Annotated in this window: 52 protein-coding genes and 1 tRNA gene (1 of these 53 cut by a window edge); 27 read left to right on the top strand and 26 right to left on the bottom strand. The window is 69.6% G+C overall.

Features of this window, described 5'->3' with window-relative positions:
* Positions 1 to 20: 20 nt before the first annotated feature.
* The 3 genes from GN153_RS17625 to gyrB all read right to left on the bottom strand — a co-directional run bounded on the left by GN153_RS17625 (position 21) and on the right by gyrB (position 5,261).
* Entirely contained in the window at positions 21 to 764 is a 744-nt protein-coding gene (locus GN153_RS17625) for a DUF5518 domain-containing protein (RefSeq protein WP_236544738.1), read from the bottom strand.
* An 88-nt stretch (positions 765 to 852) separates the two neighbouring features.
* Complete coding sequence (gyrA, locus tag GN153_RS02495) at positions 853 to 3,336, bottom strand: DNA gyrase subunit A (protein WP_159899433.1); 2,484 nt, start codon at positions 3,334 to 3,336, stop codon at positions 853 to 855.
* A complete protein-coding gene (gene gyrB, locus GN153_RS02500; RefSeq protein ID WP_159899435.1) occupies positions 3,333 to 5,261 on the bottom strand; it encodes a DNA topoisomerase (ATP-hydrolyzing) subunit B in 1,929 nt (642 codons plus the stop codon). Before gyrB ends, gyrA begins: the two co-directional genes overlap by 4 nt.
* 164 nt (positions 5,262 to 5,425) lie before the next feature.
* Here gyrB and GN153_RS02505 point away from each other — a divergent pair, with 164 nt between their 5' ends.
* Both GN153_RS02505 and GN153_RS02510 read left to right on the top strand, forming a co-directional pair.
* Positions 5,426 to 7,864 (top strand): DNA topoisomerase VI subunit B, encoded by a 2,439-nt coding sequence (locus GN153_RS02505; protein ID WP_159899437.1) that lies wholly within the window; start codon positions 5,426 to 5,428, stop codon positions 7,862 to 7,864.
* Positions 7,861 to 8,970 carry a DNA topoisomerase IV subunit A gene (locus GN153_RS02510; protein WP_159899439.1) on the top strand — a complete coding sequence of 370 codons (1,110 nt, stop codon included), beginning with the start codon at positions 7,861 to 7,863 and terminating at the stop codon, positions 8,968 to 8,970. Before GN153_RS02505 ends, GN153_RS02510 begins: the two co-directional genes overlap by 4 nt.
* A gap of 8 nt (positions 8,971 to 8,978) precedes the next feature.
* Here GN153_RS02510 and GN153_RS02515 read toward each other — a convergent pair whose 3' ends face one another.
* From GN153_RS02515 to GN153_RS02530, 4 genes are all read right to left on the bottom strand, one after another.
* Positions 8,979 to 9,734, bottom strand: a complete 756-nt coding sequence (locus GN153_RS02515; RefSeq protein ID WP_159899441.1) for an MBL fold metallo-hydrolase — start codon at positions 9,732 to 9,734, stop codon at positions 8,979 to 8,981.
* A gap of 105 nt (positions 9,735 to 9,839) precedes the next feature.
* Entirely contained in the window at positions 9,840 to 12,305 is a 2,466-nt protein-coding gene (locus GN153_RS02520; RefSeq protein ID WP_159899443.1) for a type II secretion system F family protein, read from the bottom strand.
* On the bottom strand, positions 12,302 to 13,948 hold the full coding sequence (locus GN153_RS02525) for a type II/IV secretion system ATPase subunit (RefSeq protein WP_159899445.1): 1,647 nt from the start codon (positions 13,946 to 13,948) through the stop codon (positions 12,302 to 12,304). Before GN153_RS02525 ends, GN153_RS02520 begins: the two co-directional genes overlap by 4 nt.
* A 95-nt stretch (positions 13,949 to 14,043) precedes the next feature.
* Complete coding sequence (locus GN153_RS02530; RefSeq protein ID WP_159899447.1) at positions 14,044 to 14,718, bottom strand: DUF7549 family protein; 675 nt, start codon at positions 14,716 to 14,718, stop codon at positions 14,044 to 14,046.
* Positions 14,719 to 14,839: 121 nt separating this feature from the next.
* Between GN153_RS02530 and GN153_RS02535 the strand changes: the two genes are divergently transcribed.
* Positions 14,840 to 15,262 carry a DUF5793 family protein gene (locus GN153_RS02535; protein ID WP_159899449.1) on the top strand — a complete coding sequence of 141 codons (423 nt, stop codon included), beginning with the start codon at positions 14,840 to 14,842 and terminating at the stop codon, positions 15,260 to 15,262.
* On the opposite strand, the gene GN153_RS02540 is transcribed toward GN153_RS02535, so the two are convergent.
* Entirely contained in the window at positions 15,237 to 15,998 is a 762-nt protein-coding gene (locus GN153_RS02540) for an SIR2 family NAD-dependent protein deacylase (RefSeq protein ID WP_159899451.1), read from the bottom strand. The genes GN153_RS02535 and GN153_RS02540 overlap by 26 nt on opposite strands.
* 130 nt (positions 15,999 to 16,128) lie before the next feature.
* On the opposite strand from GN153_RS02540, the gene GN153_RS02545 reads away from it, so the two are divergent.
* From GN153_RS02545 to GN153_RS02560, 4 genes are all read left to right on the top strand, one after another.
* Complete coding sequence (locus GN153_RS02545) at positions 16,129 to 17,157, top strand: cupredoxin domain-containing protein (RefSeq protein WP_159899453.1); 1,029 nt, start codon at positions 16,129 to 16,131, stop codon at positions 17,155 to 17,157.
* Between the two features lie 151 nt (positions 17,158 to 17,308).
* A complete protein-coding gene (gene sucC / locus GN153_RS02550) occupies positions 17,309 to 18,457 on the top strand; it encodes an ADP-forming succinate--CoA ligase subunit beta (protein ID WP_159899455.1) in 1,149 nt (382 codons plus the stop codon).
* Between the two features lie 130 nt (positions 18,458 to 18,587).
* Complete coding sequence (gene sucD / locus GN153_RS02555) at positions 18,588 to 19,457, top strand: succinate--CoA ligase subunit alpha (protein WP_159899457.1); 870 nt, start codon at positions 18,588 to 18,590, stop codon at positions 19,455 to 19,457.
* Positions 19,458 to 19,645: 188 nt separating this feature from the next.
* Positions 19,646 to 19,879, top strand: coding sequence for an HVO_2901 family zinc finger protein (locus tag GN153_RS02560; RefSeq protein ID WP_159899459.1), 234 nt, complete (start codon positions 19,646 to 19,648; stop codon positions 19,877 to 19,879).
* 18 nt (positions 19,880 to 19,897) lie between these two features.
* On the opposite strand, the gene GN153_RS02565 is transcribed toward GN153_RS02560, so the two are convergent.
* Positions 19,898 to 20,305 (bottom strand): SRPBCC family protein, encoded by a 408-nt coding sequence (locus GN153_RS02565; RefSeq protein WP_159899461.1) that lies wholly within the window; start codon positions 20,303 to 20,305, stop codon positions 19,898 to 19,900.
* A 71-nt stretch (positions 20,306 to 20,376) separates the two neighbouring features.
* Here GN153_RS02565 and GN153_RS02570 point away from each other — a divergent pair, with 71 nt between their 5' ends.
* From GN153_RS02570 to GN153_RS02590, 5 genes are all read left to right on the top strand, one after another.
* Positions 20,377 to 21,330 (top strand): ABC transporter ATP-binding protein, encoded by a 954-nt coding sequence (locus tag GN153_RS02570; protein WP_159899463.1) that lies wholly within the window; start codon positions 20,377 to 20,379, stop codon positions 21,328 to 21,330.
* A complete protein-coding gene (locus tag GN153_RS02575; protein WP_159899465.1) occupies positions 21,330 to 23,189 on the top strand; it encodes a PrsW family intramembrane metalloprotease in 1,860 nt (619 codons plus the stop codon). The genes GN153_RS02570 and GN153_RS02575 overlap by 1 nt, the downstream gene beginning before the upstream one ends.
* Positions 23,182 to 24,258: an ABC transporter permease gene (locus tag GN153_RS02580; RefSeq protein ID WP_236544739.1), complete on the top strand. Its 1,077-nt coding sequence runs from the start codon at positions 23,182 to 23,184 to the stop codon at positions 24,256 to 24,258. The genes GN153_RS02575 and GN153_RS02580 overlap by 8 nt, the downstream gene beginning before the upstream one ends.
* 72 nt (positions 24,259 to 24,330) lie before the next feature.
* On the top strand, positions 24,331 to 25,308 hold the full coding sequence (locus GN153_RS02585; protein ID WP_159899467.1) for an aldo/keto reductase: 978 nt from the start codon (positions 24,331 to 24,333) through the stop codon (positions 25,306 to 25,308).
* A 129-nt stretch (positions 25,309 to 25,437) separates the two neighbouring features.
* On the top strand, positions 25,438 to 25,869 hold the full coding sequence (locus tag GN153_RS02590) for an NAD(P)-binding protein (protein WP_159899469.1): 432 nt from the start codon (positions 25,438 to 25,440) through the stop codon (positions 25,867 to 25,869).
* A 54-nt stretch (positions 25,870 to 25,923) separates the two neighbouring features.
* On the opposite strand, the gene GN153_RS02595 is transcribed toward GN153_RS02590, so the two are convergent.
* Positions 25,924 to 26,334 (bottom strand): hypothetical protein, encoded by a 411-nt coding sequence (locus GN153_RS02595; protein ID WP_159899471.1) that lies wholly within the window; start codon positions 26,332 to 26,334, stop codon positions 25,924 to 25,926.
* Between the two features lie 133 nt (positions 26,335 to 26,467).
* Positions 26,468 to 26,977, bottom strand: coding sequence for a macro domain-containing protein (locus GN153_RS02600; RefSeq protein ID WP_159899473.1), 510 nt, complete (start codon positions 26,975 to 26,977; stop codon positions 26,468 to 26,470).
* 268 nt (positions 26,978 to 27,245) lie between these two features.
* On the opposite strand from GN153_RS02600, the gene GN153_RS02605 reads away from it, so the two are divergent.
* Positions 27,246 to 27,683 carry a PH domain-containing protein gene (locus tag GN153_RS02605; RefSeq protein WP_368372785.1) on the top strand — a complete coding sequence of 146 codons (438 nt, stop codon included), beginning with the start codon at positions 27,246 to 27,248 and terminating at the stop codon, positions 27,681 to 27,683.
* Positions 27,680 to 29,137, top strand: a complete 1,458-nt coding sequence (locus GN153_RS02610; protein WP_159899478.1) for a PH domain-containing protein — start codon at positions 27,680 to 27,682, stop codon at positions 29,135 to 29,137. The genes GN153_RS02605 and GN153_RS02610 overlap by 4 nt, the downstream gene beginning before the upstream one ends.
* A gap of 76 nt (positions 29,138 to 29,213) precedes the next feature.
* Here GN153_RS02610 and GN153_RS02615 read toward each other — a convergent pair whose 3' ends face one another.
* Positions 29,214 to 30,872, bottom strand: a complete 1,659-nt coding sequence (locus GN153_RS02615) for a potassium channel family protein (RefSeq protein ID WP_159899480.1) — start codon at positions 30,870 to 30,872, stop codon at positions 29,214 to 29,216.
* Positions 30,873 to 30,991: 119 nt separating this feature from the next.
* Here GN153_RS02615 and GN153_RS02620 point away from each other — a divergent pair, with 119 nt between their 5' ends.
* From GN153_RS02620 to GN153_RS02630, 3 genes are all read left to right on the top strand, one after another.
* Positions 30,992 to 31,786, top strand: a complete 795-nt coding sequence (locus GN153_RS02620; protein ID WP_159899482.1) for an HAD-IIA family hydrolase — start codon at positions 30,992 to 30,994, stop codon at positions 31,784 to 31,786.
* Between the two features lie 51 nt (positions 31,787 to 31,837).
* A tRNA-Gln gene (locus tag GN153_RS02625) sits at positions 31,838 to 31,939 on the top strand.
* Positions 31,940 to 32,034: 95 nt separating this feature from the next.
* The gene (locus GN153_RS02630; protein ID WP_159899484.1) at positions 32,035 to 32,973 is read left to right on the top strand and encodes a DNA adenine methylase; all 939 of its coding nucleotides are present in this window, start codon (positions 32,035 to 32,037) and stop codon (positions 32,971 to 32,973) included.
* 2 nt (positions 32,974 to 32,975) lie between these two features.
* On the opposite strand, the gene GN153_RS02635 is transcribed toward GN153_RS02630, so the two are convergent.
* The 5 genes from GN153_RS02635 to GN153_RS02655 are packed head-to-tail and all read right to left on the bottom strand — an operon-like array spanning position 32,976 to position 38,992.
* The gene (locus GN153_RS02635; protein WP_159899486.1) at positions 32,976 to 34,058 is read right to left on the bottom strand and encodes an ABC transporter ATP-binding protein; all 1,083 of its coding nucleotides are present in this window, start codon (positions 34,056 to 34,058) and stop codon (positions 32,976 to 32,978) included.
* A complete protein-coding gene (locus GN153_RS02640; protein WP_159899488.1) occupies positions 34,051 to 35,301 on the bottom strand; it encodes an ABC transporter ATP-binding protein in 1,251 nt (416 codons plus the stop codon). Before GN153_RS02640 ends, GN153_RS02635 begins: the two co-directional genes overlap by 8 nt.
* Entirely contained in the window at positions 35,298 to 36,314 is a 1,017-nt protein-coding gene (locus GN153_RS02645; RefSeq protein WP_159899490.1) for an ABC transporter permease, read from the bottom strand. Before GN153_RS02645 ends, GN153_RS02640 begins: the two co-directional genes overlap by 4 nt.
* A complete protein-coding gene (locus GN153_RS02650) occupies positions 36,314 to 37,306 on the bottom strand; it encodes an ABC transporter permease (RefSeq protein WP_159899492.1) in 993 nt (330 codons plus the stop codon). The genes GN153_RS02645 and GN153_RS02650 overlap by 1 nt, the downstream gene beginning before the upstream one ends.
* Positions 37,307 to 37,321: 15 nt before the next feature.
* Entirely contained in the window at positions 37,322 to 38,992 is a 1,671-nt protein-coding gene (locus GN153_RS02655) for an ABC transporter substrate-binding protein (protein WP_159899494.1), read from the bottom strand.
* Positions 38,993 to 39,247: 255 nt separating this feature from the next.
* On the opposite strand from GN153_RS02655, the gene GN153_RS02660 reads away from it, so the two are divergent.
* The 6 genes from GN153_RS02660 to GN153_RS02685 all read left to right on the top strand — a co-directional run bounded on the left by GN153_RS02660 (position 39,248) and on the right by GN153_RS02685 (position 46,288).
* Complete coding sequence (locus tag GN153_RS02660) at positions 39,248 to 39,712, top strand: DUF7529 family protein (protein ID WP_159899496.1); 465 nt, start codon at positions 39,248 to 39,250, stop codon at positions 39,710 to 39,712.
* Between the two features lie 78 nt (positions 39,713 to 39,790).
* Positions 39,791 to 41,089 (top strand): ArgE/DapE family deacylase, encoded by a 1,299-nt coding sequence (locus GN153_RS02665; RefSeq protein WP_159899498.1) that lies wholly within the window; start codon positions 39,791 to 39,793, stop codon positions 41,087 to 41,089.
* Between the two features lie 87 nt (positions 41,090 to 41,176).
* Positions 41,177 to 42,499, top strand: coding sequence for an aminotransferase family protein (locus tag GN153_RS02670; protein ID WP_159899500.1), 1,323 nt, complete (start codon positions 41,177 to 41,179; stop codon positions 42,497 to 42,499).
* Between the two features lie 106 nt (positions 42,500 to 42,605).
* Entirely contained in the window at positions 42,606 to 43,403 is a 798-nt protein-coding gene (locus GN153_RS02675; RefSeq protein ID WP_159899502.1) for an aldo/keto reductase, read from the top strand.
* Between the two features lie 93 nt (positions 43,404 to 43,496).
* A complete protein-coding gene (locus GN153_RS02680) occupies positions 43,497 to 45,914 on the top strand; it encodes a penicillin acylase family protein (protein ID WP_159899504.1) in 2,418 nt (805 codons plus the stop codon).
* A complete protein-coding gene (locus GN153_RS02685; RefSeq protein WP_159899506.1) occupies positions 45,911 to 46,288 on the top strand; it encodes a hypothetical protein in 378 nt (125 codons plus the stop codon). The genes GN153_RS02680 and GN153_RS02685 overlap by 4 nt, the downstream gene beginning before the upstream one ends.
* A 38-nt stretch (positions 46,289 to 46,326) precedes the next feature.
* On the opposite strand, the gene GN153_RS02690 is transcribed toward GN153_RS02685, so the two are convergent.
* From GN153_RS02690 to GN153_RS02700, 4 genes are all read right to left on the bottom strand, one after another.
* Positions 46,327 to 47,214: an SDR family NAD(P)-dependent oxidoreductase gene (locus GN153_RS02690; protein WP_159899508.1), complete on the bottom strand. Its 888-nt coding sequence runs from the start codon at positions 47,212 to 47,214 to the stop codon at positions 46,327 to 46,329.
* A gap of 47 nt (positions 47,215 to 47,261) precedes the next feature.
* On the bottom strand, positions 47,262 to 47,822 hold the full coding sequence (locus GN153_RS02695; protein WP_159899510.1) for a metallophosphoesterase family protein: 561 nt from the start codon (positions 47,820 to 47,822) through the stop codon (positions 47,262 to 47,264).
* Positions 47,823 to 47,878: 56 nt separating this feature from the next.
* On the bottom strand, positions 47,879 to 48,010 hold the full coding sequence (locus tag GN153_RS17630) for a transposase (RefSeq protein ID WP_236544740.1): 132 nt from the start codon (positions 48,008 to 48,010) through the stop codon (positions 47,879 to 47,881).
* A gap of 144 nt (positions 48,011 to 48,154) precedes the next feature.
* Positions 48,155 to 49,636, bottom strand: coding sequence for an aldehyde dehydrogenase family protein (locus tag GN153_RS02700; protein WP_159899512.1), 1,482 nt, complete (start codon positions 49,634 to 49,636; stop codon positions 48,155 to 48,157).
* A 118-nt stretch (positions 49,637 to 49,754) separates the two neighbouring features.
* Here GN153_RS02700 and GN153_RS02705 point away from each other — a divergent pair, with 118 nt between their 5' ends.
* The 3 genes from GN153_RS02705 to GN153_RS02715 all read left to right on the top strand — a co-directional run bounded on the left by GN153_RS02705 (position 49,755) and on the right by GN153_RS02715 (position 52,485).
* A complete protein-coding gene (locus GN153_RS02705) occupies positions 49,755 to 50,156 on the top strand; it encodes a CBS domain-containing protein (RefSeq protein WP_159899514.1) in 402 nt (133 codons plus the stop codon).
* 163 nt (positions 50,157 to 50,319) lie between these two features.
* Positions 50,320 to 51,774 carry a hypothetical protein gene (locus tag GN153_RS02710; protein ID WP_159899516.1) on the top strand — a complete coding sequence of 485 codons (1,455 nt, stop codon included), beginning with the start codon at positions 50,320 to 50,322 and terminating at the stop codon, positions 51,772 to 51,774.
* Positions 51,775 to 51,810: 36 nt separating this feature from the next.
* Positions 51,811 to 52,485 carry a DUF502 domain-containing protein gene (locus GN153_RS02715; protein ID WP_159899518.1) on the top strand — a complete coding sequence of 225 codons (675 nt, stop codon included), beginning with the start codon at positions 51,811 to 51,813 and terminating at the stop codon, positions 52,483 to 52,485.
* A gap of 38 nt (positions 52,486 to 52,523) precedes the next feature.
* On the opposite strand, the gene GN153_RS02720 is transcribed toward GN153_RS02715, so the two are convergent.
* Positions 52,524 to 53,249 carry a GNAT family N-acetyltransferase gene (locus GN153_RS02720; protein ID WP_159899520.1) on the bottom strand — a complete coding sequence of 242 codons (726 nt, stop codon included), beginning with the start codon at positions 53,247 to 53,249 and terminating at the stop codon, positions 52,524 to 52,526.
* Between the two features lie 229 nt (positions 53,250 to 53,478).
* Between GN153_RS02720 and GN153_RS02725 the strand changes: the two genes are divergently transcribed.
* Positions 53,479 to 54,156, top strand: a complete 678-nt coding sequence (locus GN153_RS02725; RefSeq protein WP_159899522.1) for an HD domain-containing protein — start codon at positions 53,479 to 53,481, stop codon at positions 54,154 to 54,156.
* Between the two features lie 18 nt (positions 54,157 to 54,174).
* Here the strand turns inward: GN153_RS02725 and GN153_RS02730 are convergent, their stop codons facing one another.
* The 4 genes from GN153_RS02730 to GN153_RS02745 form a co-directional block, all read right to left on the bottom strand.
* A complete protein-coding gene (locus tag GN153_RS02730) occupies positions 54,175 to 54,855 on the bottom strand; it encodes a LysE family translocator (protein ID WP_159899524.1) in 681 nt (226 codons plus the stop codon).
* 30 nt (positions 54,856 to 54,885) lie between these two features.
* The gene (locus GN153_RS02735; protein WP_159899526.1) at positions 54,886 to 55,548 is read right to left on the bottom strand and encodes a hypothetical protein; all 663 of its coding nucleotides are present in this window, start codon (positions 55,546 to 55,548) and stop codon (positions 54,886 to 54,888) included.
* A 31-nt stretch (positions 55,549 to 55,579) separates the two neighbouring features.
* On the bottom strand, positions 55,580 to 56,194 hold the full coding sequence (locus GN153_RS02740) for a hypothetical protein (RefSeq protein ID WP_159899528.1): 615 nt from the start codon (positions 56,192 to 56,194) through the stop codon (positions 55,580 to 55,582).
* 74 nt (positions 56,195 to 56,268) lie between these two features.
* Positions 56,269 to 56,423, bottom strand: partial view of a metal-dependent hydrolase gene (locus GN153_RS02745; protein WP_159899530.1) — the 3' portion only. Its footprint extends 751 nt past the window's final position; only the last 155 of its 906 coding nucleotides appear in the window; its start codon lies off the right edge, out of view — the gene reads right to left on this strand; the stop codon is at positions 56,269 to 56,271.

Raw genomic sequence — 56,423 nt, forward strand, 5'->3', positions numbered from 1 at the left:
CGATCCAGCAGCCGGCCGGCTCAGGTCGCCGGCTGCTGTCCGTGCTCGTCGTCCGCGGCGGGGCCGGCCAGCCCCGACGCGAGGTATCCGCCGAGCGCGCTCAGCCCGACCGTGTAGAGGACGGCCACGAACAGCGAGAACACCAGCGCGAGCACGACGATCCCGGTGACGGCCCCGAGCGCGAGTTCCGAGGCCACGACGGCGAAGCCGCCGACCAGGAACGCGAAGAGCACGACGACCGGGACCGCGGCGACGAGCCCGGCGAGGGCGCCCACGCGGAGGGCCGTTTCGCGGTCACCCTTCCGCAGGTAGGCGGCGGCCGCGCCGCCCAGCACCGGCGACAGCGGGACGAACGCGGTCAGGACGGTGACCACGGCACCGACGACCGCGCTGGTCACGGTGTCGGGACTCCCGTCCCCTCGTGCGGCCCGCGTCCGCCGGCGGACGACCAGGAAGCCGACGCCGGCGACGACCATCGCCAGCCCGACGACGACCAGGCCCGCGCCACCCCACCAGAGCAGGGCGTTGGTGACGTCCGTCAGTTCCGCGGCGGTCAGCTCGGTCGACTGGAGCCGCCCCTCGGCGACCATCCTGGCCACCCAGGAGCCCGAGGCGACCTGCGTGAAGAGGGTACCGGCGAACGCGAACGCCAGTCCGCCGAGGACGAGCAACAGCGAGACGAGCCAGGTGACGGCGCCGTCGAGGAGGCGGGGTCCTCCCGCCTCGCCGCGCCGGACCGGCTGACTCTCGGTGGATGAACTCATAGCGGATGGAGCGACGACGTGTAGGATAATAAACTAGTAGTGACGAGCGATAGCACGCGACCGGTGGCGGTCCGGCCGGGCGTCGCCCTCACTCCCCGGAGCCGTCTTCTGTCTCCTCCGACGCGTCCCCGGCTGGCAGGACCGTCACGCTCGCCACGGCGTCGCCCTCCTCGACTTCCATCACCTTCACGCCCTTCGTGTTGCGCCCGACCGTCGAGATGTCCTCGACGGGACACCGCATCACCTGTCCGCGCTCGCTCATCACGACGATGTGGTCCTCGGCCTCGACGGCCTTGGCGGTCGTGACGGGGCCGTTTCGCCCGCCGGTCTTGATGTCGACCAGGCCCATGCCGTACCGCGACTGGGGGCGGTACTCGGAGAGCGGCGTGCGCTTGCCGTAGCCCCGTTCCGTGACCGTCAGCAGCGCCCGCTGGTCGGCGTCGCCCGTGGCGACCATCGCGGCCACGTGGTCACCGTCCCGGAGCTCGATCCCGCGGACGCCGCGGGCGTTCCGACCCATCTCCCGGACCTCGCTCTCGTCGAAGCGGATCGTCATGCCGGCCTCGGTGGCGATGACCAGGTCGCGGCTCCCGTCGGTGACCTCGACGTCGACCAGCTCGTCGCCGTCGTCGAGGCTGGCGGCGATGATCCCCGTCGAGAGGATGTTCTCGAACTCCCCGCAGGAGGTTCGCTTGACGTAGCCCTGCCGGGTGACCATCGTGATACACTCCTCGGCGTCGAACTCGTCGGTGCTGACGACCGCCGTCACCTCCTCGCCGTCGTCGAGGTCGATGAGGTTGACTGCCGACTTGCCGCGCGCGGTGCGGGACATCTCGGGGACCTCGTAGGTCTTCAGCCGGTAGACCTGCCCGCGGTTGGTGAAACACAGCAGGTAGTCGTGGCTGTTGGCGCGGAAGACCTTCGAGACGCGGTCGCCCTCCTTGGGGTCGCCGCCGATGATCCCCTTGCCGCCACGATTTTGAGGGTCGAAGGTGTCGGCGGGCATCCGCTTGATGTAGTCCTGCTCGGTGACGACCACCAGACAGTCCTCCTCGGGGATCAGGTCCTCGTGGGTGACCTGGCCCTCCGCCTCCAGGATGGCCGTCCGGCGCTCGTCGGCGTACTCTGCCTTGACCTCCCGGAGCTCCTCTTTGATCACGCCGAGCAGTTTCTCCTCGTCGGCCAGGACGGATTCGAGGTAGTCGATGGTCTCCTGGACCTCCTCGTATTCCTCGGCGATCTCGGCTTCCTCCATCGACGTCAGCGACCCCAGCTGCATCCGGACGATGTGTTCGGCCTGGGCCTCCGAGAGGTCGTAGTCGGCCCCCAGCGCCTCGATGGCCGCCGAGCGGTCGTCGCTGTTCCGGATGGTCTCGACGACGTCCTCGACCTGCTCTAAGGCCTGCAGCCGCCCCTCGAGGATGTGGGCACGGTCCTCGGCTTCCGCGAGGTCGTGCTCGGAGCGCCGGCGGACGACCTCTCTGCGGTGGGCGACGTACTCCTCGAGGGTCTCCTTCAGGTCGAGTACCTCGGGCTGGCCGTCCACGAGGGCGATGTTCGTCACCCCGAACGTGGATTCGAGGTGGTGTTCGAGCAGCTGGTTCTCGACGACGTCCGCGTTGGCCCCGCGCTTGAGTTCGATGACCACCCGGACGCCGTTGCGGTCGGACTCGTCGCGCAGGTCCGCCACGCCCTCGATGGTGCCGTCGTTGACGTCCTCGGCGATCCGCTCGACGACGCGGGCCTTGTTCTCCTGGTAGGGCAGCTCCGTGACGACGATCCGCCCCTCCTCGGGCTGGATGTCGTACTCCGCGCGCACCCGCAGGCGGCCCCGTCCCGTGGTGTACGCCGAGTAGATGGCGTCGCTGCCGACGATGTTCCCGCCGGTCGGGAAGTCGGGTCCCTTGATGTGACCCATCAGGTCCTCTATCCCGCAGTCGGGGTTGTCGATGAGGTGGACCGTTGCGTCGACCACCTCGCCGAGGTTGTGTGGCGGGATGTTGGTGGACATGCCGACCGCGATCCCCGAGGAGCCGTTCACGAGCAGGTTCGGGAACCGCGCCGGGAGCACCTCGGGCTCGGTCAGCCGGTCGTCGTAGTTGGCCTGGAAGTCTACCGTGTCCTTCTCGATGTCGGTCAGGAGCTCCTCCGCGATGGCGGACATCCGGGCCTCCGTGTAGCGCATCGCCGCCGCCGGGTCGCCGTCCATCGACCCGAAGTTGCCCTGCCCGTCGATCAGCGGATACCGCATCGAGAAGTCCTGGGCCATCCGCACCAGCGTGTCGTAGATCGCGGAGTCGCCGTGGGGGTGGTAATCCCCCATCGTCTCGCCGACGACCGAGGAGGACTTGCGGTGGGCAGAGCCCGACGTCACTCCCATCTCGGACATCGCGTACAGGATCCGCCGGTGGACGGGCTTGAGTCCGTCCCGGACGTCGGGCAGCGCCCGGCCCGCGATGACGCTCATCGCGTAGTCGATGTAGGACTGCTCCATCTCGTCCTCGATGCGAACCCGCTCGACGTGGGCTGCGGGGGCCGCCTCGGGGATCTCCTCGGGCAGGTCCGAGCTCATATGTCCACCCACTCCGCCTCCGGGGAGTGCTCCTTGATGAACTCCTTGCGGGGCTCGACGGCGTCACCCATCAGCACGGAGAACATCCGGTCGGCCGCGGCGGCGTCCTCGACGGTGACCTGCTTGAGATACCGGGTCTCGGGGTTCATCGTCGTGTCCCACAGCTGCTGGGGGTTCATCTCCCCAAGCCCCTTGAACCGCTGGACCTGGTCCGGGTTGCCGTTGCATTTCTCGGCGATGATCTCGTCGCGCTCGGCCTCGGTCATCGCGTCGTAGGTCTCCCCACGGTACCGGATCCGGTACAGCGGTGGCTGGGCAGCGTAGACGTAGCCCGCCTCCAGCAGCGGGCGCATGTGTCGATAGAACAGCGTCAGCAGGAGCGTCCGGATGTGGGCGCCGTCGACGTCGGCGTCGGTCATGAAGATGATGTTCTCGTAGCGGGCCTCCTCGATGTCGAACTCGTCGCCGATGCCGGTCCCCAGCGCCGTGATGAGGTTGCGGATCTCGTTGTTCTCGAGGATGCGGTCCAGCCGGTGTTTCTCGACGTTGAGGATCTTCCCGCGGATCGGGAGGATCGCCTGGAACTCGGGGTTCCGCCCCTGCTTCGCCGAGCCGCCCGCCGAGTCGCCCTCCACGACGAACAGCTCGGACTCGCCCGGGTCCCGGGTCTGGCAATCCGCCAGCTTTCCCGGAAGGGCAGTCGATTCGAGGGCGGACTTCCGACGGGTGAGTTCCTCGGCTTTCTTGGCGGCCTTGCGTGCCTTGGCGGCCTCGACGGCCTTCCCCACGATGGTCTCGGCGGTGTCGGGGTGCTCCTCGAAGTAGGTGCCCAGATGCTCGTGGACGGCCGACTCGACGATCCCCCGGACCTCGCTGTTGCCGAGTTTGGTCTTGGTCTGGCCCTCGAACTGCGGGTCCGGGTGTTTGACCGACAGCACCGCCGTGAGCCCCTCGCGGATATCCTCGCCTTTGAGGGTGTCGTCCAGGTCCCGCAGGAGGTCGTGGTCGGCGGCGTAGTCGTTGACCACTCGCGTCAGGGCGGTCTTGAAGCCGGTGAGGTGGGTTCCTCCCTCCCGGGTGTTGATGTTGTTCGCGAAGGCGTGCAGCGAGCCCTGGAGCTCGTCGGTGGCCTGCATCGCCACCTCCACCTCGACGACTCCCTCGCCGACCGACTCCTCGGTGTCGAAGTAGATCACCTCCCCGTGCAGCGGGCTCTTGGTCTCGTTGAGGTAGGCGACGAACTCCCTGATGCCGCCCTCGTACTCGAAGGTGGTCTCGCTCCCGTCGCGCTCGTCGCGGAGCGTGATCGCGACCCCGGAGTTGAGGAAGGCAAGCTCCCGCAGCCGGGACTCGAGCGTCGAGAAGACGAAGTCAGTGGTCTCGAAGATGGCGTCGTCGGGCCAGAAGCGCAGCTCCGTGCCGGTCTCCTCGCCGGGGCGCATCTCGCGTTCGCGCTCGAGGTCGAACTCGGGGTCGCCGTGGTCGAAGCGCTGGTGCCAGACGGCCCCGTCGCGTTTGACCGTCACCTCCAGCCACTTCGAGAGGGCGTTGACCACGGAAACGCCGACCCCGTGGAGCCCGCCGGAGACCTGGTAGGACTTGTTGTCGAACTTCCCGCCGGCGTGCAGGACGGTCATCACCACCTCCAGCGCCGGTCGGTCGTACTCGGCGTGGGTGTCGACGGGGATCCCGCGGCCGTCGTCGACGACCGACACCGAGTCGTCCTCGTGGATGGCCACCTCTATCTCGTCGCAGTGGCCGGCCAGCGCCTCGTCGATGGCGTTGTCGACCACCTCGTAGACGAGGTGGTGCAACCCGCGGCTGTCGGTCGACCCGATGTACATCGCGGGTCGCTTGCGGACCGCCTCAAGCCCCTCCAGAGCCTGAATAGAGTCCGCTCCGTACTCCGGAGACTCCTCTGACATAGAATCTACTGTTGTTAGTAGGGTCGCTCCCTTAAAACCCTCGCACGCGAGCGCGCGTATGTGCGCGATACGCCGGCCGCGGGTGACCGCTCCGGCCGCCGGCCCCGACCACTTTCACCGCGGTAGCGCACGGCTTATAATCGCCCGCCGCGAACGGGCGCCAAATGTCTTTCCAGTCGACGCTCGGCGAGGACGAGGGGATCGCCGAGGAGCTGGCCGAGAGCCAGCGCGCCATCTCCATCGCCGAGTTCTTCGAGAAGAACAAGCACATGCTCGGGTTCGACTCGGGGGCCCGGGCGCTCGTCACCGCGGTCAAGGAGGGGGTCGACAACAGCCTCGACGCCTGTGAGGAAGCCGACATTCTCCCGGACATCTACGTCGAGATCAAGGAATCGGGGGACTACTACACGCTCGTCATCGAGGACAACGGTCCCGGGATCACCGAAGACCAGATCCCGAAGGTCTTCGGTAAGCTGCTGTACGGCAGCCGATTTCACAAGCGCGAGCAGAACCGCGGTCAGCAGGGCATCGGGATCTCCGCGGCGGTCCTCTACTCGCAGCTGACCTCCGGCAAGCCCGCGAAGATCACCTCCCGGACCCGGGGGAGCGAGGAGGCCCAGTACTTCGAGCTGATCGTCGACACCGACGACAACGAGCCCGAGATCAGCGAGTCCTCCACGACCGCCTGGGACCGCCCTCACGGCACCCGGATCGAGCTGGAGATGGAGGGGAACATGCGGGCCCGCCAGCAGCTCCACGACTACGTCAAACACACCGCCGTGGTGAACCCCCACGCCCGCATCGAACTCCGGGAGCCCAGCGCCGAGTTCAAGTACGAGCGGGCGACCGACCAGCTCCCCGCGGAAACCGAGGAGATCCGCCCCCACCCCCACGGCGTGGAACTGGGGACGCTGATCAAGATGGCCGAGGCGACGGACTCCTACTCCATCTCCGGCTTCCTGCAGGGGGAGTTTACCCGCGTCGGCGGCAAGACCGCCGACTCGGTGATCGCGAACTTCAACGACCGCCACTTCGGCCGCGAGATGACCTGGCGGCCACCACAGAGTCACGAGAACGAGGACATCGAAGCCGCCGTCCGGGAGGCAGTCGCCAACAAGGGCAAGGAGGCGACCGCCGACTTCGCCGCCCGCGTGTCCGAGGACCTTGGCGGACGTGACCGGGTCGCCCACCACCAGGTCGTCGCGGCGGTCGCGGAGGCGGCCGACACCGTCGCCGAGGCGTACGACACGACCTTCGGCGACACGGTCCGGCAGAAAGCCGTGGCGGCTGCCTGGGCGGCAGTGACTGCCGAGCGCGTCCCGGACGTGTACGCGCTCGTGGACGCGGCCACGACCGACCGGAAGGACGACGCGGCCATCCAGGGACTGGCCGAGCGCCTGGCCGCGAAGTTCGAGGGCGGCGAAGGGGACGACGCTGACGGCGAGAGCCGCCACCGCGTCACCCGCGACGAACTGGCCGAGTACGTGCGACGGGCCGCGGAGATGACCGAGGAACACGACGACGCGACGTTCGGCGAGACCGCCCGCGGGAAGGTTGTCGACGAACTCTGGGCGGCCTGCGAGCGGGTACCCGACGACCCGCCCCGGGTCCACGCCGTCGCCAGCGACCGCGACACCGCCTCCGAGCTCCTGGAGGCGATGCGCGAGACGGACATCATCGCCCCGCCGACGGGCTGTCTGGCCCCGATCACCGAGGAGCTCGTCGAGGCGGGGCTCCGCAAGGAGTTCGACGCCGATTTCTATGCCGCGGCGACCCGGGACGCCTCGGTCCACGGCGGCGACCCCTTCATCGTCGAGGCCGGGCTGGCCTACGGCGGCGACATCCCCGACGACGGGGCCGCCGAGGTGATGCGCTTTGCCAACCGGGTCCCGCTGGTCTACCAGCGCGGCGCGTGTGCGACGACGGACGTGGTCAAGGGGATCAACTGGCGCAACTACGGGCTTGACCAGCCCGGGGGGTCGGGGATCCCGAACGGCCCCGCAGTGGTCATGGTCCACGTCGCCTCCACGAACGTCCCCTTCACCAGCGAATCCAAGGACGCCGTGGCGAACGTCCCGGAGATCGAACACGAGATCGAACTCGCGGTGCGGGAGGCCGCCCGCGAGCTGAAGAGTTTCCTGAACAAGCGCCGCTCGATGCAACAGCGCCGGGAGAAACAGGACAAGCTGGCCACCATCCTCCCGGAGATGGCCGAGAAGCTCTCCGAAGTCACGGGTCGGCCGGCGCTGAACATCGACGACACGATGGCCCGGATCATGAACAACGTCCTCGTTGAGCGCGAGCGCGAGGACGGACAGGTCCGGCTGACCGTCGAGAACAACACCGACGCCGGTGCCGAGCTGGAGCTGACCGACATCGTCACCGCCGAGCCCGACCTGAACGGGACGGACGCGGACGGAAACGCCGACGGCGGCGACCCGACCGTCGTCGAGATGGACGGCGAGTACTTCCTGAAGTGGTCGCCCGATGTGCCGGGCGGCGGGGAGGCCACCCTGGCGTACGACCTCGACGGCGATGCGGAGTGTGACCTCTCAGTCGAGGGCATCGAGGACGAGAAACTGACTGTCGACACCCGACAATGAGCACCGACACCCCCACCCTGACCGAGGACGAGCAGCGAGCCCGCGAACAGCTCGTCGACCTCGCGGCACAGTTCTACGACCAGTTCGCGTCCGGGACAGTCCCGAGCATGGACGTCCCCACCCGCACGAAATCCAACATCGAGTACGACCCCGAAAAGAAGGTGTGGGTCTACGGCGACCGCCACTCCACGCGGTCGGCGAACTCGATCCGGGGCGCCCAGAAGCTGCTGAAGGCCGTCTACACCATCGACTTCCTCAGCCGACAGCTCGAGGAGGGCCGCTCGTCGACGCTGCGGGAGCTGTACTACCTCTCCGAATCCTGGGACCTCGACGAGGCCCAGTTCTCCAGCCAGGACGAGTCCAACGACCTCATCGAGGACCTCGAGATCGTCTCGGGGGCGACCCGCGAGGACTTCCACATGCGCCCCGAGGAGTCGGGCGCGACCGTGATGGGGCCGCTCCTGCTGCGCGAGCAGACCCGCCGGGGCGAGCGGGAGATCCACTGCCAGGAGGACGTCGGCGAGGGCGGCTACCAGATCCCCAACAACCCCGACACCATCGACTTTCTGGATTCGGACGCCGAGTTCGTCCTCTGTGTGGAGACCGGCGGCATGCGCGACCGGCTGGTCGAGAACGGCTTCGACGACGAGATGGACGCGCTGGTCGTCCACCTGAAGGGCCAGCCCGCCCGCGCGACCCGCCGGCTCACCAAGCGGCTGCGCGACGAACTCGACTTACCGGTGGTCGTCTTCACCGACGGCGACCCCTGGAGTTACCGGATCTACGGCTCGGTGGCCTACGGCTCGATCAAGTCCGCCCACCTCTCGGAGTATCTCGCCACCCCCGAGGCGGACTTCGTCGGCATCCGGCCGGAGGACATCGTCGAGTACGACCTCCCGACCGACCCGCTCTCCGACTCGGACGTCAACGCCCTGGAGTCGGAACTGGAGGACCCGCGGTTCCAGACCGACTTCTGGGAGGAGCAGATCGAGTTGCAACTCGACATCGAGAAGAAATCCGAACAGCAGTCGCTGGCCTCCCGCGGCCTGGACTTCGTGACCGACACCTACCTCCCCGAACGGCTGGACGAGATGGGCGTCATCTGACCCCCGGGCTACTCGCCGCCCTCGTCGAGTGCCACTTCGAGGCCGCGCTCGCGGCAGTCCTCTGCGAAGGCCGCCGAGTCCGTCTCCAGCGCCTCGAAGGTGTTGTAGTGAATCGGCACGACCAGCTCCGGGTCCAGGCGCTCCGCGAGGGCGGCTGCCTCGCGACGGTCCATCGTGAACGCGCCGCCGATGGGCGGGAGGAACACGTCCACGTCCAGTTCGGCGTGTCCCTCCAGCACGTCAGTGTCTCCGGGCCAGAACGCGGTCGTGCCCTCGAAGGAAACGAGAAAGCCACAGCCCAGTCCCTCCGGGTGGAAAGGGGCCCCGTCGGCGGTCGTGTGGGGGCCGCCGGGCTCGTTGTACGCCGGGACGGTCCAGACCGGCAGGTCGGCGGCCACGGCGTCGTCCTCCATCGAAACCTCCCGCACGTCGTAGGGCAACTCGGACAGCCGCGGGAGGTCGCGCCCGCTGTCCCGCGGATCGATGCCCTCGAAGGCAAGGACTGTCGTCCCGTCGCCGGAGACGCGCTCGAGACCGCCGTCGTCGTAGTGGTGGACGTGCGAGAGACAGACGAGGTCGGCGTCCCCGGGCCGGTAATCCCGGCCCGACGGGTGCGCGCCGGCGGCTGCCGGGCTGTCGGGTTCCCACTCGCCGGTCAGGACGCCGTAGCGCCCGGGGTCGAGGTAGACGACCCGGGCGCCCTCGAGCCGGACGGTCGCGTAGCCGAGCCACTCCACCGTGAGGCCGTCGTAGGTGACTGTCATCGCCGCGGGTTCGGGCGCGGCGAGCAAAAGCCCGTCGCGGACGGTGACGGTGCCGACGGCGGCGACGGACCCGGCAGTCGGGGCGGGCCGGCCGCCAGCCCTCGGCTACCCGGCGGTGCCGTTGACCGTTATCACGGCGCCGGGAGACCCCTCGTTAGACAGAGTCGGGTACGGGCGGTCGACCTGCGAGCCCGAGGGGTGGTAGGGGCCCCGGAAGTCGTAGGCGCGGTTGTCGTTGGTATCCAGGTGGGTCGCGACGTGGATCTCCGCCCCGTCCGCGACCGGACGACGCAACGGTATCGTCACGTCCTCCTGTGCTCCGGGCTCGATGTACTCGCTGACGCCGAGGACAGTCCCGTTGACGGTTCCCTCCCGGACGACGATGAAGCCGCCTTCGGAGCTGGTCGCGGCGTCGATGGTGACCGACTCGCCGGACCCGGAGACGGTGACGCCGCCGGCCGCGACGGATGCCACCGGCGCGGAGACGAGCACGAAGACCAGGTATGCGAGTCCCAGCATCGCGGCGGCGTGTTTCGTCCCGTCCCGCAGCGAGCCGTTGCCGAGCTGACCGGCGATAAAGCCCGAGCAGACCGCCTGGACCAGGGCGGTGTGGAAGAAGACCAGCGTGTAGGCGGCCTTGTCGACCCGGCCAAAGCGGGTGAACGCGTCGACGTTGACCCCCAGCCGGCTGGTCTGGTCGGCGCTGGGCGTCGGCACGGCCTCGGGCAGACTCGGTACCAGCACCTGGTTGACCGCGATGATGATGACCAGAAAGACCAGGAAGGCGATGTAGATGACGACCAGATAGGTGAGCATCTGCTGGCGGCGCTGGCGTCGCAGGTCCAGGTCCGCCCGCGCCTGCTCGGAGGCGATCCGGAGGACGTCCCCCAGGTCGCCGCTGGCTCGCATCGCGTTGTTCAGCAGGACGACCACCCGGGTGACCGCCGTGGTCCGCACCCGGCGGCCGAGCCGGACCAGCGCGTCGTCGACGTTCGAGCCGTACTCGATGTCCCGCCAGACCCGCTCGACTTCGGGTGTGAGCACGCCCAGGTCGCTCCCGCGGACCCGGTCGAGGCTCTTGACAAGCGTCATGCCGGCCTCGTTGAGGCTGGCCAGCCGCTCGAGCAGCTCCGGCATCGCCGCCTCGATCCGGTCGATCCGGCGCTTGTACACCTCCCGCACCACCCCGTAGCTGACGAGGACGACGAGCGCCGACTGCACGAGAAGGTCGTCCAGCACCCAGAGGTTGACCCCGGTGCCGGTCAGCGCGCCCGGCAGCCGGACCAGAAAGAGCGCGCCCGCGAGCGGTACCGCGACGTACAGCACCGTCGTCGGGTCCGACAGCGCCGTCCGGAACGGGCGCCGGACCGCGCTCTTGACGCGGGTGACGCGGTCGTGCCACGCCAGCACCCACTCGTTGTCGCCGTCGGCGGCGACGCCGCCGTCGGTCGCCCGCCGCTCGGCGCGTGGCGAGGCCCGGACGGGGGTGTCGACGGGCATCCGGTCGAGCACCTCGCTGCCGGTCCCTCGTGCGATGCCGAGCGTCTCCAGTTTCGAGGACAGGAAGACCGCGAAGCCGGCGTTGGCAAGCGGGATCAGCAGGTACGCGACCATCTGGAGGAAGGGAAGCGTGTCGGTGGTCGTCAGCCCGAACACGAGCAGGATGGTGATGAAAAAGAGCACACCGGCGACGAGTACCGTGACGTACCCCTCGGCGACGGTCGCCAGGAACTCCAGCACCTCCTCCTGGCGCTGCTCGGACTCCTCGCGAAAGCGCTCGTATGACTCCCGGAGGAACTCGGCGCGGTCGCTCCCGCTCTGGAGGACGCTCGCGAAGTTCTCGGTGAAGGTCTTGAACTGCTCGCTGGGCGTTCGCCGCCCCATCCGCCGCAGCGCCGAGACCATGTCGCGGCCGAACAGCTCCATCTCGCGGACGACGATCCGCATCTCGCGGGCGGACTCGCCGTACACCTCGCCGTTCTCCCCGAGGATCCGCAACACTTCCGGCGTCTCCATCCCGCCCCGCGAGAGCGCGTACATGAACGCGGTCGTCCGCGGCAGCCCCTCCTCGATGCTCCGGCGGCGGACCTCGGCGTCGCTCTCGGGGAGCTTCCACCGGAAGACGTAGGCCCCGGCCGCGACGGCGACGCCCCCGACCACGAAGCCGCCGCCGAGCAGCCCCCAGTACAGCTCCGGCGAGACGACCAGTTCGAAACTCTTGGAGAAGCCGAGCGTCCCGGCGATGGCGTTCGGAAGCTCCGCCAGCTTCCGGATGACGGGCTCGACGACCAGGAGCAGGCCGGCGACGGCGTAGGCGGTCCCCAGCCCGCCGCCGACGAAGCCGAGCACCACGAACAGGTACGTCTTGGCGGCGTAGGTCCGGTAGGACTGACCGATGTAGGCGGACTCGATGACCCGCTTGCGCTCTGGGTGTTCGGAGAGCACCCGGCCGAAGAGCACGCGGGCGAGCCGGGCCACGACACGGTCGACCCGGGGGCTGACCTTCGACCCGGCGTACGCGGCCGCCACGAGGGCGACGACCACCAGCCCCAGGAGGTCGACGAGACTCATCCCTTGCTCTGGATGTCCACGGCGCCGGCCCCGGAGTCTTCGAGGTCGGCGCGGTCGATCCGCGCGAGCACCTCCTCACGGTCGGCGTAGTACTTGTTGACCATGGCGGTGAACCGGCGGTAGTCGGTGATCCCCTCGCGCTGGAGATACCGGAGAAAGCGCCGCCGGTTTTTCAGCTCCCCGAGCAGTTCGGACTCGCTCCAGCCGTTCTCCTCGCGGATCTCGTCCATGAGCCCGGAGTTAGACTCCGAGAAGCTGTCGGCGGTGGCGTCCCAGTTGTAGGTGTTGGAGTAGTCGAGTTCGCCGGTGCGCTGGTCGATCCCCTCGATCTCCGCGAGGGTCTTGGCGCGCCGGACCCGTTCCCCGCCCGTGCGCCCGAGCACCTGCACACAGAGGATATCGAGCGAGGAGACCATCGGCCGGGGGACGTTGATCGGCTCGTTCTCCAGACGGTTGATGACGGTCTGGACCGAGTCGGCGTGCAGCGTCGAGAACGTGGTGTGGCCGGTGTTCATCGCCTGGAAGAGGGTGATCGCCTCCTCGCCGCGGACCTCGCCGACGATGATGTACTCCGGGCGATGCCGCAGCGCCGACCGCAGCAGGTCGTACATCGTGATGTCGCCCTCGCCGACCCGCTCGCGGGTCACCGAGGACAGCCAGTTGTCGTGGTACAGCGACAGCTCGCGGGTGTCCTCGATGGTCAGCACCTTCGCCCGCGGCGGGATGAACATCGACACCGCGTTCATCGACGTGGTCTTGCCGGCTGCGGTCCCGCCGGCGAAGATCAGCGACTTGTTGTGCTCGATGGCCAGCCAGAGGTAGGCCAGCATCCGGACGCTGAAGGTGCCGTACTCGAGCAGGTCCACCGGGGTGAAGGGTTCCTCGGCGTACTTCCGGATGGTGAACGCAGACCCCTTCGGGGTGACCTCCTCGCCGAGCGCCAGTTCGATGCGGGAGCCGTCGGGCAGCGTCGTCGAGACGACCGGGTCCGAAACCGAGATGTGCCGGCCCGACCGCTGGGCGAGCTGGACCACGAAGTTGTCCAGCTCCCCGCGCCCGTAGGTGACGCTGGTCTCGACGTCGGTGTACTCGTCGTGGTAAATAAAGACCGGCAGGCCCGGCCCGTCACAGGAGATGTCCTCGATGTGGGGGTCGTGCATCAGCGGGTCGAGCCGGCCGTACCCCTGGAAGTCACGGTACAGGTAGTAAAACAGCCGGTAGAAGGACTCCTCGGGGACGCTGACGCCGTACTCCTCGAGGCGCTCGTGGAGCTCCTCCCGGAGCGCGGCTTCGGAGTCCTCGGCGACGTCCTCCCGGTACAGAAGCGGGTCGCGGACCTCGTCGAACAGCCGGTCGAGCAGCCGACGCTCCAGGTCGGACAGCGCCGGCTCGACGACGTGGTAGTAGTGTTCGCTCTCCTCGGGGTCGTAGTTGACCGAGACGAAGGCGAAGGGGGCGTTCAGCCAGTAGCGGTCGAGTTCCTCGTAGCCCTCCAGCCCGTCGAAGGAGACCAGCCGGCCGTGGCGTTTCGGGTCGTACTCGGTGACTGTCATCGTCGACCCGCTCAACACCCGGGCGGTCTGTGCGAGCCAGTCGCGGATCCCGTCGAGCGGCCCGTCCCCGTTCGCTGTGCCCTGTGCCATCGTTTTTCGCCGCAGTAGGAACCGGTTACTCGGCCAGCTACTTATACTGCCTGCCCGCCACAGGGCGGTCCGGACGGCTCGCCGTCGCCGCGGAGTCAGACCCGCTCGATCCGTACCAGGATGGCCCCCAGACCAAGCTGGAAGAGTATCCCGACCGGGACAGTCGTCCCCGCCGTCGCCTGCCAGTGCTGCCAGAGCGGGACCAGCAGAGCCAACCCCGCCACGAGCAACAGCAGGCCGAGCGCACGGACCGGGTCGCCGTACGTTCGGCCGCGACCCTCGTCCCGGTGCAGGCGGTGGTCGGCCAGCCCGGCCGCGAGCGGGGCGACTGTCGCTGCCGCCAGCAGGACCAGGAGGTCGCCGGACAGCCCCGCAGCCAGCGCCGCAGCGAGGACGAGCACGGCACTCGCGGCGACCAGGCCGAAGGTCAGCCGCGGCGTGAACCGCCGCTCGAGCCGGTCATCGCGGAGGTAGTAGACGACGCTCAGTCCCAGCGGGACGAGGAAGGCGGCGCTGCCGGCCAGCCACGCCGTCGCGGCCAGCGTCTCCCCGGGGGTGGCGACGAAGCCGGGGACCTGCCAGACAAAGAGGAGGGGACGCTCGCCGGGGAGCTCGGTCCCGAGGATGTACAGCAGGCGAAGCGGGAGAAAGCGGAAGGTGAGCGCGGTGAGCCCCTGCGGGGAGAACAGCGTCACCGACCAGGGCAACAGCGCACACAGCCACGTCGCCAGCACGGCGAGTTCGCCGGCGTACTCCGAGCGTGCCCACATACCATCCCGGGCGACCGGCGGGCGATAAAAGCTGTCGGCTTCGCGTCCGGGAGCACCGACCGCGGTCGACGTCGACCGGCGTTACGTTCTTGCCCGCGGGCGACGTACGTACCGGTATCGGATGAGGCGTGACCACTTCACTGTCGAGACAGACCCAGCGCGCGACCCGCCAGCCGTGGCCATCACCTTCGACGGCCCGGCGGGAACCCTCGCCGAGCGGCTCGCGGACGACGGCGTCCCCCCCGCCGAGGACGTCGATGTCGTCCTCCGGCTCCAGGGCCCGGTCGACGACCCCGACACGACCGGTGTACTCAGCCTGACGCGACGCCTCACCGGGGAGTATCTGCTCGAAGTCAACGCGGAGGCGGCCGGGCTGCTCGAGGTCGTCAGCGCGGCCCGCGACGCCGAGGACACCTACGCCGTCCGGATCGAGCGGCCGGCCGACGAGACGGTCGTCTACGAGAAGGGAACCTTCCTGGTCTACGACGAGGAGGGCAGCCTCCTGCGCCAGCACAGCCTCATCCCGAGCGGCGTCGAACTGTAGCGGCGACCTCCGGCAGGGCCTCCGTCACGTCCGCGCGGATGTCGTCGTCGGCCTGGCCGGTCACCGGCGTCTCCTCCAGATTCACGAGCGAGAGTCGCGCCCCCTCCCGCGCCGCCACGCGGGGCAGCGAGGCCGCGGGCTCGACCTTCAGCGAGGAACCGACCGCCAGGAAGACGTCGGCCTCACGGGCGTGCCGGCGGGCCTGCTGGAGCGCGCCAGTCGGGAGCTGCTCGCCGAAGAGTACGGTGTCGGGCTTGAAGACACCGCCACAGGAACACTCGGGGGGGAGCTCCCCCTCGCGGGCGCGCTGCTCGACGGGGTCGGCGTCCAGCCGGGTGCCACAGTCCTGGCAGGCGACCCGGCGGCTGTTGCCGTGGAGTTCGATGACCGACTCCGAGCCCGCCGTCTGGTGGAGTCCGTCGGTGTTCTGGGTGATGACGGCGTCGAGCTGCCCCGCCTCTTCGAGCTCCGCGAGCGCCTCGTGGGCGGCGTTGGGCGCGACGTCGTCGGGGAACATCCGCTCGGAGAGTTCGAGCCGTTCCGCCCAGAAGCCGCCGGGGTCGGCCTGGAACCGCGAGTAGTGAAAGTCCGCGGGGTCGAACTCCGTCTTCCAGATGCCGTCCTCGCCGCGAAAGGAGGGGATACCGGAGGCGGTGCTCACGCCCGCGCCCGTGAGCGCGGCGACGTGGTCGGCCTCCGCGATGGCCGCCGCGAGCGATTCCGTCAGGTGGCTCATACACGACAGTGGGCGCCGGCGCCCCAAAACGGTACTGCCGGCCGTCAACCGTGTCACAATCATACCTCCACAAAGTGATATCTCAGTGGAAAGAACGGCTTTGCGCCCGTCCGGTGACGTTCGAGGTGGGATGACAGATCCCCATGACCAGTCATCGACCGACGACTGGCCGGAGACTGACGCCCGCGTCGCGCGTCGAACCGTTCTGAAAGCAGCGGGCGCCTCCGCGGCACTGCTCGGGACGACCGGCGTCGCCGCCCAGTCCAGGCCGTCGGAGGATACGCCAGGGGAGGGGACGCCTGGGCACGGACCACCTGACGGCGGGGAGGGCGGGAAGACGTCGGACTCCCCGGCGGCGCTCGACCCGCTGTTCGGCAAGCCCTCTGCCGGCCCGAACCCCTGTGGCGGGGACGCTGGCCCGGACTGCTTCGAGGACATCTCACCGACGCCGGACTACGAGGTCGAACTCCACATCGACCTGCCCGGCCTCCTCTTCGCGGTCGTCGAACAGGAACTGCTCTCGGTGGAGACACTCAACAGCATCAACGAGGACGTGGCCGACGGCGAGGTCACGCCGGGAAACCTCCACAATCCGAGGACGGAGCTCGAGGTCGAACAGCCCGACGGAAGCACCACGGGGGTCACCGTCGAGGGAGTCGCCCGACTGCTCGCAGGCACCGTCGGCTTCCACTTCGAGCCCGCCGGACTCCACGTCGAGCCCGGCTCGGTAGTGCTGTTCAGCGCCGAGACGCCCGACCACGGCGTCGCTCCCTACCACGCACGCCACGGCCGGCAGAACCGGGTCCCCGACGGGGTCGGACCGTTCGCCTCGCCGCTGATTCCCGTCGGTGGCTACTGGCTGTTTTGCTTCTCGACGCCGGGGGTCTACGACTGTTACTGTCCGCCACACGACCCCTTCGGGATGGTGTTCCGGGTCGTCGTCTCCGATGGAGAGGGGGTCCCCGACCCGAACGTCGAAAACACCGGCCGGCCCCCGCCCGGCGCGAACGAGCTGCCGTCGGTGCTGGGCGGCCTGGACCCGAACGTCCCGAGTTCCCTGGCGGCGCTGAACTCGGAGGCACTCGCACCGGCTACCATCGTGGAGGACGGTGCCGTCTCCTGGGAGACGGTCGTCGCCTCCCACCGATCGGACGGCTGACCCCGGACTCCGGGGCGTCGCCGTCCTGCGGTGTCGGGCAGCCGGCGCCGGCGCCGCGGTGCCCGGAGTGGACTGACGGCAGCCTCGTGGTACCGACCCGCATTTCGATACTCCTAACACGGCTTCGGTGGAACTACCGGGAGAGTCCGACATGAAACTGCACGAGTATCAGGCGAAGGAGGTGTTCGCGGACGCCGGGATCCCGACGCCGTCCTCGGCGCTGGCGACGACCGTCGACGAGGCGGTCGACGCGGCGGGGGAGATCGGCTATCCGGTCGCGATCAAGGCGCAGGTACAGGTCGGCGGCCGCGGGAAGGCCGGCGGGATCAAACTCGTCGAGAGCGACGAGGAGGCCCGCGAGGCCGCCGACGCGATCCTGGGGATGGACCTCAAGGGCTACCACGTCGACCGCGTCCTCGTCGAGGAAGCCGTCGACTTCACGAACGAACTCTACGTGGGCGTGACGATGGACCGGGGCGAGGGCGAGCCCGTGGCGATGGTCTCGACCCGCGGCGGCGTCAACATCGAGGAAGTCGCGGCCGAGGACCCCGACGCCATCGCCCGCGAGCATATCGACCCCGCCTTCGGGATGCATCCGTTTCAGGCCCGCAAGGCGGTCTACGACGCCGGCGTCGACCGCGAGGTGGCAAACGACGTGGCGGGCGTCCTCCAGACGCTGTACGAGCTCTGGGACGAGAAGGACGGCGCCGACGCGGAGATCAACCCGCTGATGGTCACCGCCGACGACGAGGTCATCGCCGCCGACGCCGTGATGAACATCGACGACGACGCCCTCTTTCGCCAGCCCGACCTCGCGGAGATGGAGGAGGAAGCTGCGGAGGACGACCTCGAGGCCAAGGCCAACGAGTACGGCTTCGACTACGTCCGGCTCTCGGGCAACGTCGGCATCATCGGCAACGGCGCCGGCCTCGTGATGACGACGCTTGACCTGGTGGACTACTACGGCGGCGAACCCGCCAACTTCCTCGACATCGGCGGCGGCGCTCAGGCCGAGCGGGTCGCCAACGCGCTCGACATGGTCTTCTCCGACGGGAACGTCGACGCCGTCGTGTTCAACATCTTCGGCGGCATCACCCGCGGCGACGAAGTCGCGAACGGGATCAACAGCGCGCTCGAACAGTTCGAGGAGATCCCCAAGCCGGTGATCGTCCGGCTCGCGGGGACCCGCTCGGAGGAAGGCATGGAGATACTCAACACTGACCTCGTGCAGGTAGAGGAGACACTGGAAGCAGCCGTCCAGGCCGCCGTCGCGGCCGCCGACGAGGAGGTGGAAGAATGAGTTCTGTCAGACCGTCCGTCGCTCGCCGTGCTCGCTCGGCTGGGACTGACAACCTCATGCTCACCACCGCCGGGCGCGCCCGGCGTGGCTCGCCTCGCGGTGCTCGGCTCGCCACCGGGGGGTGGTTCGCATGAGCGTGCTCGTCGACTCCGAGACCCGTGTCGTGGTCCAGGGCATCACGGGCGGTGAGGGGAAGTTCCACACCGAGCAGATGCTCGAGTACGGCACCAACGTCGTCGCGGGCGCGGTCCCGGGACGTGGCGGCCAGGAGGTCGCGGGCGTCCCCGTCTACGACACCGTCCACGAGGCCGCCCGCGAGGAGGACGCCGACGCCTCCGTGGTCTTCGTCCCGCCGGCCTTCGCCGGGGACGCCTGCTTCGAGGCGCTCGACTCGCCGGTCGACCTGGTGGTGACGATCACCGAGGGGATCCCGACCCAGGACATGAGTCGCGTCTACCGGAAGCTCCGGGAGACCGACGCCCACATGGTCGGCCCGAACTGCCCCGGCGTCATCACGCCCGGCGAGTCCAAGCTGGGGATCCTGCCGGGCAACATCTTCTCCTCGGGTAACGTCGGCTTAGTCTCCCGCTCCGGCACCCTCACATATCAGGTTGTGGACAACCTCACCGACCGCGGGCTCGGCCAGTCGACCGCCATCGGCATCGGCGGCGACCCGATCATCGGCACCGACTTCATCGGCGCCCTCGAACTCTTCGAGGCCGACCCCGACACGCACGCGGTCGTGATGTGCGGGGAGATCGGCGGCGAGGACGAGGAGGAAGCGGCCCGCTTCATCGGCGAGCACATGGACACGCCGGTCGCGGGCTTCATCGCCGGCCGCACCGCGCCGCCGGGCAAGCGGATGGGCCACGCCGGCGCCATCGTCTCCGGCTCCGGCACCGGCACGGCGGACTCGAAGATCACCGCACTCGAGAACAACGGCGTTCCCGTGGGCGACACGCCCGAAGAAGTGGCCGACCACGTCGAGGACCTGCTGTAGCCGCGACCCCGCCTCCGTCACCCGGAGGCTGTCAGGTCGCTGTGACTGGCCGGTCGCGAACGCCTCTTTTGTGACAGTATCTCACACGACTACCCCGTAGGTTTCAGGGTCGAGCGGCCTACTCCGGCCGGATCGCACTGCGTGAACGTTCCGATGGGATTTTATGAGATGCGCGAGGAGATCATGTTATGACTCATACCTGTCGCGACTGCAAGCGGACGTTCAGCTCCGAGCTCGAACTCGAACTCCACCGGGACACCTGCTCGGAGGGCCAGCTGATCTGTGACTCCTGTGGCGAGCGGTTCGCGGAGCGGTCGGCCACGACCGACGGCTGGCACTATCGATGTCCCAACGAGGACTGTGACGGTGCCGGGATCGGCGAGGACATCCACAAGGTACAGGACGTACGACTGGAAGCCTGACGTCCGGCTCCGCCCGCCTCACCCCTCCGCGAGGTCGGCGATCCGGTCCAGCGCCCGGCGACAGACCGGTGCGTAGCCGACGGCGTACAGCGGCAGTTCGAACCCGACGCGACAGGTGCCCTTTTTGATTCCCTCCGCCGGCTCGACGAAGTGACCGGTGGCCGGCACGCGCGCGACGCGCCAGGTCCATCGGTAGTCCCGGCAGGTCGCCACCGCGAACGGGAGCCAGATACCGCCCGGCACGCGGACGCGACCGGTCGTCCCCGCCTGGATGTAGCGGCGGTCGCACTCGACCGCGCGCACCGACGGCCCCCACTCGGGCCACCGCTCCGTGTCCGTCAGCAGGTCCCAGACTGTCTCGCGGTCGGCGCCGACCTCGCGGGTGACCGCGAGCCGGCGCCCGCCGGGCGTCCGTCGGCGTTCCATGCCCTGCCTTCGTGTTCAGGCCTGATAACTGGACCCAACACATAGGACGGTGGCGCCGTAACGCGGAACCGATGATAGAGGCCCGGGACCTGCGCAAGGAGTACGGCGGCTTCGCCGCCGTCGAGGGGAGCACGTTCTCGGTCGAGGCCGGCGAGGTGTTCGGCGTCGTCGGTCCCAACGGGGCGGGCAAGACGACGACGCTGAAGATGCTCGCAGGCCTGCTCGAACCCACCTCCGGGACCGCCACCGTCGCCGGCTACGACGCCGGCGAGACGGAGATGCGTACCCGGCTCGGCTTTCTGCCCGAGGAGTCACCGCTGTACGAGGAGATGACGCCCCTGTCGTACCTCCGGTTTTTCGCCGACCTCTACGACGTGCCCCGCGACATCGCCACCGAGCGGATCCACGGAACGCTGGACGAACTCGACCTGGACCACCGCGAGCGCCAGCTCGGCGACATGTCCAAGGGGATGAAACGGAAGGTCGCCATCGCCCGCTCGCTGGTCAACGACCCCGACGTGCTGATCTACGACGAGCCCGCCAGCGGGCTGGACCCGCTCACCACGAACTACATCATCGAGTTCACCGAGAAACTCGCCGAGGAGGGCAAGACGGTCGTCTTCTCGGCACACAACCTCTTTCACGTCGAGTCGATCTGCGACCGGGTGGCGATCATGAACGAGGGAGAGATCGTCGCCCGCGGCGACCTCGCGGAACTGCAGGCCGAGCACGGGGAGACACGGTACCACGTCTACACGAGCGTCGAGGTGCCGGACAGCGTCCGGGAGAACGGCCGGTACCGCCGCGTCGTTGGGAGCATGGACGCCGTCGACGGGATCCGGGAGGCAGCCGAGGCCGCCGGCGGGCGCGTCGAGGATATCCGCACCGAGGAGTCGAGTCTGGAGGAGGTCTTCCTCAACGTCGCCGAGGACGGGGCCAGCGCCGGTAGCCACAGTGACACCGACCGGCGGGGTGACGCGCCGGCCGGGGAGCGCCGACCGGACCCGGGGAGCGAGGAGGTCTGATGCACCCGCGCAAGCTGTTGCGCATCGCCCGCTGGGAGGTGACGAAAAACGCCGGCGGGGTCGACCGCCGCACGCTCGCCGTCGCGGTCGGTGCGTTGCTCCTGCTGGGCGCGCTCGCGCCGGTCATCGCCGGCAGCGGCGTCGCGGTCGACCGCGGTATCTACCGCGTCGGGGTCGCCCCCGACAGCCCCTACCATCCCGTCGCCGCGGGCGACGACACCTTCGCGGTCCGCGGCCCCGAGCCCGAGGCGCTCCGGGAGGGCGACCTCGACCTGCTGGTGACAGGGGCTGACCCGGTGACGGTCCGGCCGGCTCCCGACGCGAAGGGCCGGGCGGCGGCCGCGGAGTTCCGGTCCGCCGTGGAGGCATACAACGACGCACAGCTGCAACGCGAGGGCGAGAACGCGACCGCCGCGTTCCCGGTGTCGGTCACCCTGACCTACGAGGACCGGACCGCCGGCGCGGTCACGGCGGGCGGCGGCAGCGGTGACGCTGGCAGCGGTACCGCACCCGGTGGTGGCGGCGGGGACGGCGACGCTGGTGGTGACGCGGGCAGCTCCGGCTCCGGCGGGGGCGGACCCGGGGAGGGCGGGGGCAACTCGGGCGCGAGCGGCGCAGGCGGTACGAGCGGCGTGGGTGGCGCTCTCGGGAACCTCGGGTCCGGCAGCAGTTCCACGACCGACCCCTCGACCATCGCTCCCCCCTTCCCCTTCGAGTCGCTCGTGCTCGCCTTCGTTTTCGTCGTCCCCCTCAATTTCCTGATCCAGGCCTACGGCTCGACCTTCCTTTCGGAGCGGCTGAACCGCCGCGGGGAGTTGCTGCTCGTCTCGCCGGTGACCCGACTCGACATCATCGCCGGGAAGACGCTGCCGTACTTCCTGGGAGCGATGGCGCTGGAGGCGGCCATCGCGGTCGGCCTCACGTACCTCGCGACCGGCTCGCTCGGCGGGCTCGTCTCCGTGCTCGCCGTCGCGCCGCTCGTTCTCCTCTTTCTCGCGGCCACCTTCCTCGGGGCGATGTTCGCCCGCTCGTTCAAGGAGCTCACCTTCCTTACCGTGACGACCACGGTCACGCTGACGAGCTACGCCTTCGTCCCCGCGGTCTTCACCAATGCCGGTCCGGTCGCGCTCATCTCGCCGCTGACCATCGTGGTGCGGGACCTCCAGGGCCAGGCGGTCTCCCTGCTCGAGTTCGCTTTCTCGACGCTGCCGCCGCTGCTGACCGCCGCGGTTCTGTTCGGGCTCGGCGCCGGACTCTACCGCGAGGAGGACATGTTCGCCCAGCGGTCGGTCCCGCTGAAGGTGCTCGACGCGCTGGCCGGCCCCGTCCGCAAGCGCTGGCACGTCGGCGCCCTGACCGCCCTCCTGATCCCCTTCGTCTTCGTGCTCGAACTGCTCGCGGTCGCCTTCCTGTTCGCGCTCGGCGAACTCTCCATCCCGCTGGTGCTCGTTGCCGTCGCGGTCATCGAGGAGGTGGCGAAGAGCCTCCACGTCTACGCCAGCTTCGAACACGGGCGCTTCGAGCGGACCGCGCGGGCGGGCCTGCTCGTCGGCGCCATCAGCGGCGTCGGCTTCTTCCTGGCGGAGAAGCTGACGGCCATCGCGCAGGCGGTCGGCCTCGACGCGGTCCCCACCGGCGAGGCGGCCCTGAGGACCGGCCTGATCCAGGGCGCCGACCCCGTCGTGTTGCTCGTCGCCTCCCTCGCCCTCCCGCTGCTGTTACACGTCGTCACCGCAGCCATCTCGGCGGCCGGTGCGAGCCGGAGCCGCCGGGCCTACGCCGCTGCGCTCGCGGTCGCCATCGCGGTCCACCTCGCCTACAATCTCGCTATCTTCGGGGCGGTGGTCGGCCGTGTCTGACCTGCTCTCCTCGCCGCGGGCGACCATCGCGAGGCGGGACCTGGCCTCGCTGCGCAGCGAGAAGACCATCGTCCTTGCACTCTTGATCCAGCTCTTTATCGCCGCCTTCTCCTCGTTTCTGGTCGTGGGTCTCACCTCGCTGTACGACCCCGGCTCCGTCCAGGGCGGCGGGGTCGACGTCGGGGTCAGCGGCGAGGCCCGGGAGGAGCTGGTGGCCGCCGCCAGCGAGGTCGAGGGGGTCGCGACCTCGACGTACGCCGACCCCGAGACAGCCCGCTCGCAGTTCCAGGGCGGCCGGCTCGACGCAGTCCTGGTCGCCGAATACACGGACGCCGGGGACGGCAGGCGGATTGCGGTCACGGCCACCGTCCCCGACGGCAACGTCCGGACGACGCTCGTGGTCGTCCAGCTCCGGTCGGTCCTGACCCAGCTCGAGCGCGACGAGCGGACCGACCGGGTCGACCACCTCCAGTTCCGGCCGCTCGACCTGCCGGAGGAAGCCGACGCCAGCCCCTACTTCGGCTTTACCTACACCGTTCTCGTCCCCCTGTTGCTCTTTTTGCCGCCCTTCATCAGCGGCTCCGTGGCCGTCGACACCCTCACCGAGGAGTTCGAGCGCGGGACCCTCGAGCTGCTCCGGGTCGCGCCGGTCTCGCTGACCGACATCGTGGACGCGAAAGCCGCCGCGATGATACTGCTCGCGCCGGTCCAGGCCGGGGCCTGGCTGCTCCTGCTGGGGGTCAACGGGATCACCGTCGGGAGCCCGCTGGCCCTGCTGGCGATGGTGGCCGCTATCGCGACTGTCCTCGTCGCACTGGGGCTGGGGCTGGGGCTGGTGACCCGGGACCGCCGCAAGGCACAGCTGCTGTACTCGGTCGTTGCCCTGCTGGTCTTCGGGGCCGCGGCACTGCTCCCCGAGCACCCCGCGGCGACCGTCGCCCGGCTGGCCGTCGGGAGCGCCACCCCCAGCACGTTCGCTCACGTCGCCGGCTTCCTCGCGCTCGCGGTCGTCGGTGCCGTTGCTCTCCGGACCTACGCCGGCCGGGTCGACGTCGAGGCGCTGGGCTGACCACGGTCGGCCGGTTGCCCCCTCCCGCACGGACCACCGCCACTTTTGAGCCCCGCACCCGACGTGGGGGCCATGGAGTACACGACACTGGGCGACACCGGCATGGAGGTCAGCCGCATCTGCCTGGGCTGTATGAGCTTCGGCTCCCCGGAGTGGCGCGAGTGGGTGCTCGACGAAGAGGAGAGCAAACCGATCATCGACCGGGCCATCGACCTGGGGATCAACTTCTTCGACACCGCCAACATGTACTCGGTCGGGGAGTCCGAGCGCGTCCTCGGGAACGCCCTCGCGGAGTACGACCGCGACCGGATGGTCGTCGCCACGAAGGGCTTTTTCCGGATGGACGAGGACAACCGCAACTCCGGCGGGCTCTCCCGGAAGGCAATCGAGCAGGAACTCGACAACTCCCGCGAGCGGCTGGGGATGGACACCATCGACCTCTACCAGCCACACCGCTGGGACTACGACACGCCCATCGACGTCACCCTGAAGGCACTGGACGACGCGGTCCGCCGCGAGAAGATCCGCTACTTCGGGGCCTCCTCGATGTGGGCCCGCCAGTTCGCCGAGGCCCTGCACACCAGCGACCGGCTCGGGCTCGACCGCTTCATGACGATGCAGAACCACTACAATCTCGTCTACCGCGAGGAGGAACGGGAGATGCTCCCGCTCTGCGAGCAGGAGGGGGTGGGCGTCATTCCCTGGAGCCCGCTTGCACGGGGCTATCTCACCCGGCCCCACGAAGAGGTCGACGCCACCACGCGGGGAGAGAACGAAGAGCGGCTCTACGAACACCCCTACCGGGAGGGCGGCGGCCCCGAGGTGAACGAGCGGGTTCAGGAACTGGCCGCAGAGAAGGGGATCACGATGGCTCAGACCGCCCTCGCCTGGGTGCTACACAAGGAGTGGGTCGACGCCCCGATCATCGGCACGACCAGCGTCGAACACCTCGAGGACGCTGTCGAAGCCCTGGAGGTCGACCTCTCGGCCTCGGACATCGAGTACCTCGAAGAGCCCTACGAGCCCGTCCGGGTCTCGGGCCACCGCTAACCCCACGGACCCAGCCGGTGATCCCTCGACCGTCAAACACTCTTTCACTTTCTCTACCCGATCTTCCGATATGCGGTAATTTTCCGCTCTACTGTAACGTGTTATCCGTCCGAGACCGTTTCGATACGTATGAGCGTCCAGAACACGCGGAACGCGGTCATCGTGGGCGGCGGCCGGGTCGGCCGGCGGACGGCAGCCAAGATCACCGAGCGTGGGTACACGGTCACCATCGTCGAGGCCGACGAGAAGAAAGCGGAAGCGCTGTCGGTACCACCCTCCAGTCGGGTGGTCATCGGCGACGGGGCGGACGTCGAGGTCTTCAAGGAGGCCAACCCGACGATAGCCGACGTCGTCGCCGGGCTCACCAACGATACCGACACCAACCTCGCGGTCTGCGAACTCGCCCGCGAGGTCGTCCCGGAGGCGACGACGGTGCTGCGGATCAACGCCGACGGCGAACAGGACTACGCGTACCTGAACCACGTCGACAACATCGTCTACCCCGCGGCCGCGGGCGCGTCGGTCGCCGCCACGCAGATCACGGGCGGACACGTCCAGTGACGCCGGACAGTCCGGTTCCTCCGGCGACGAGGTCTGCCCGCGCGCCGGCGTCCGTCAGGCGGTCGCGTCCTCGGCGGCTGACGGCACGCCGGCGTACCAGTACCAGAGGACGGCGACGGCCGTGACCGTCACGTAGGCGGCGGTCACGGCGAGCGCCGAGTAGCTCCGGACGGCGACCAGGTAGACCGCCCCGACGCCGCCGAACAGGACTCCGAGGACGAGAAATACCGACAGGCCGGCCGACGACCGGACGCTCGCGTCGGCGCCCGTGAGCACCCGAACGCCGACGGACGCGACCGTCAGGACCGCCCAGGTGAGCACCGGCAGCCCGAAGACGGTCAGGGCGGTCGCGTCCAGCCACGCGACCTCCGTGACGAGGATTGGCCAGCCGACTATCCCGAGACCGAGCCACGCGATGCTGCGCAACAACTCTTCCCGGACGATCCCGCGCAGTTCCGGGTTCATGTCTGTAATTCCCGGAGCCACCGGGATAAACCACCTCTCGCCGTCGCTGGCTCCGCGACCCGCCACAGCTTTTTTATAATTCGTGAGAGGTTTCGCCGCGCTGGGGGACCCGCCCCGGGGCGTCGGCCGCTCTCTACTCCCCCCGCACCTCGTCGGCGACCCGCTGGAGCGTCGCGTACTCCTCGTCGCTGTATGCGATGAAGCGGACGTCCGCCAGACTGTCGGGCTCGAACCGGTCGAGTTCCTCGCAGATGATCCGGGCGCCCTCCGCGAGGTCGAACCCGGCGACGCCACAGCCAAGCGCCGGGATGACCAGCGATCCGGCGCCCAGCTCCTCGGCCCGTTCGAGGGTGTTGCGGGTGGCGTCGCGTATCGACTCCGCCGTCGCCTGCCCGTCGCCGTAGTGGGGCATCGCCGCCGCGTGGATCACGTACTCGGCGTCGAGGTCGTAGGCGTCGGTGACCGCGACCCCGCCCAGGTCGACCGGCCCCTTCGAGGTCGCCTCCTCGTTGATCGGCCCGCCGGCACCGCGCCGGAGCGCGCCGGCGACCCCCGACCCCATCCGGAGGCTCGTCCCGGCGGCGTTGACCAGCACGTCCGCCGACTGTGCGGCGATGTCGCCCTGGATGACGCTGAATTCCATGTGCGAGTACAGGACGGTCGGCGGCAAAAATCCCGGTGGCTTAACAGGCCAGCGCCCCTCCCTCAAGGGGATGGCTGACCCCTCCGATGCGGACGCTCCCGCCTCCGACGCCACGGGGGCCACCTCCGCGGATGCCGACGCGTCCGGGGCGGACACCGCCGCTTCCGCCGCGGCTGCCGGCTCCGAACCCGCCCCCGGCGCAAGCGACTCCCCGGACGGGACCGACCTCGAGGCGTACACGACAGACCGGCGGACTCTCTCGCCGCGGGTGCGCGTCCAGTGGGGGGCCCGCGTGCTCGTTACCACCCTGGTTCTGGGGCTCGTGCTCTCGGCGGCCGCCAGCCGGTTCAACGTCGACCCGCGGCTCGGCGGCGTGGCCGCCCTTGCTCTGGGTCTGCTGGGCCTGGTCTGGGTCGCCCTCCGGTACCGGGTCTGGGCTTACGAGGTCCGGACGGACGCACTCTACCTCCAGCGCGGTGTACTCACCCACACCCGGACGCTAGCTCCCTACGTCCGCATCCAGCACGTCGACACCTCGCGGGGTCCCCTGGAGCGGGGGCTCGGGCTCTCGACACTCGTGGTCTACACCGCCGGCTCGCGTGGAGCGGACGTCTCCGTCCCCGGCCTCACGCCCGAAGAGGCGACGGACCTGCAGGACCGGCTGAAGGAGCTGGCCATCGAGGCCGAGGGCGGTGACGCGCTGTGAGGCTCTCCCCGCGCTCGGTGCCGGTGCGGGTCCTCGAGAACGGCGGGCGGGTCGTCTTCTTCGCCGCCGTCGGCATCGTCTCCAGTTCCGGAGGTGACCTCCCGCCGCTGTCCGCCGTCGCCGGCATCATCGTCCTCGCCGCCGGCCTCGTAACGGTCTGGCAGACGGCCTACGTCCAGCGGTTCAGCTACGAGGTCACCGAGGACACCTTCGACATCGCCTCCGGCGTCCTCTCCCGGCGCGAACGGGAGATCCCCTACGAACGGGTCCAGAACGTCGACATTTCGGAGAACGTCCTCCAGCGGCTGCTCGGACTCGCACAGGTCCGCATCGAGACCGCCGGCGGCAGCGGCACCGAGGCCCGGCTCCGCTACGTCAGCCGCGCGGAGGCCGGGCGGCTCCAGGAATTGCTCGGCGAACGGAAGCGCCGGGCGACCGGCGAGGCCGAGGACGGCGCCGAAGAGGGCGCCAGCCGACCCGCCATCGAGACGGAGATCCTCTTTACCCTCTCCGACCGCGAACTGGTCATCCTCGGTGTCGTCTCGGCGGACCTGCGGCTGCTCGGGCTCGCGTCGGTCGTGCTCTCGGGCTTTGCCCCGCAGGTCGCGGCCCAGCTCCAGCCGGGACCGGACCTGGTCTCGCTGGCCGGCCCGCTTCTCGCGCTGGTCGGGCTGGTCGGCCTCTGGGTCGTCAGCGCCGTCACCGCCGTGTTCCGGTACTACGGCTTCGAGCTCCGCCGCCGGGCCGACGAGCTCCGCTACGAGCGTGGCCTGCTCCAGCGCTACAGCGGCACCATCCCGGTCGACAAGATCCAGACGCTACGGCTCCGCGAGAACGTCCTGGCGCGGGCGCTTGGCTACGCCGGGCTGGTCATCGAGACGGCCGGGTACGGCCCGGGACAGGAGGGGGGTTCGCAGTCGGCGGTCCCGCTGGCGAAACGGGAGCGTGCGCTCGCGCTGGCCCGCGAGGTCGAGCCCGTCGGCGCCATCGAGTTCGACCGCCCGCCCCGGCGCGCCCGGACCCGCTACGCCGTCCGGTACGCGCTCGCCGTCGCCGGCCTGACGGCCGTGCTGTGGGCAGTCGACGCGGTCACCGGCTGGCTCCCGCTCTGGTATCTGGCCGCCGGCCTGCTCGTGGCGGTCCCGCCCGCGGCGCATCTGGCCTGGCGACACCGCGGCTACCACCTCGGCGAGGACTACTTCGTGACCCGCAACGGCTTCTGGCGCCGGGAGACCGTCGTCGTGCCCTACGACCGGGTCCAGACGGTCGCGAACAGCCAGTCGGTCTTCCAGCGCCGCCGCGACCTGGGGACGGTCCGCGTCGACACCGCGAGCAGCGGCGGCTTCTTCGGGACGGCGGCTGCCGCGGTCGACATCGACGGGGGGCTCGCCGATGAGCTGCGCGAGCGGGTCCACGGACGGTTCCGGCGGGCGATCCACCGCGCCGCCGACTGACTCCCGGGCGGGGGTCGGCGGCGAGCGCGCGCCACGTTCCCCCCGCGGGCCGTCGCAGTCTGCCCCGCCACTGCTCTCACGACCCGTCGCCCGACCCGTCACCGTCGACCACTGAGGCGAAGGCGGCGATCCCGTCGTCCGGCCCGATGACGACCGCGGCGTCGCCGACCCGGAACCGGAAGTCGGGGTCGAGGCCGGTCATCGTCTCCCCGTCGCGCTCGACGGCGACCACGGTACAGCCCGTCCGGGCGCGGATGTCCGCCGAGGCCAGCGTCTCGCCGGCCAGCAGGCCCACGTCGGTCCGGACCACCTCGATCTGCTGGCCGACCGAGATCACCTCCCCCTCGAGGATCGTCGCCGCGAGCATCCGGCCGCTGACAGTCGAGAGCGCGAGCACGTAGTCCGCCCCCGCGCGGTAGAGTTTGGCGACGTTCTCCGTCTCGTTGGCCCGCGCGACTATTTCGACGTCCACGTCCAGCTGCCGGATCACGAGCGTGGCGAAGACGGTGAGGGTGTCATCGGAGAGCGCGAGGACGACCGTGCTCGACTCGTGGACCCCCGCCCGCTCCAGCACGGTCCGCTCGGTCGCGTCGCCGACCACGTCGACGCCGGGCTTGTCCGCGACGTCGACGGCCGTACAGGGGAGTCCGGCGGCCGTCACGGCCTCCTTGACCGTCGAGCCGACCTCCCCGTAGCCACAGACGAGCACCTGTCCCTCGCGGAGCCGGCGGCGCTCGCTTCTGGTGAGGGCGTTCAGCCGCTCGAGGTCCTCGTCGCTGCCGGCCACCAGCAGGACCGTCCGACCGTCGATCACGTCGCCGGGGTCGGGCGGGCTGACGAACTCCCCCCGGAACCACGCACCGATGACGTTCACCCCGGTCCGCTCGCGGATCCCGCTTTCGGCGACGGTGACGCCGTCGAGTTCGGAGCCGGGCTGGACCGGGAGCTCCGCGACCTCGAAGTCCGTCCCGATCTCGACCGCGTCGGTGACCTCCGTCCGCGCGGCCGTGTTCACCTTCCCCGCCAGGCTCTCGCCGATCAGCGTCCGCGGGGTGAACACGTGGTCGGCGCCGGCGTACCGGTGGTAGTCGGCCATGTCGGGGTCCTCGACGAAGGTGATGATCTGTACCCCGCCGTCTTCGAGGGCCTCGTTCGCCGCCAGCGCGACCGAGGCGTTGGTCTCGTCGTCGACGTCAGCGACCAGCGCCCGCGCCTCTCCCAGCCCGGCGTTCAGGAGCGTCTCCGCGCGTTCCGGGTCACCGTGGACCACCCGGACCCCGTCCTCGACCAGGTCCTCGGCCGCGTCCCGGTCGCTCTCGACGACGACGTAGGGGACCTCCAGTCCCTCGAGTTCGTCGATGAGCCGCCGGCTGCGCTGGGTGAACGAGCAGATGACGACGTGGTCGCCGACGCCGTCCGTGGCCGTCGGGACGGTCGTCGAGAACGCGTCCCGGAGAAACGGGAACAGCAACACCGGCAACCCCAGGAAGAACAGGAAGGTGCCGGCGATGTCCATCACCATCACCAGCAGGTTCATCTGCGGGGTCGACCACGGGGAATCGGACCCGTATCCGGTCGCGGTGAACGTCTCGACGACGACCTGCAGGGAGTGGAGGAAGGTGTTCCGCTCCCCCTCGAAGTAGAACATCCCGACGTGGTACAGCACGGCAAAGCCCAGAAGCGAGCCGACGAGCAGGGCGACGTAGTAGCCGGTCCGCCGCCGCAGCCTGTTCATACCCCGTCATTGCCAAGGGCCGACAAAGGAGTTACCATGACGCTCCACGACTGCGGGGATGGTCCGGGACTGGCGCGGCGGACCGTCGCTGTTATTCCCGCCCGTCCCCTCGGGTGGACATGGTCAGCGGCGCCATCGTCGACCTGGACGGCACCGTCTACCGCGGCGACGACCTCATCCCCGGCGCGGCCGCGGGGGTCGACGCCCTCCGCGAGCACGGCTGTGGACTGTGTTTCTTCTCGAACAACCCGACGAAGGACGGGGCGGCCTACGTCGACCGGCTGCGCGAGCTGGGCGTCGACGCCCGCGAGGGCGAGGCCTGCTCGGCCGGCGTCGCCACGGCCCGCTACCTCGCCGACCACCACGCCGGGGACCCCGTGCTGCTGGTCGGCGACGAGGGACTTGCCGAGCAACTCCGGGCCGCCGACGTCCGCCTCACCGACGACCCCGCAGAGGCGAGTGTGCTGCTCGGCTCCTGGACGAACGACTTCGACTACTACGACATGATGGCCGCCATGGACGCCGTCGAGGAAGATACCGTCTTCCTGGGTTCGGACCCGGACCGGGCGATCCCCTACGACGACGGCCGGCTCATCCCCGGGTCGGGCGCCATCGTCGGCGCGCTCGCGCGGACGGTCGGCCGCGAGCCCGACCGGATCCTCGGCAAACCCTCCGACGTCGCGCGGGACCTGGCGCTGGACCGGCTTGGGCTCTCCGCCGCCGACGCCGCGGACTGCCTGGTCGTCGGCGACCGGCTGGACACGGACCTGTTGCTCGGCGAGCGCGCGGGCATGACGACCGTCCTCGTGCTCTCGGGTGTCACCGACCGCGCGGACCTGGCCGACAGCGACGTCGAGCCCGACTACGTGCTGGAGAATCTGGGCGAGATCGGCACTCTCCTTCGAGATGAGTGAGCCACGGCGAGGCGTTACGTTTTAGCGGACCGGGACCCGACTCGCGTGTGCAGTCCCGTGGTGTAGTGGCCAATCATAGTGGCCTTTGGACGTGGCCGGCTTCGCGGTCGCGGAAGCGAGCCACTGACGGCAGTTCGAATCTGCCCGGGACTACTGACAATATATTTATAATTCATTTCTGATTAAATTTCCGCACTCGTCTTCCGGGGCCAGCACTTTATCACCCCGACCGGCCGTACTCCGGGCCAATGGCGAAGCCGATCCTGAAGTGGGCCGGCGGCAAGCGACAGCTCCTCGGGGATATTTACGCCCGCTTCCCCGCCGATTACCGTCGCTACCACGAGCCCTTCCTCGGGGGTGGCGCCGTCTTCTTCGACCTCGAGCCGACCGGCGGGACGGTCAACGACACCAACCCGCGCCTGGTCACCTTCTACGGGGTGGTCCGGGACCGTCCCGACGCCCTCATCGAGCGCCTGCGTGCGTTCGACGACCCCGACGCCGAGCCGGATCCGGACCAGGCTTTCGCCGAGGAGGGTTGGGACGGCGGGGAGGTCGAGCAGTACTTCTACCAGCAGCGGGCCCGGTTCAACCGCCGGGCGTACGGGGACGGCGAGTGGCCCGCGACCGCCGCCGAGCGCCTCGAGGAGGCGGCGCTCCTGCTGTATCTCAACCGGACGTGTTACAACGGGCTCTACCGCGAGAACTCCTCGGGTGGCTTCAACGTCCCTATCGGGCGCTACGCGGACCCCGACTGGGTGCAGGCCGACCGCATCCGCGCGGCCGGCCGCGCGCTCGCCGAGACCGACGTTCGCAACGAGGACTTCGCGTACGTCCTCGACGCCGCCGACGAGGGTGACCTGGTCTACCTCGACCCGCCCTACCAGCCGATGAGCGCGACCGCGAACTTCGCCGAGTACAGCGCCGAGGGGTTCGACCGGGCGGACCAGCAGCGGCTGCTGGAGACCGTCGAGCGCCTCGACGGGAACGGCGTCGACTTCGTGCTCAGCAACAGCGGCGTGACCTACGACCTGTACGACGACGCCGGGTTCGCCGTCGAGACGGTGGGTGCGACCCGCGCTATCAACAGCGACGAGACCGCCCGCGGCGAGGTCGAGGAGGTCATCGCCACGAACGTTCCCGAGGGGCGACGGGCCGGGCGGGGCCAGGCCGGCATCGCGGACTCCTGAGTTCAGTCCCCGGCGACGTCGGCCTCGTCCCCGCCCCCGGCGTCGGCGTCGCCCTCGGCGTGGTCGAGCGGTTCGCTCTCCCAGTAGGGGTGGTCGTCGACGGCCCGGAAGCAGGCGGCGTACTGGCCGGGCTCGACCTCGACGCCGTCGGGCTTCTCGCCCCGGCAGGCCTCGCGGGCGTAGGGACACCGGGTGTGGAACCGACAGCCCGCCGGCGGCTCCCGCGGCGAGGGGACGTCGCCCTCCAGGGCGTCGACGCGGCGGCCCTGTTCTGTGGTGCTCGCCCGGGGAACACTCTCTAGGAGCGCCTGCGTGTAGGGATGGGCGGGGTTCTCGAAGATGTCGTCGACCGTGCCGGTCTCGACGATCTCCCCCAGGTACATCACCGCCACCCGGTCGGAGATGTGCCGGACGACACTCAGGTCGTGGGCGATGAAGAGGTAGGTGAGGTCGAACTCCTCCTGGAGGTCCTCTAAGAGATTCAGGACCTGCGCCTGGACGGAGACGTCGAGCGCGCTGACGGGCTCGTCGAGGACGATGAAGTCGGGCTCGAGCGCGAGCGCGCGGGCGATGCCGATCCGCTGGCGCTGGCCACCGGAGAACTCGTTGGGGTAGCGGTCGACCTGGTCAGCGGAGAGTCCGACCCGCTCGAGGAGGTCGACCGCCCGCTCGCGGCGCTCTGCCCGGCCGGCGATACCGTGGATGTCCAGCGGTTCGGTGATGATCTCCCCGGCGGTCATCCGCGGGTCGAGACTCGAGAAGGGGTCCTGGAAGACCACCTGGGCCCGCCGGCGGAACTCCGTGAGTTCGGCGCCGTCCATCTCGAACAGCTCCTCGCCGTCGAAGTGCACCTGCCCGCCGGTCGCCTCGCGCAGCCGCAGCAGCGTCTCGCCGGTCGTCGACTTGCCACAGCCGGATTCGCCGACCAGCCCCAGGGTCTCCCCCTCGTAGATCTCGAAGTCGAGCCCGTCGACGGCTTTCACGCTCACCGGCTCCCGGCCCAGCAGCCGGTCCAGCACCGAATCCTGCTCGTAGTAGTACTTCTCCAGCCCCTCGACTTCGACCAGTGGCTCCGCGTCACTCATCCCCGTCACCCCCGGTCTCTCCCCCGTCGGCTTCGACGCCCTCGAAGTAGTCCTCCGGGAGCGCCTCGGCCGGGGAGTACTCGCGGTCGGTGAGGACGCACCTGGCCTGGTGTTCGCCGCTTCCGTCCGCCGGCCGTTCGCTCGGCGTCTCCAGGCAGGCCTCCATCGCCTTCGGGCACCGGTCAGCGAAGTAACACCGGTCGCCCATCTCCTCGTCGAGCAGGCTGGGGACGTTGCCCTCGATGGGCTGCAGGCGGGGCTGTGGGTCCTGCAGGTCCGGGATCGACCCCAGCAACCCCTGGGTGTAGGGGTGGACCGGGTTCTCGAAGACGTCGTCCAACGTCCCCCGCTCGACGACCTCGCCGGCGTACATCACACAGACCCGGTCGCACATCCGGGCGATCACCCCCAGGTCGTGGGTGATCAGGATGATGCTCATCCCCCGTTCCTCCTGGATGTCCCGCAGGAGATTCAGGATCTGCGCCTGGATGGTGACGTCCAGCGCCGTCGTCGGCTCGTCCGCGATCAGCAGGTCGGGCTCGCCGGCCAGCGCCTGGGCGATCATCGCCCGCTGGAGCATCCCCCCGGAGAACTGGTTGGGGTACTCCTCGGCGCGCTCGGCGGGGTCGGGGATGCCTACCTGCTCGAGCAGTTCGACCGCCCGCTCCTTGCTCGGCTCGGTCACGTAGCCCCGGCCGGGGACGAGCGTGTCCACGAAGAAGCGGCCGAAACCGTAGCCCTGAGTCCGCGACCGGGTCGACCGGGGGTTGGATCGTGCCCGGCGCTGGACCTCGACGGCCTCGGCGATCTGCTCGCCGACCGTCAGCGAGGGGTTGAAGCTGCTCATCGGGTCCTGGAAGATCATGCTGAACGAGGGGCCGCGAAGCGCCCGACGGGTCCGCTCGGAGACGGTCCGGAGGTCGACGTGGTCGCCGTCGACGGCCACCGAGTCGTCGTCGCGGTACTCCTCGGCGAGGTCGGCGTCGCGGTACCAGACCTCCCCGGCGGTGACCCGGCCGGGCGACTCGACGAGGTCGATCAGCGACAGCGCGGTCACGGACTTGCCGGAGCCGGACTCGCCGACGATGCCGAGGATCTCGTTGTCCCGGACGTCGAAGGAGACGGACTCCGCGGCGTTGACCTGCCCCTCCTCTGTGAAAAACCGGGTCGAGAGGCCCTGCACGGACAGCAGCGTGTCCGCACCCGCCGGCGGCTGGCGCCGGAGTTCGGTCTCGCGGCTCATGTGCCACCCTCCCCCTCGATGTCCGGGTCCAGCGCGTCGCGGAACCAGTCACCGACCAGATTGATCCCGATGACCGACAGCATGATCGCGATGCCGGGCATCGTCGCGATCCACCACTGGCCCGAGGAGACGTAGTCCTGGCCCTGGGAGATGTCGAATCCCCAGGAGAGAGTCGTCCCCGAGAACCCCAGAAAGGAGAGCGCACTCTCCAGCAGGATGATCGCCGCGATCTGGACCGTGCCGAGCACGATGATCGGGGTCATGGCGTTGGGCAGGACGTGGCGCCCGATGATCCGGCTGTCGCCGGCGCCCAGCGCCCGGGCAGCCTTGACGTACTCCTGCTGGCGCAACGACAGGGCCTCCCCGCGGGCGACGCGGGCGAACCACACCCAGTTCACCAGTCCGACGACGATCACCACCGTTACCGGGAGGGTCGTCGAGGCGGGCATCCCGGAGGCGAGTCCTGCAGCTACGAAGGGGTCCGGGATCGGGACTGTCGCCCGGCCCCACAGCCCGATCAGCGCGACGGCGAGCACCAGCGACGGGAACGCGAGGCTGACGTCGGCGATCCGCATCAGCGTGTCGTCGACGGTACCGCCGCTGTAGCCGGCGACGAGTCCGACGGGAACGCCCACAAGCACCGCCAGTATCGTCCCGAGGACACCGACCATCAGCGACGTGCGGGCGCCGTAGATCACACGCGAGAGCATGTCACGGCCCAGTCCGTCGGTTCCCAGGGGGTGTGACAGCTTGGCCTCGATGGTCGTCACGTTGGTGACCGTCTGGATCTCGCCGTCGACCAGCTGGGCCGTGGTCTCGTTTGTGGTCTTGGTGAACCCGAGCGGCGGGAGTTCGGTCTGGTTGAGGTTCTGTGCGGTCGGGTCGTGTGGCGCGATCAGGGGTGCGAACACTGCCACCAGGATGATCACGACCACGAGCAGGAGTCCGATCTTCGGGAGCAGGCTGTTCCGGAACTCCTTTTTCAGGTTCCGGATGACGCGCGGGGAGACCATCAGTCGTACACCACCCGTGGGTCGAGGTAGCCGTAGATGATGTCGACGACGATGTTGACGATGACGAAGGCCGTCCCGATGACGATCAGACAGCCCTGCAGCGCCGGCCAGTCACGGAGGTTGATGCTCTGAATGACCAGCGTTCCCAGCCCCGGCCACGCGAAGACGGCCTCGGTGATGACCGCCCCGCCGATCAGCGTTCCCAGCTGGAGCCCCAGCACCGTGATCACCGGGATCAGCGTGTTCCGGAGTGCGTGTTTGTACCTGACCAGCGCCTCGGGTGCACCCTTTGCACGCGCCGCCCTGACGTAGGACTTGCCCAGTTCGTCGAGCATCCCCGACCGCGTCAGCCGGGTGATCAGCGCCATGAAGTACGTCCCCAACGCGATCGCGGGGAGGGTGATGTAGGAGAGCCACTCCAGCAGCGTCCCGATGAACGGTTCCGGGCCGACGAGCGCAGCCACCACCGCGACCGAGGTCGCGCCCCGACCGCTGGTCTGGAAGACGTCGAACTGGACGGCGAAGACCAGGATCAGCATGATCCCAAGCCAGAAGTTCGGGGTGCTGATCCCGCCGAGGGAGAACAGCGTCGCCCCGTAATCGACCGGCGAGTTGCGCCGGGTGGCGCTCAGCACGCCCAGCGGGATCGAGAGGACGATGGCCACGATAGTCGCCGCGACGGCCAGTTCGACCGTCGCCGGCACCCGCTGGAAGACCATCGTCGTCACGGCCTGTCCCTTGACGTAGGAAAAGCCCATGTCTCCCTGGACCAGCTCGACGAGGTACTGGCCGTACTGGACGTACAGCGGCTGGTCGAGACCGAGTTCGGCGGCGATGGCCTGCCGGGTCTCCTGGGAGGCATCCAGCGGCGCGACCGCGTTGATCACGCTGCCGGGGGTGATAAACCGGAGGGCGAACACGACAGTGATGACGCCCCAGACGACGCCGATGCCCTGCAAACTCCGCTTGATCGCCAGACGACCGAGCGACATCTCTCCTGTAGTGTATCAGTTCTGCGTCGCGGTCCACACGTCGATGAGTTCGTCGGGACGGGGCTGCCACTGGATGCCGTTGGAGACCCCGTAGACGCTGAACTGCTGGTGGAGGAACACCCACGGCGCCAGGTCGTGCAACAGCTGGTTGGTCTGCTGGAGGATCTGCTCGCGCTCCTGGGGGTCCGGCTCGCTCTGTGCCTGCTCGATGAGCGAGTCGACCTCCTCGTTCTGGAGGACGGTGAGCGGCCCGCCGCTGGTCAACAGCGGGATGATCGTCTGTGCGGCGTCGAACTCGCCGTTCCCCCACCCCAGCAGGGTGAAGGGCGGCCGGTCCTCGATGTTTGGCGCGGTCACGTCCTGGACCAGCGAGTTGAACTCCCGCTGCTGGAGCTCGCAGTTGACGTTGGACAGCGAGTCGATCTGGTTGGCTGCCGCCTGCGCGATCTCGACGTCACGGAGGTAGCGGCCGATCGGCGTCTGGAGGGTGATGTCGACGCCGGCGTGTCCGGACTCCTCGACCAGCCGTTCGGCCTCGTCGGGGTCGTAGCCGTAGGGCTCGATGTCGGGGTTGTGGCCGGTGAACTGCGAGAGGGTCGGCTGGCCGGTGATCTCGCCGAAGCCCTGGAGGACGTTCTCGATGATGCTCTGGACGTCGACGGCGTAGTTCATCGCCTGCCGGAACTGCTGGCTGCTGAACGGCTCGATGTCGTAGCGCATCTGCAGGAAGATGATCCGCGTGCTCGGCACCGGATTGACCGACGCGACGTCCGAACTCTGCACCCGGGAGATCTCCTGTGGCGGCACGTTCGTGACGATGTCGGTCTCTTCGGCGAGCAGCTGATTGACCCGGGTGCTCGACTCCGAGGAGGCGGTGATCGTCAGTTCGTCGGCTGCCGCGGGCTCCCCCCAGTAGTCACCGTAGTTCTCGTAGCTGACCGAGGTGCCCGACTCGTAGCCCGTCAGCTGGAACGGGCCGGTCCCGTTGACGTTGCGGTTGATGAAGTCGGTGCCGTTCTCCTCGACCCAGGACTGCTGCATGACCTGGCCGTTGGTGGCGAACAGCTGGAAGACGATCGGGTTCAGCCCGCCGAAAGTGACGGTTACCTCGCCGTCGCCGGCCTCGACGTTCTCGAGGGTTCCGGTCCCCGCGAGGTCGCCGTCCTGGGGGAGGGCACCGCCGACCTCCTCGGTCTCGATCCGGCGGATGCTGTACCGGACGTCCTCGGACGTGAGGTCGTCGCCGTTCTGGAAGGTGACGCCGTCACGGAGCGTGAACCGGGCGGTGCCGGGCTCGACCCGCTCCCACTCGGTGGCCAGCTTCGCGATGATGGCTCCCTCCTTGTCCCGGCCCATCAGCCCCTCGTAGGCCTGGGAGACGATGATGTTCGTCGGCGTCTCGGCGTGGTCGTGGGGGTCCAGCCCCGAATCCATCTGCCCCAGCGTGACCCCGACCGAGAAGGACTCCTCGCCGCCGTCGTCGGTCGGCGTGTCCTCGGTCTCGTCGTCGTCCATCGGCGTGTCCGTGTCATCCTGCGTGTCTCCCCCGTCGTCCCCACCGTCGCCCTCTGTGGGTGTGTTCTGGGCACCCCCACAGCCGGCGACCGATACCGTCGCGGCTGCCCCGCCGACAGCCTTGAGCAGCGTCCGACGATCGACCTGGCTTTCGCTTTCGTCCCGTGGCATATCCAACCAGTGTCAGGTGCAGATAATGAAAGTGTCGGTCCTATAGCCGCCTGTGGGGCGGTCTCCCCCGTCGCTGACCCGGAGCTGTCGGCGTGGGCTGGTCCGTGAACGTTCGGCCGCCCGCTCGCTCCCCCCGGGTGGCCAGTTCCCGCGCCGCCGGAGTTGTTGCTTATCCCACAGTTCTTCACCCCGGACACGACAACCCTGAGGCCGGTCATGCGAACCCTTTTGCGTGGGCCGGTCGTTCCCCCCGGCGTGCCGGGACCGGACGACACCGAGATGGAGTGGTGGGACGCGCTGCTCGCGGACATGCGTGCGGAGGCCGCGGCCTACGAGGACGAGGGCTGGGAGACCCTCGAACTCCATCCGGGCGACGTGACTGCACGGGACGGGAGCGTCGAGGACCTCGGGCTGGACGTGCTGGTCCCCGACAACGAGTTCGCTGACCTGGAGGCCGCACTCGCCGACGGCGTCGAGGGCTACGAGGTGCTGCGCTCGACGGCCGGGCACTACGTCGCCCTGCTGGTCGTCGTCGAGGCCGCCGGCGGGCGCGCGGTGTTCGTCCCCGCCTACTACAGCGGCCGGGACGACGCCGCGGCCACGCTCCTCCGGAAGGCCACCGAGGCCGGCGAACTGACGCTGATCCTCCGGACGCTCACCGACGACCGGGTCGAACTCGCGCTCGACGACCCGGAGCTGCTTGTCCCCGACGGCGACTGAGCCCGCGGCTACCGCTCCCTCACTCGCTTCAGTCGCCCGACAGAGAGCGTTAAGTATCTCCCCGTGCCGTGGTAGGGCATGGCAGGTCCGACCGCCGACGTCCAGGAGTACATCGAGGAGCACCGCGAGGAGCTGTTCGACCTCGTCGCCCGTCTGGTCGAGACCCCCTCGGTCTCGGGCGAGGAGGGGCCGGCGCAGGAGCTGGTGGTCGAGGAGCTGGAGTCGCTGGGGCTGGAGCCGGACGTCTGGGAGCCCGACGTCGAACGGTTCCGGGACCACCCCGGGTACTTCGACACCAAGACCTACGACGAGGTGGGCTACGGGGGCCGTCCCAACGTCGTCGCGCGGGTCGAGGGGGCGGGCGAGGGCCCGTCGCTGGGTCTCTCCGGGCACATCGACGTGGTCCCCGTCGAGGCCGAGGACTGGAGCTACGACCCCTGGACGGCGACCGTCGAGGACGGCCGGATGTACGGCCGCGGGGCCTGCGACATGAAGGGGGGGCTCGCGGCGAACCTGTTCGTCTACCGGGCGCTCCGGGAGTCGGGCGTGGACCTGGCGGGAGACCTGCTCCTCCAGTCGACCATCGACGAGGAGGCCGGCGGCACCGGCGGCGTGCTCGCGGCCCTGGAGCGGGGCTACCAGCCCGACGCCGCGGTCATCCCGGAAGCGTTCGGGATCCCCGACATCGGCATCGCCAGCAGCGGCGTGATGTACGTCCGGATCACGGTCGAGGGCAAGGCCGCCCACGCCGCCTACGGCTACGAGGGGGTCAACGCCATCGACCGCCTGGCCCGGGTCGTCACCGCGCTGGAGGAGCTGGACCGCGAGCGCAAGGCCCGGATCGACTACCAGCCGGCGGTCAACCAGGACCCCGCCGCCGAGGGGGAAGTGACGAACCTCAACGCCGGGATCGTCGCGGGCGGGGACTGGCCCTCCACGGTGCCGGCGGAGGCGACCGTCGAGTGCCGGGTCGGGTGGCCCCCCGGCGAGACCCGCGAGGAGGTCCGCAGCCAGGTCGAGGCTGCCGTCGAGAGCGTGGTCGCCGAGGACGACTGGCTGGCCGAGCACCCGCCCGAGGTCGAGTGGTTCGGCTGGAACGCCGAGCCCCACGAGTGCGACCGCGACGCCGAGGTCGTCACACTCGCCCGCGAGCACGCCGCCGACGTCTGTGGCGCCGAGGGACAGTTCATCGGCGGGCTGGCGGGGCTGGACGAGCGGTTCTACGTCAACTACTACGACATCCCCTGTCCGACGGTCGGCCCGGTGGGTCACAACCTCCACGGCGCCGACGAGTCAGTCGACCTGGACTCGCTTGTCGACACCGCCAAGATCCTGGCGGCGACGGCCATCGACTTCTGCGGGGTCGCTGAGGGGTAGGCGCCCGCTCCGGCTCTGTGTCCCCTGTGTGTCACTGTCCCCCGGACCGGCAGTAACTACAAGTCAGTCCCTGACAATATGTATCGTATGTCAGGACAGCAGCAGGCGAGTAGACCAACCGACGACTCGCGCGCGTTCCCCCACTGGCACGACCCGGGGAAGGAAGCCCTGGAGATCGTCGAGGGCGACGGCGCCTACGTCACCACGGCCGACGGGCGCACGCACCTCGACTTCATCGCACAGCTGTACTGTGTCAACGCCGGCCACGGCAACGAGGCCATCATCGAAGCCATCGAGGAGCAGCTCCGCCAGGTCCAGTACGTCTCCTCGGCGAAACACAACGACGCCCGCTCGGAGCTGGCGGGCCGACTCGCCGACGTCGCGCCCGACGGGCTGACGGACGTTCTCTTCTCGATCTCGGGCAGCGAGGCCAACGAGTCCGCCGCGCAGTTCGCCCGGGAGTACACCGGCAACAACAAGATCCTCACGCGATGGCGCTCCTATCACGGTGCGACCTACGGTGCGGGCTCGTTCACCGGCGACCCCCAGACCCGCGCCCCCATCGAGCGCCACGCCGCCACCACCGGCTCCGGGAAGTTCCTCCCGCCGCTGCCCCGGGCCTTCGGCACCGACGACCCCCAGGAACTCGCCGACCAGGCCATCGAGCACCTCCGGTTTGTCATCCACAACGAGGGGCCGGACTCGATCGCGGCCATCCTGACCGAGCCGGTCGGCGGGACCAGCGGCGCCTACCCCGCGCCGGCCGACTACTTCACACAGCTCCGGGAGCTCTGTGACGAGTACGGCATCCTCCTGATAAGCGACGAGGTCATCGCCGGCTTCGGGCGGTGTGGCGACTGGTTCGGGATCGGCACCGAGGACGTCCAGCCGGACATGATCACCTTCGCGAAGGGGGTCACCTCCGCGTACATCCCGCTTGCGGGGGTCATCGCCCGCCGGGACATCGCGGCCCACTTCGAGGAGGAGGGGTTCCCGCTGGGTCAGACCTTCTCCGGGCACCCGGTCGCCTGCGCTGCCGGCCTCGCCGCGGTCGAGGAGTACGAGGACGGCCTCATCGACAACGTGGCCGACCACGCCGACCACTTCGAGTCCCGGCTCCGGGAGCTGGAGGCGAAACACGACGTGGTCTGTGACGTCCACGGCCGCGGGTACCTCTGGGGCGTGGAGTTCGCCGACCCCGCCACCGGCGAGCCGTTCGTCGACCCCCGTGTCACGGACGAGGACAACCCCGTCGACGACGTGCTCTCCGCGACCCGCGAGCGCGGCGTTCTGTGTGGCAGCGCCCGCCCGAACACCCAGGTCATCGTCTCCCCGCCGCTGACCGTCGGCGAGGCCGAGATCGACGAGGGCGTTGCGGCGCTGGACGAGGCCATCGCCGAGGTGTTCTGAGGCCCGCCGCCGATGTTCTGAGGCCCGCCGGCGGTCGGCGGAGCCGGCGGGGCACTTCCCTTGCCCTCGTCGGTACGTTTTCAACCGCTCCGTCCGTCGCCGGGGTATGGCGCTCGACCTGCCCGGGATGGGGCTCGGAACCTCGGGGAACACGGACCCGGAGACCTGCCGTGAGACCGTTGTGGAGGCGCTTGAGATGGGGTACCGGCACATCGACACCGCCCAGATGTACGACAACGAGGACGCCGTCGGCGAGGGCATCGCCGCGGCCGACGTGGACAGGGACGGCGTGGTCCTCGCGACGAAGGTCCACCCCTCGAACCTCGCCTACGAGGACGCGAAGCGAACGGCCGAGGAGAGTCTCGACCGGCTGGGCGTCGACAGCGTCGACCTCCTCTACGTCCACTGGCCGATGAACGCCTATGACCCCGAGGACACGCTGCGGGCGATGGACGAACTCCACGAGGAGGGACTTACCCGCCACGTCGGGCTCTCGAATTTCACGCCCGACCTGCTCGACGAGGCCCGCGGCCTGCTCGAGGCGCCGGTCGCCGCCCACCAGGTGGAGTGTCACCCGCTGCTCCCCCAAGAAGAACTCCGGGCGTACGCCCGCGAGCACGGCCACCCGCTGGTCGCGTACTGCCCGCTCGGCCGCGCGCAACTCGAGCATCCTGTCCTGGAAGAGGTCGCGGACAAGCACGGCGTCTCGACCCCGCTGGTCTCGCTTCTGTGGTGTCTCGCCCAGGACAGCGTTGTCCCGATCCCGAAGGCGACCGGCGACCACGTCCGCGAGAACTGGGAGGCACGCGACCTCGAACTCGACGACGCGGACCTGGAACGGCTCGACGCCATCGACGAGCGCCAGCGGATCATCGACCCGGAGAACGCGGCCTGGAACCGGTAGGACCCTCAGCGCACGGCTGCGCCCCCACAAACAACGCCGTCGGGTGTGGCTCCGTGGGCACTTTTTTCACCGGCCACTCCCTGGTTCGAGAGAATGGACTACGAGACGACACGGCGGGCCGTCCTGGGCGCGCTGGTCGCCGGCGGGACGGGCGCGGTTGCGCTCTCGCCGGCCGGCGGCCTCCTCGAACGGTTCGCGCCGTTCAGCGGGCGAGCCTGGGACGCCGCCGAGCGGGTCCCCTCCACGGTCGAGAGCCCGTACGGCCCGGCCACGATAACGTACGACGACTACCACGTCCCTCACGTCGAGGCTGACACCGAGGAGGCGGCCTACTTCGCGGTCGGCTACGCGCAGGCCGCCGACCGGCTGTTCGAGATGGACCTGGTCCGCCGGCGGATGCGCGGGACCCTCGCCGAGGTCGCCGGCGAGCAGGTCGTCGACTCCGACGTTTTTAATGTGCGGATGGACTTCCTCGGTGCCGCCGAGGCCTCCGCGGAGGCCATCGCGGGGACCGACACCGAGCGGATGACCGAGGCCTTCGCCGACGGTGTCAACGCCTACATCGACGAGGGGTCGCTGCCCCTGGAGTTCGGATTGTTGGGCTACGAGCCCCGGGAGTGGTCGGTCGTCGCCTCACTTCTGGTAGGCGCGCAGGTCTCGTGGGGCCTGACGGGCAGTTTCCGGACGCTCCAGCGGGCGCTGCTCCGCGAGCGGCTCGACGCCGACACCTACCGGCAGCGCTACCCCGCCCGGCTGGACCACGGCTACCCGATCCTCCGCCCCGACCGGGTCGGCGGGGAGGTCCACGGCGTCGCCGGCCGGGGCGTCGAAGCAGCGAGCGCGGACGCCCGCGTCGGGAAGGCCGTGGACGCCGACTTCGCCGATTGGCTCGGGCGGTTCGAACCGCCGCCGTATCTGGGCTCGAACAGCTGGCTCGTCGCCGGCGAGCACACCGCCAGCGGCAGCCCGATCGTCGCAAACGACATGCACCTGACGCTGATGGCGCCGCCGGTCTGGTACGAGCAGCGGGTCAGCGCCGGCGAGGTGGACGTCCGCGGCGTCGCCTTCCCCGGGGTGCCCTTCGTCGTCGCCGGCGAGAACGACCACGGCGCCTGGGGGTTCACCAACACTGGTGCGGACGTCGTGGACCTGTACACCTACGAGACCGACGACGCCCGCGAGCGCTACCGCTATCAGGGCGAGTGGCGCGAGTTCGACACTGAGACCCGCACTGTGGAGGTCGCGGGCGGCGAGAACCGCGAGGTGACGGTCAAAAAGACCGTCCACGGGGCCTTCCTCGACCGGGAGGTTGACGGCGACGCACGGCACGTCGGTGTCGCCTGGACCGGCATGTCCGGCACCCGCGAGTCACAGGCGATCCACGAGTTCAGCCGCAGCACCGGCCGCGAGGACGTCCTGGAATCCCTGGAGCTGTTCGACGCCCCGACCCAGAACTTCGTCTACGCCGACCGCGAGGGCAGGACGCTCTACTGGGCGACCGGGAAGATCCCGATACGGCGGGTCGACGGCGAGGTCGTCCGCGGGGACCGCGTCTTCGACGGCTCCGCCGGCGAGGCCGAGTGGGAGGGCTTCGAACCGTTCGGGCAGTCCTCCTGGGAGGGATTCGTCCCCTTCGAGGACAAGCCCGGCGTCGTCCAGCCCAGCTACGTCGGGACCGCGAACCAGCGGCTGGTCGACGACCCGGTCTACCCGATCGGCCAGGAGTACGCCTCGGGCTTCCGGGGCACCCGGATCTACGAGGAACTCGACGCCGCCGTCGAGGAGGGGAGAGCCATCGACCGCGAGTTCATGCAGGGGTTGCAGCGCGACACCGTCGACGTCAGGGCGCGAACGCTGGTGCCCGCCATCCTCGACGCCCGCGACCGGATGCCCGACGCGGCCGACCCGTACCTGGATGCCATGGCCGACTGGGACTACCGGCTCGACCGCGACTCGACGGCCGCGCTGGTCTTTCGCTTTTTCTACGAGTTCTTCCGCGAGGAGACCTGGCGCGACGACTACGAGGACGTGGGGCTGGACAGCTCCTACTGGCCCCAGGAGTGGGTACTGGTCACGCTCCCGCCCGACGACGAGGCCTTCGGCGGCGACCGGGCGGGGGTGCTCGCCCGCGCGATGGAGCGGGCCGTCGAGCGCGTCGACTCCGAGGGCTGGGAGACCTACGGCGACTACAACCGGACGGTCATCGACCACCCCTTCGGCGGCCAGGTCGGGGCGCTGAACTACCCACGCTACCCCACCGATGGCGGCTCCTTCACCGTGATGAACTTCCGGAAGGAGGGCGGCGCGGGCAGCAGCCAGCGGACCGTCTACCCGATGGACGGCGAGACCGTGACGGTCCTTCCGGGGGGGAACGACGGCTCCTATTTCTCCGAGCACTACGACGACCAGCTCCGGCTGTGGGCCGACGGGGAGTACCGACCGGCTCCGCGGGCCGTCGACGGCGACCCCGACATCACCGTCGAAGGACGGCGCGGGGGGGCTGGCGGATGAGCGCCGAGACGGCTGCCGGCGGTACTGACTCGCAGGGTCGCTTCTCCCGGGCGCTCGCCGCGGTCCGGACCGGCGACCGCGGCCGCCGGTGGCTGGTCACGGCGGGTGCCGTCGCGCTGGGGCTCGTGCTCGCGACGGGTCACTGGATGGGGCTGGTGCTGGGCGGCGCGCTCGTCGGCGTCCTCCAGCGCGACCTCAAGCGCGCGGTCGGCGGCGGCCTCCTCTTCGGGCTCGTCGCGCTCGGGGCATTCGTCCTGGTCGCGCCGCGGCTGGAGGCCGGCGAACTGCTGGCGCTGACCCCCGCGGCCTACGTTACCATCGGTGCGGGGCTTGGCCTGCCGCTTCTCGGTTCGCTGACCCGCGGCGTCGTCTGAGATGTGCCCCAGGAAGCCGCTGCCGCGTTCGCTCCCGCTTACCGGTTCTCCGATTTCTCGGTGTCGAACCCCTCTGTGAGGTCGTCCCACCGCTCGGCCAGCCCTTCGGCAGTCCAGCCCCCGCCCGCCTCCAGGTCCCTGACCATGGTCCGCTCGTACTCGGGGTCGGAGATGTAGGTGAGTTCGCCGGCCTGCAGGCCGACGGTGTTGCCGGTGATATCCTCGGCGTGCTCGCTGGCGAGGAAGACGGGCGCGGCGGTCGTGAGCTGTGGCCCCCACTCGTCCTCGCCGACGTCGTCGACCAGGTCGTCGGTCATCCGGGTGAGCGCCGCGGGCCAGAAGGCGTTGACCCGGACGTTGTACCGGTCGAGTTCGCGCGCAGCGGTCCGCATCAGCCCTAGGATACCCGCTTTGGCGGCCGCGTAGTTTCCCTGCCCGACCCGGCCGGCCGCCGAGTCACTGGAGACACACAGAAACGAGCGCTGGCGGTCGAAGGCCTCCTCCTTGTACCGTTCCCGCCAGTGGCGGGCGACGTTGTGCAGAAGCGAGTAGTGGCCCTTGAGGTGGACGTCGATGACGGTGTCCCACTCCGCCTCGCTCATGTTGAACAGCATCCGGTCCCGGAGGACGCCGGCGTAGTTGACGACCGAGTGGAGGGCGCCGTACTCGTCGACGGTGTCCGCGACGAGCTTCCGGGTGTAGTCGACGTCGGTCACGTCGCCGAAGTGGGCCATCGCCTCGCCGCCGCCGGCCTCGATCCGCTCGACCGTCTCCTGGGCCGGTTCCTCGTCGGCGCCGCCCCCGGTGACGTCGACGCCGAGGTCGTTGACGACCACCGTCGCGCCGCGGTCGGCCATCGCGACCGCCGTCTCCTCGCCGATCCCGTTCCCGCCGCCACAGACGAGACAGACCGTGTTCTCGAGCATCGTCTCGCGTCAGGCGTGCCCCAGGCATAGAAGGTCCGGTCTCTGCCTCACTCCTCCGGGTCGCTCCCCTCGCTCTCCGGGTCCAGCACGGTCACGTCGACCTCTCCCCCCGAAACGTGGAGGCGGAGCATCGTCGGTCGCTCCGCGGGGAGTGCGCCGGTCGCGCTGCCGGGGTTGAGCAGGCGAACCCCGCCGACGGCCTCGTCGATGACGCGGTGGGTGTGGCCGGCGACCGCGACGACGGGCTGCCCGTCGCCCGCCGGCCTCCCGTTCCCGGCGGACTCGACGGCCGCCAGGACCCCGCGGTCGTAGGCCGCCCGGTCCAGCGAGGCGTCGTCGACGTCCGGCGGGTGGGTCACGACCAGGCGGACGCCCTCCACTGTCAGCGTCGCCACCTCGGGCAGGTCGACCCCGACGTCGGCGTTGCCGCGGACGGCGACGAGGTCGGCCGCGAGGTCGCGGAAGAACTCGAGGGCGGTCGGGGTCACGAAGTCGCCGGCGTGGACGGTGTAGTCGGCCGCCTCGACCTCCGCCCGGACCCAGCCGGGGACGGTCTCCCGGAGGTCGTGGTAGGTGTGCGTGTCGCTGAGGACTGCGACGCTGGCCATCGGCGGGCGTTCGGCGCCGGGGCGTCTATAGGTTCCGGCGCCCCGGCGCGGGATACTCAGTCCAGGTCGTACCCGCACTCGGGACACTTGTCGGGGTAGGTGCGGCCGTCGACGACGGCCGTCCCGTACTCGGCGTTGTCCGGCGCACTCCGGTACAGGCGCTCGCCGCAGTTCGGACAGTTCTTCATCCGGTACCGCTACCAGCACCCGGTCGGGTTTCAATCCACCGCCGAGCGGGTTCCGGGTCGCCGCCGGTCGACGGTCCGCCGACGCCGCCGACACCCACCCACAGGTCGGGGTCGAGCGGGGAGCGAGACCCCCGTCCGGACTGTTCAGAACGGGTACTCGCGGGGCTCTTCCTGGACGGAGATCCACTTGGTTTCGGTGAACTCCTCGATGATCCACTCGCCGTTGTACCGGCCCAGCCCGGAGTCGTTCACGCCGCCGAAGGGGGTGTGCGGTTCCTCGTTGACCGACATGTCGTTGACGTGGACCATCCCGGCCTCGATCCGGTCGGCGACCCTGCGGGCGTGGCCCTGCTCGCCAAAGACCGCCGCCGAGAGTCCCTTGTCGGTGTCGTTGGCGATCTTGACGGCCTCCTCGTTACTCTCTGCCTCGATCACGGGTGCGACGGGGCCGAACTGCTCGTTACAGCCGAGCCCGATGTCGTTCGTCACGCCCGAGACGACCGTGGGCTCGACGAACAGGTCCTCGTAGTCGCCGCCGGCCTCGATGGTCGCACCGGCCTCGACCGACCGCTCCAGAAAGTCCATCATCCGGTCGCGCTGTGACTGGTTGATCACCGGGCCGAGCGCGTTCTCGGGGTTCGACGGGTCACCCACCGGCAGTGCCGCGGCCCGCTCGGCCAGCCGCTCGACGTACTCGTCGTACAGCGACTCGTGGACGATGTGCCGGGAGATGGCGATACAGACCTGGCCCTGGTGGACGAAGGAGCCGAAGACGCCGGCGTCGATGGCCTCGTCGATGTCGGCGTCGTCGAGCACGACGAACGGGGCGTTCCCGCCGAGTTCGAGCGCCGGCCGGGCGAGATTCTCCGCGGCCAGCCCGCCCACGTGGCGGCCGACCTCCGTCGAGCCGGTAAAGGAGAGCACGTCCAGTTCGGGGTTCGCGGCGACCCGCTCGCCGGCCGGCTCCCCGCGCCCGGTGACGACGTTCAGCAGGCCGCCGGGGAGCCCGGCGGCCTCGAACAGCCGGGCGACCGCCAGCCCGCCGACGGCTGGGGTGTTCTCGTCGGGCTTGAGCACGACCGCGTTCCCCAGTGCGAGCGCCGGCGCGACCGACCGGACCGCCAGGTGTAGCGGGAAGTTCCACGGCGAGATCACGCCGACGACGCCAGCCGGCTCGCGGGTGACCTCGTTTCGCTTGCCCGGCGTCGTCGACTCCGAGGTCGACCCCTGCGAGCGCATCGGGAAGCTGGCCGACTCCGCCAGCATTCCCATCGTCGCCTCCTCGACCTCGAGGGCGGCTTTCAGTACCGTCGAGCCCGACTCGGCGACCATCAGCTCCGTCAGCGCGTCGGCGTGCTGGTCCAGCAGCGCCATCGCGTTCTGGACCACCTCGGCGCGGTCCTGGGGCGGTCTGTCTGCCCAGGCCTCCTGTGCGGCCGCGGCCGCCTGGAAGGCGTCGTCGACGTCGGCCGCCGTCCCTGCCGGCACCTCGTGGACAACCTCGCCCGTCGCCGGGTTCTCGACGGAGATCGTCCCCCGGTCGCCCGCCGGTACCCACTCCCCGCCGACGTACATCTCCGACCAGTCCGCGTCGATCCCGAATCCCGGTGTGGCTGATTGTGCCATGACACATAATAGCACGAAATCTCAATAAGGGTTGTGGAGTGGTCCCGTTCCAGCAGCCACAGCCAGCCGAACTCGCCGCCATGCCAACGGACTTGACCGTGTGCAACAGGAATCAGTCATGGCCGACGCGACAGTCCGGGAGCTCATGACCGCGCCGATGATGACCGTCGAGGCCGACGAACCGCTCTCCGAGGTGGCCTGGGCCATGGAGCAGAAGGGGATCAAGTCGCTCGCGGTCGTCGACGAGGACTGCCTGCCGGTGGGCATCCTCACCTCGACGGACTTCATCCACATGGCTGCCGAAGAGGCTGTCCCGGCCGAGGCGACTGTCGGCGACTACATGACCACCGGCGTAGCGACGACGACCCCCGACACTCCGGTCGAGGCGGTCGCCGCCCGCCTGCTCGAGGAGGGGTTCAACCACATGCCCGTCGTCGAGGAGGAGGTCGTCGGTATCCTCAGCACGACTGACCTCCCCCAGTACCTCTCGTCACCGGTCGAAACCGCCGGCGGCGCGTGAGTGACATCGGGTTGCGCCTCCTGGTGTGGCTATCTCCCCACGCCTGTGACGCATACGCACTGCCCACGCTCACGGGAGAAGCGCATATGTCTGTGAGGCCCGTAGCTTCCAGTCAGATGTTCTCACGGGCTGTCGCTCGCCCGCATCGGGGGGGCGCCGCCGGATGAGCGGGCGCGGGGCCGGGAGCGACCGCCCGGCAGCGGGTGAGCAGACCAGTCTGTCCAGCCCGCGAGCGCGGGCCGTCGCGGCGCGACTCCGGCGGCTCGGTATCGCGGCCGGCAGACAGTTCGTCGCCGACCTCTGGGCAGCCAGAGGCTACGAGATACGCTCCCCAGACGGTCACGGAGCCGACGGCTCCGGTACGGTCCTGGAGGCGACTCGCGGCAGCGAGACCGCCACGCTCGGCGTGGTCAGCCCGTCCCGGCTGGGCGCCACCCCGCTGCCCGCCCTGGACCACGACGCTGTCGTCGTGCTCGGCGACCCAGCGTGGGTCGCCGACCGGGTCGACGGGGACACCCGGGTGCTCGCCCCCGGGGACCTGGCGGAGATGCTGCTGTACGCGGTCGACCGGCCGGTCGCCGACGACCTCTGTGAGCGTCACCTGGGCGCACCGCCGGAGCGACTGCGGCTCCCGGTCACTGCGGCCCTCGGCAGGCACCTGCGCTCGCTTACCCCGTCGGGCCCGAGCCTCGGCTCCGGGCTGCGCGTGGCGGGGGTCGGGCTCGCGGTCGTCCTCGTCGCGGTCGCGCTCGCGACGCTCGGCGGGTCGGGAGCGCCCGGGCCGGCTACCCCCGAAGCCGGCCTCGAGGCGGCCTCGAGCGGGACCGGCGAGGCCGCCGAGGCAGCCGCCGCCGTCTCCACGGAGAACGCCGGCGAGTTCCCCGAGACGTACCCCCCGGGGACGGCCGACCTGCTGCCTCCCGGCGTCACCCGGGAGGGGATCGACGACGCCGCGACGCTGGGCCGGGCCCACAGCCAGCGCCTCGAGGGGCGGTCGTACGCGCTCACGGTCACGCGCCACCAGCCGCTCGCGAACGGGAGCGCAACACCGGCCGACCCCAGCCTCGACCGGTATCTGTTCGGCTCCATCCCACAGCCGGGGGTCACCCACACGACGGGGTTCGCCGTCGCCGGTGACGCCTACCGCTCGAGGGCCACCCTCCAGAACGAGGCCGGCGACAGGGTGCGGGCGGGCGTCTACTTCACGGACGGGGAGTGGTACGTCGCCGCCCCGCTGTACGGCAACACGTCGTTCCGGTCGGCGCCGGTTACCGGCTCCGTCGGCCCCGACCCCGACACGTATCGCACCGAACTCGTCGACCGGTATCTCTCGTCGCCGGAGACCGAGCTGACCGGGGTCGTCGACCGTGACGGGCGCCGGCTGTACCGTCTCGTCGCGAACGGGACACCGCGCCCGTTCCCCGACCTGTTTACCCGGAACTACACCGCCGTCGCGCTGGTCGACAGCCGCGGGGTCGTCCACAACCTCTCGGTCAGCTACGCCATCGTTAGCGACGACGAGCGCGCTACCGTCGAGACCTCGGTCTCGTACGGCTCGTTCGGGGAGGTGGCGGTCCGGCCGCCGCCCTGGTACATCAACCGGTTCGACGAGCGGTAGCGCCACGCTTTTTGCGGACTCGGTCGGGGTTAGCGCATGGGACTGACGAGGACGGTCAAGACGAGTCTGGTCGCCGGCGTCGCGCTCATCGCGCCGCTTCTGGTCACGGTCATCGCGTTCCAGCTCGTCTTCGGCTGGATACGCGGCTTCCTGACCCCGATCGTCGAGAGCATCGGGCTGGTGTCGCTCGTCGGGATCGAGGTCGTCGCCGAGGTCCTGGCGCTGGTCATTCTGGTGCTGGCCATCGCCAGCCTCGGCTATCTGGCCCAGCGCAGCGCCGGCGCCTACGTCTTCGGGGTCGTCGACCGGGTCATCGGGCTGGTCCCGATCCTGAGTGTCGTCTACAATGGCGTCCGGCAGGTCTCGGACGCGCTGACCCGCCAGGAGAGCCGCTTCGAGAGCGTCGTCCTCGTCGAGTATCCCCGCGAGGGGGTCTACTCCTTCGGCTTCGTCACCGCCGAGACATCCGACCACGCCTCCCCGCCCGACGAGGACACCTACAACGTCTACATGCCGGGCAGCCCGAACCCCACCCAGGGCCACCTCCTCTTCGTCCCCGAGGAGGAGTTTTACCCCGTCGACATCAAGGTCTCCCGGGCGATCCGTCTGCTCGTCACCACCGGCATCGCCGAGAACCGGGAGGAGCTGGAACAGCTCCACGAGGAAGTCGCCGAGGAGGTCGCAGAAGAGGACGTCGAGATACGGTTCTGAGAGCCGGCCGGACGCTCCGGATCCGGTCCTGCCTCCGGTTACATGTACGCGGAGTCCCACCGCGTGGGCTTGCGGGCGTTGCCACAGGCGTCACACTGGATCCGCCCCATCGGGTCCATCGCGTTCGAGAGGCTCTCGCAGTTCGAACACCAGTAGCCGTAGAGGTCCTCCCCGTCCTCGCTGGTGTAGACGACGTCGAACGGCGCCACTGACCCCCGCTCCTGGTCCTCGTGGTCGACGTAGACCGTCCGCCCGTCGTCCTCGACGGGCTCGAGGCGGACCTGCTCGTCCTCGGCGTAGACGTTCTCGACGTGCGGGGTGCCGTCGATCTCCACCTCGGTCTCGCCGACCTTCACGAACCCCTGGCGCTCGTAGAAGGCGTTCCCGTCGGCGTTGTCGGCGAGCACGCGCCCCCGGAGCGTGGCGGCGCCGCGTTCGGCCAGCCGGTCGCGGGTCGCCTCGAACAGCTGCTGGCCGTAGTCCTCGCTGCGGTAGTCCGGGTCGACGTGGAGCCACAGCAGTTCGGCTGTCCCCTCGCCCGTGACGACGCTGTCGGCGAACCCGACGACCTGGTCGCGGTGTTCGGCCACCAGCAACAGCTTCCCGTCGTCCTCCAAAACGTCCATCAGCCGACTCTCGTCGTACCACTCCTCGATGGCCCCGACGATCGTCTTGGGGTCGAGCGAGTACGACGCCTGCATCGACCGCCGCGCGACGTCCCGGATCGAGGGTCTGTCTCCCGGCCTCGCGGTGCGGACCTCCATGGCGACCTGTACGGGCGGGACCGCAATAAAGACTCACCACCTGACCAACACGACCCGGAACCCGGCCGCCGGGCCGTGACCTGGCGCCCGAACACCTGTCATCTGTTCTTACTTTCCGCCGGATCTGCCCGTCCGGACAGCGCTGACCCGGTTGTCGTAACGCTAAAGAGTCAAACAGACCTTCAAGTAAGCAAGATGAACAACGCACGCGCCGTTTGGAGGGGGTACTGTGGGTGTTGAGATCCAGGAATCGCCGGTCTCCGAGGAGGAGTTCGCGGCGATGGAGGAGTTCGTCCGGGATTACCTCACTGCCAGCGTCGAGAGCGAGGAGGAGGGCGGCCGGATGCGGTGGTACCCCTGGCACTCCGCGGAGTACCGGTTCAACCACATCCGGAACGTGGTCGAACTCTCGGCGGAGATCGCCGAGGCCGAGGGGGCGAACACCGACGTCACCCGCGTCGCCGCCCTCTTTCACGACATCGCCAAGCTGGAGGTCGAGCAGGACGTCCACGCCGAGGAGGGTGCCCGGATCGCCCGGGAGTACCTCACCACGCACTGCGACTATCCGGACTCGTTCGTCGACCAGGTGTGTGACGCCGTCCGGGACCACTCCTACCAGGGCGACCTGACGAGGCTCCCGCTCGAGACCCAGTGTCTCATCGAGGCCGACGTCCTCGACAAGGTCGGGGCAAACGGCGCGGCGCTGATGATGTTGCGGATGGGCTACGAGTCCCGCACGCACATGGACGCCGCCGAGATGGTCGGCCGGGTGCTCGAGCGCGGCGAGGACGCGAAGGAACGCATCGAGAGTCAGACCGCCTACGACATCGCCCACCGGCGGCTGAAGCGCGTGGTCTGGTTCCGCGAGTGGCTCGACGACGAGGTCGCCGAGGTCGACCTGGAGTAGCCACCCCCGGGCGGCAGGCTACAGCAGCGTCCCCGCGGCGTCCCAGAGGAAGGCGACGCCGAAGCCCGCCAGCACGGCCGCGCTCACGCCGGCGACGATGGGCGTCGCCCGGTCGACGCGCCGTTTCCCGGCCACCAGCAGCGCGGGGAAGCCGACGATCCAGACGAGGATCCCGGCAAAGAGGCCCACCAGCAGCGCCGGGCTCCCGGTCCGGACGACCAGCAGGCCCGAAAGCGCGTCGCCGACGTAAGGGGTCTGTGCGAGCACGTCGACGGTCCCCGGCCGGAGGAGGCCGACGCCGACTGTGAGCCAGAAGACGACCTGGTAGGGGTTGGTCAGCGCGAGCACCAGCGCCTTCCGGAAGCCGGCACTTCTCCCCGTCGACTCCTCGGGGGCAAGCGTGGCCGTCACGTCGCGGGCGGCGCCGTACGCGAAATAGAGCATCAGGAGGCCGCCGACCCCGACCATCCCCGCCCGCAGGAGGGGGACCCGGTCGACGACGGCCACCGCGCCGGCCAGCGAGAGCAGGAAGAAGGCGGCGTCGGCGGTCATCGCGCCCAGCCCGGCGGTGAAGCCGGCCCGCCAGCCGTGGACAACGCTCTCCTCGGCGATGACGGCGTTCATCGGGCCCGGCGGGGCCGCGAGCGCGAGGCCGAAGACGGCGCCGGCGGCGAGCGTCGTGACCGTCTCGAAGACCATTCGAACCGACTTGGGATGGGGAGCCTAAAATCAGCCCGACTTCCGGGCGTCCAGTTGCCGCTCGATGTAGCCGGCGACGTCGGTGAGGTGGGCGGTCCCCCAGACCGCGACGACGACGGCGCCGATAGTGTTGAACACGAGGTCGAGCATCGTGTCCTCGAGCCCGTACTGGGTCAGCAGTGCCCGGTTGCCCACTGCGCGTGCGGCCTCCCCCAGCGCGAACTCGATGACTTCCCAGAACACGCCGAAGGCGAGCACGAACAGGAGGATGAAGGCGAACATGAACCGCGGGGGAAGCGCGATCTCCTCGGAGTGTGCGTCGAGCGCCCGGGCGGTCGCGTAGCCGACGCCCGCGACGACCGAGGCCGAGAGCGCGTGGGTGACATGGTCCCACCACGGGACCGAGCCGTAGAGGTTGGTCTCGCTGCCCGGTAATCCGAGGACGCCGAAGGCGTGCAGGAAGACCGCGCTGGTGATCCACAGCGTCAGCGCCGGGTCCATCGGGATGTCGTAGTCCCGCTCGAGTACCGGCGGCAACTGCGTGACGAGCAGCCCGACCCCCGCGTTGACGACGATGGTCGTCGAGCCCCGGTAGAGCCCGACGAAGAAGATGCCCACCAGTCCCATCTCCATGGCCCAGGCAGCCTGCTTCTGGCGGCGCCGGCTGACTCCGAGCCGGTCGCGGAGCCTCATCGCTCTCCCCGTCCTGTCCCGCGGCGGGACGTCATGGAGCTCCCCCGATCCGGCGACGGACCCGCGCCCGGCGGCGGATGTAGAACTCGAAGACGACTCCCGCGAGCAGGCCCGCTACCGTCGAGGCGACGAACTCGAGCATCAGCCCGCGCTCGATGGCGTACCCGTCCAGTGCGGGGTCGAGGAGGAAGCCGGTGCCGAGCCAGACGTCGACAGTCCACCGGAGGACCGCCCAGACTCCGGCGACGGCCATCGTGGCGATGGCGACGAAGGCGACGGCGAACGAGGGTGACATCGAGACCGAGGTGAAGGCGTGCAGTTCGACGACGACCACCAGCGCGAGCGCCGCGACCGAGAGGTAGGTCCCGACCCGGTTGGTCACCTGGAGGGTGGCGACGGTCCGCCCGAGCACCGGCAGGGCTGCGAGCGCGAGCACCTCCCAGGGGAGCATCACCTTCGGGTCCGCGAAGACCAGCGGCGGCAGGAGTACGATGACAGCCACGGCGGTGGCGAACACGCCCCACAGCAGGTCGCCGGCCAGCACCGAGCCGACGGCGGTGAGCCCGATCCCGGCGACGACGACCCACGCGAGTGCGGCGTTGAGCCGCTCGTCGCGCAGCAGGCGTTCGATGCTCGTCTCTTCCATACGCTCACCTGTCGGCGGCGGGCCCCGAAAGGGTACCGGCCGTGCGGTGCCCCGAGCACGGTGTCGACGCGGGTTCACACCAGCGCGTAGACGGTCGCGTACGCGAGGGCCGCCAGCGTGACCGCGGTCAGTCCCGTCGCGACTGCCGGGAGCGGCCGGGGGCGCCGGGTGACCGGCACGCCCACCAGCCCGACCGCGAGCACGCTGACGACGAAGGGGGAGGCGACCT

The organism is Salinirussus salinus (assembly GCF_009831455.1).
Taxonomy (GTDB): Archaea; Halobacteriota; Halobacteria; order Halobacteriales; family Haloarculaceae; genus Salinirussus; species Salinirussus salinus.

Coding starts and splice junctions, on each gene's coding strand:
- GN153_RS17625 (WP_236544738.1), bottom strand. CDS start 764: ATGAGTTCATCCACCGAGAGTCAGCCGGTCCGGCGCGGCGAGGCGGGA.
- gyrA (WP_159899433.1), bottom strand. CDS start 3,336: ATGAGCTCGGACCTGCCCGAGGAGATCCCCGAGGCGGCCCCCGCAGCC.
- gyrB (WP_159899435.1), bottom strand. CDS start 5,261: ATGTCAGAGGAGTCTCCGGAGTACGGAGCGGACTCTATTCAGGCTCTG.
- GN153_RS02505 (WP_159899437.1), top strand. CDS start 5,426: ATGTCTTTCCAGTCGACGCTCGGCGAGGACGAGGGGATCGCCGAGGAG.
- GN153_RS02510 (WP_159899439.1), top strand. CDS start 7,861: ATGAGCACCGACACCCCCACCCTGACCGAGGACGAGCAGCGAGCCCGC.
- GN153_RS02515 (WP_159899441.1), bottom strand. CDS start 9,734: ATGACAGTCACCTACGACGGCCTCACGGTGGAGTGGCTCGGCTACGCG.
- GN153_RS02520 (WP_159899443.1), bottom strand. CDS start 12,305: ATGAGTCTCGTCGACCTCCTGGGGCTGGTGGTCGTCGCCCTCGTGGCG.
- GN153_RS02525 (WP_159899445.1), bottom strand. CDS start 13,948: ATGGCACAGGGCACAGCGAACGGGGACGGGCCGCTCGACGGGATCCGC.
- GN153_RS02530 (WP_159899447.1), bottom strand. CDS start 14,718: ATGTGGGCACGCTCGGAGTACGCCGGCGAACTCGCCGTGCTGGCGACG.
- GN153_RS02535 (WP_159899449.1), top strand. CDS start 14,840: ATGAGGCGTGACCACTTCACTGTCGAGACAGACCCAGCGCGCGACCCG.
- GN153_RS02540 (WP_159899451.1), bottom strand. CDS start 15,998: ATGAGCCACCTGACGGAATCGCTCGCGGCGGCCATCGCGGAGGCCGAC.
- GN153_RS02545 (WP_159899453.1), top strand. CDS start 16,129: ATGACAGATCCCCATGACCAGTCATCGACCGACGACTGGCCGGAGACT.
- sucC (WP_159899455.1), top strand. CDS start 17,309: ATGAAACTGCACGAGTATCAGGCGAAGGAGGTGTTCGCGGACGCCGGG.
- sucD (WP_159899457.1), top strand. CDS start 18,588: ATGAGCGTGCTCGTCGACTCCGAGACCCGTGTCGTGGTCCAGGGCATC.
- GN153_RS02560 (WP_159899459.1), top strand. CDS start 19,646: ATGACTCATACCTGTCGCGACTGCAAGCGGACGTTCAGCTCCGAGCTC.
- GN153_RS02565 (WP_159899461.1), bottom strand. CDS start 20,305: ATGGAACGCCGACGGACGCCCGGCGGGCGCCGGCTCGCGGTCACCCGC.
- GN153_RS02570 (WP_159899463.1), top strand. CDS start 20,377: ATGATAGAGGCCCGGGACCTGCGCAAGGAGTACGGCGGCTTCGCCGCC.
- GN153_RS02575 (WP_159899465.1), top strand. CDS start 21,330: ATGCACCCGCGCAAGCTGTTGCGCATCGCCCGCTGGGAGGTGACGAAA.
- GN153_RS02585 (WP_159899467.1), top strand. CDS start 24,331: ATGGAGTACACGACACTGGGCGACACCGGCATGGAGGTCAGCCGCATC.
- GN153_RS02590 (WP_159899469.1), top strand. CDS start 25,438: ATGAGCGTCCAGAACACGCGGAACGCGGTCATCGTGGGCGGCGGCCGG.
- GN153_RS02595 (WP_159899471.1), bottom strand. CDS start 26,334: ATGAACCCGGAACTGCGCGGGATCGTCCGGGAAGAGTTGTTGCGCAGC.
- GN153_RS02600 (WP_159899473.1), bottom strand. CDS start 26,977: ATGGAATTCAGCGTCATCCAGGGCGACATCGCCGCACAGTCGGCGGAC.
- GN153_RS02615 (WP_159899480.1), bottom strand. CDS start 30,872: ATGAACAGGCTGCGGCGGCGGACCGGCTACTACGTCGCCCTGCTCGTC.
- GN153_RS02620 (WP_159899482.1), top strand. CDS start 30,992: ATGGTCAGCGGCGCCATCGTCGACCTGGACGGCACCGTCTACCGCGGC.
- GN153_RS02630 (WP_159899484.1), top strand. CDS start 32,035: ATGGCGAAGCCGATCCTGAAGTGGGCCGGCGGCAAGCGACAGCTCCTC.
- GN153_RS02635 (WP_159899486.1), bottom strand. CDS start 34,058: ATGAGTGACGCGGAGCCACTGGTCGAAGTCGAGGGGCTGGAGAAGTAC.
- GN153_RS02640 (WP_159899488.1), bottom strand. CDS start 35,301: ATGAGCCGCGAGACCGAACTCCGGCGCCAGCCGCCGGCGGGTGCGGAC.
- GN153_RS02645 (WP_159899490.1), bottom strand. CDS start 36,314: ATGGTCTCCCCGCGCGTCATCCGGAACCTGAAAAAGGAGTTCCGGAAC.
- GN153_RS02650 (WP_159899492.1), bottom strand. CDS start 37,306: ATGTCGCTCGGTCGTCTGGCGATCAAGCGGAGTTTGCAGGGCATCGGC.
- GN153_RS02655 (WP_159899494.1), bottom strand. CDS start 38,992: ATGCCACGGGACGAAAGCGAAAGCCAGGTCGATCGTCGGACGCTGCTC.
- GN153_RS02665 (WP_159899498.1), top strand. CDS start 39,791: ATGGCAGGTCCGACCGCCGACGTCCAGGAGTACATCGAGGAGCACCGC.
- GN153_RS02670 (WP_159899500.1), top strand. CDS start 41,177: ATGTCAGGACAGCAGCAGGCGAGTAGACCAACCGACGACTCGCGCGCG.
- GN153_RS02675 (WP_159899502.1), top strand. CDS start 42,606: ATGGCGCTCGACCTGCCCGGGATGGGGCTCGGAACCTCGGGGAACACG.
- GN153_RS02680 (WP_159899504.1), top strand. CDS start 43,497: ATGGACTACGAGACGACACGGCGGGCCGTCCTGGGCGCGCTGGTCGCC.
- GN153_RS02685 (WP_159899506.1), top strand. CDS start 45,911: ATGAGCGCCGAGACGGCTGCCGGCGGTACTGACTCGCAGGGTCGCTTC.
- GN153_RS02690 (WP_159899508.1), bottom strand. CDS start 47,214: ATGCTCGAGAACACGGTCTGTCTCGTCTGTGGCGGCGGGAACGGGATC.
- GN153_RS02695 (WP_159899510.1), bottom strand. CDS start 47,822: ATGGCCAGCGTCGCAGTCCTCAGCGACACGCACACCTACCACGACCTC.
- GN153_RS17630 (WP_236544740.1), bottom strand. CDS start 48,010: ATGAAGAACTGTCCGAACTGCGGCGAGCGCCTGTACCGGAGTGCGCCG.
- GN153_RS02700 (WP_159899512.1), bottom strand. CDS start 49,636: ATGGCACAATCAGCCACACCGGGATTCGGGATCGACGCGGACTGGTCG.
- GN153_RS02705 (WP_159899514.1), top strand. CDS start 49,755: ATGGCCGACGCGACAGTCCGGGAGCTCATGACCGCGCCGATGATGACC.
- GN153_RS02710 (WP_159899516.1), top strand. CDS start 50,320: ATGAGCGGGCGCGGGGCCGGGAGCGACCGCCCGGCAGCGGGTGAGCAG.
- GN153_RS02715 (WP_159899518.1), top strand. CDS start 51,811: ATGGGACTGACGAGGACGGTCAAGACGAGTCTGGTCGCCGGCGTCGCG.
- GN153_RS02720 (WP_159899520.1), bottom strand. CDS start 53,249: ATGGAGGTCCGCACCGCGAGGCCGGGAGACAGACCCTCGATCCGGGAC.
- GN153_RS02730 (WP_159899524.1), bottom strand. CDS start 54,855: ATGGTCTTCGAGACGGTCACGACGCTCGCCGCCGGCGCCGTCTTCGGC.
- GN153_RS02735 (WP_159899526.1), bottom strand. CDS start 55,548: ATGAGGCTCCGCGACCGGCTCGGAGTCAGCCGGCGCCGCCAGAAGCAG.
- GN153_RS02740 (WP_159899528.1), bottom strand. CDS start 56,194: ATGGAAGAGACGAGCATCGAACGCCTGCTGCGCGACGAGCGGCTCAAC.